The sequence below is a fragment of the Mesorhizobium sp. BR1-1-13 genome, from assembly GCF_020165515.1.
GTDB lineage: Bacteria > Pseudomonadota > Alphaproteobacteria > Rhizobiales > Rhizobiaceae > Mesorhizobium.
Genome location: NZ_JAIUIH010000004.1, coordinates 512257 through 567647 on the forward strand (window position 1 = coordinate 512257; position 55391 = coordinate 567647).

A 55391-nucleotide genomic window follows, 5' to 3' on the forward strand; every position below is an offset into this window, starting at 1 on the left:
CTTCAGGAATGTTCCGTCGCCATGGCAGAAGAACGACATGTCGTCCGCCGTCTGCTGGAACGGATCCTCGAGCGCGATGCGCTGCTCGTAGCGGTCGAGCAGGTCGGGCCCGCCGACATCCATGGCCGGCAGATCCAGGCAGCGCAGCGCGTAGAGATCCGAATAGCCGCGTTTCTGAACGACGGCGCGAAAATGCGCAGGAACGGACACCCGCCCCTTCGCATCGATCTTGCTCACCGTGTTCGACAGAAACCGGTCCATCACACGTCACAGCGGCTTGCGCCGCCGCACCCCTCTTCGTCGTGTTACACGCGCCACCGCTACGCGTTCCCTGCCCTGAACCCGCCTCCATGACAGGGGCGAAAACCGGCAAACGCGCAGCCGCCGCGGCTGCCCGACTGGCGTACGCTTCACCCTGACGCGGAACGAAGGCTTTGGTATTGATATGGGATATCATGGGGTACTATGGGCGTCAACGGGAACAGGCTTCACAACATGCAGTCGCGACCGATAGAAGCGGCTTTGAAACACGTCTCGTCTTTATGGATCATTAAGCCTAACGAAGAGTTTAGAGCCGCTTGGCCCAACCGGACGCGCCTTGTCGCGAGCTGTTGCCGGGCATAGCGTCTCACCACACGTCCAGGGTCACCAAGAGGGTTGGAATGTCGATGTCTGAAACAGCACGGTCGCGCGCCGCGGCTCTTGCCCACCTCCGTCGCAACGCACTAGCCGTCGGCGATTCCATCCCGCTGCCACTCACCATGGCTGCCATCTTTCACGCGCCTGGCGACGCCACCGGTTTCAACCAGTATGGCCGTTTCAGCAATCCGACCTGGGATGCCGTAGAGCATATGCTGGCACATCTGGAAGACGCGCCCTGCGTCGCCTTTCCTTCCGGAATGGCAGCGATTTCGGCGGCATTTTTCGCTGCCCTCAAGACCGGCGACCGCATTCTTCTGCCTTCGGATGGCTATCACACGACAAGGGCACTGGCCGAACGCTTCCTGAAACCACTCGGCATCGCCTACGATGTAAGGCCAACCTCGACCTTCCTCGATGGCGGTTTCGAAGGCTATCGTCTGGCTTTCGTAGAGACGCCCGCTAATCCGGGGCTGGACATATGCGATATCGCGGCGGTGGCCGCAGCCGCACACAAAGCGGGCGCACTGCTCGTCGTCGATAATACGACCATGACGCCCTTCGGCCAGCGCCCGCTCGACCATGGCGCGGACATTGTCATCGCCGCGGACACCAAGGCGCCCAACGGCCACTCCGACGTGCTGTTCGGCCATGTCGCGAGCCGCAACGCCGACATCATCGCCGCGGTGACGGATTGGCGCGAAACGTCCGGCGGCATTCCAGGGCCATTCGAAGCGTGGCTTGTGCATCGCGGTCTCGAAACGCTCGATGTGCGCTTCGACCGCATGTGCTCCTCGGCGGAAGTGATCGCGCGGCGCCTGCAAGGTCACCCGGCGATCACGGGCCTGCGCTATCCCGGCCTGGAAGGCGATCCTTCGCACAACCTTGCCCGCGCCCAGATGGAACGCTTCGGCTTCCTTGTTTCCTTCGAACTCGCTTCGGAGCAGAAGGCCGAGGAATTCATCAACAACTGCGAACTGATGCAGGCCGCGACGTCCTTCGGCGGCGTCCACACCTCTGCCGAGCGGCGTTCGAAACGAGGCGATGCGGTATCGCCCGGCTTCGTTCGCCTTTCTGTAGGCTGTGAGCCGGTGGAAGAGCTCTGGAAGGCGATAGAGGCGTCGCTGGACAGGATCGGCGGCTGACCGGCTCGATCACGAGCCAATATGCTCAGCTTCGATATCGCGATGGCCGTGCAGCACACGAAGGATTTCGATCGCGTCCACGGGCGACCAGTCAAAGACCTGACTCGACAGGCGCGCCGGAGGGTGCAACCTGCTGATCTCAAAAAATTTCTCGTCGCGGAGAAAAACTGCCAGCTGGCCTGTAAGCCGGGTTCTGTATGGCCCTCGCCCCTTGCGGCGCGAGAACGTGGCGGCCATTCATCTTGGGCGCATATTGCCATGCGCCTCACGCAACCTACCCGGACGGTGAGCCGGAAACAGCCCTCGAGGGTTTCCCCTCGCACCGCCCCTATTCGGTCTTGCTCCCGGTGGGGTTTACCGTGCCGCTCCTGTTGCCAGTCGCGCGGTGGGCTCTTACTCCACCCTTTCACCCTTGCCCCGACCCGGCAAAGCCAAGTCGTGGCGGTTTGCTTTCTGTGGCACTTTCCCTGGGGTCGCCCCCGCCGGCCATTAGCCGGCACCGTGTCTCCATGGAGCCCGGACTTTCCTCACCCGCAGCCTTTCGGCTTTTGCTGGTGCGGCCGCCCGGCCAGCTGGCCAGGCGTATAAAGGGGTTCACGCCACAAAACGCAACCAAAAAAGCCGGTGACGACCGGTTCTTGTCACGCCGGTGACCCGACAGCCGCCAGTTCCACCTTGACCTTGCTGCAATAGGCGGCCGAAACCGGGTTCATCCGGGTGGCGCCGTGGCCGGCATTGTATTTCAGGATCGTGCCGCACGTCGTGCCGCCGCCGAGATCCCGCGCCATGGCAAGATACTTCATGCCGTATTTGATGTTGGTGTCCGGATTGAAGAGCCCATTGGCCGAGCCGCTATAGCCCATCATCCGCGCCGTCGACGGCTTGATCTGCATCAGCCCGATCTCGCCGGCGCCGCCGACCATGTTCGGCCGGTAGTTGCTCTCGATCTTGATGACTGCGTGAGCGAGCGAGACCGGCACGCCGTAGCTCGCGGCATAGCGCGCCACGATGGCCGAATACTGGCCGCCACTGGCCGCCGCCGCCGTCGAGGCCGCTGCCGCCTTTGGCCCGATCGATGCCGTCGTCGTCTTATCGACGACCTTGCGGCTGCGCGTCGCCTTGCGTTTCGTGCTCGCCTTCTTCGCCTTGGTCCAGCTCGCCTTCTCCACTTTCGCGGAAGGCTGCTTCGCCTCATTAGACTGCTTCGCCGTCTTAACATCCTTGCTGCTTTTGGCCGAAATGGCCTTGCCCTTGGCAGTCGCTGCGACGAGCCCCTGATCGGCCCGTGGGCTCAATGGCGCGGCGCTGGCCGCGCCGAAGGCAAAAGTCATTACGCCGGCAGCAAGAGCTGCCGTTACAACGGTCAATTTCTGCATGTGATCCTGTTCTGTCTGAACCGCGTGAAGATCTCCGCGCGGCATTGCTTGATCAAAATCGGAACATCCGGGGGGATAGACGTCCGACAAACTGTACGGATCGCCCTTTGGGGCCCGAATTGCGCGCAAAGAAGGCGGGGCAAGTCACTTTAGGTGACAGTTTGTAACTTAAGGTCGGAAAAGCATTACTTGGAAGGCATCCTGATCCGGGTCAATTCCCGTGCGAAGCGAGCAGCCGTTGAAGCGTGCGCATCGTCGATCCGTCCGCCACTCCATCGATCCGGCGTGGCCGGAAATGGCGCTGGAAAGCCTGGACCACGACCCGCGTCTGCTGGTCGAAAACACCCGATATTTCGACCCCATAGCCGTAAAGAGCCAGCATCGATTGCAGCGCCTCGACATCGGCGCCGGCGTCGCCGGTCTTCAGCACGGCGCCGCGCCTGACCGGCGCCGCCGCCACCAAGTGGCCGACGCCGGCCTCGAACAGGGCCCGCCAGGGAAACTTCTCGCCAGGGTCGATCTTGCGCCCCGGCGCCACGTCGGAGTGCGCCAGCACCCGCTGGGGGGCAATCGCATGCCGGCTGGCTATTCCGGCACACAAGCCGATCACCGCATCGATCTGTCGCTTGGGAAAACCGGGATAACCCAATGAATGCCCCGGGTTGACGATCTCGATGCCGACGGAACAGGAGTTGATGTCGGTGCGTCCGAACCACGAACTCTTCCCAGCGTGCCAGGCGCGGTCGCTTTCCCGGACCATCTGCACGATATGTCCATTCTCGTGCACCAGATAATGCGATGAGACCTCGCTGGCAGGATCGCATAGCCACGCCTCGGCCCCGGCGCCTGTGGGCATGCCGGTATAGTGCAGCACGATCATGTCGGGCTTCAGCGTCTCGCGCCGTGGCCCGAAATTCGGCGATACCCTGACCTCGGCGCTCGGCTCGTCGGGCAGGAAGCCGCTCATGCGTGCCGCAGGCCCCGCTCGATCATCTCATAAGCGGTGTTGATCGCCGCGAGCCTCGTCGTCGCGATCTTGATGAATTCCTGCGGCAGGCCACGCGCGATCAGCCGGTCCGGATGATTGTCGGAAACAAGCTTCCGGTAGCGTTTCCTGACCTCCTCGAACGGCTTGCCGCGCTCGATGCCGAGCACGACATAGGGGTCGGCCGCTCCAAGATCGACGTGCCTGGCAAGGATCGCCTCGTAGTGCACCTCGTCTATGCGGAAGATTTCGGCGATGCGATGCAGGAACTGGCCTTCACGCTCATGGATCAGCCCGTCGGCCTTGGCGATGTGGAACAGGCCGTCGAGTATATCCTCCAGCATCATGCAGTTCGAATGGCCGGAGCCGCAAAGCTGCGCCATGCGCTCGGCATAGGTCTCGAACCCGGCGACATCACGTTTGGCCAAGTCGTAGAGCCGCGCCACGTTGCGCGTCTCCTTCGGCGGCACCTCGAATATTTCCTGGAAGGCGCGTATCTCGTCCTGGGTGACGACCCCGTCGGCCTTGGCCATCTTGGCCGAGAGCGCGATCATCGCCACCGAGAAGGCAACGCGGCGGCGCAGATCCGCATCGCCGGAAAAAACCGTCCGCACGGCCTCGACCACGTCGGCGACGCCCGACGAGGCTGAAGACGAAATCCGCGTGATGAAGTCGCCAAGACGGTCCCAAATCGACATGGCCGCTTCTTAGAGCCAACCGGTCCCCGCTATCAAGCCAATAACGGCCGGCATCAGGCCTCCGACGAAAATCGATCTCGTGTGGGAACCGCTACCCGCCTGGGAGAAGGGCCGGCAAGACGCCGGCCCTCACCAGAACACAGGTACTAATGGACTACTGCGCGGGCGCAGGAGCGGGCGTTGCCGGAGCCGGCTCGGCAGGCTTGGTCGAATTATCCGCGGGCGCCGCGGGTTTCATCGGCTGCTCGGCCGGCGGATTGGTGCTCTGGGTGGTGGTGTTATCCGTCCCCGTGCCGCTGTCGCTGCATGCAGCGACGCCGAGCAGCGCAAGGGCGGACACCGACGCAAGAATGAGTTTTTTCATGATATCTCTCCTTCAACACACGCTCACGTTGCAGTGAACGGTCGAGAAGGAAATGCATCACTCAGCCATGGGTTTCGTAACGATGCGTTTCCGCATGTAACATCGCTCGCATCCTCCTCTTGCGGAACGCCTGCCCAGGGGTGAAACAGCTTTGCGCTCCCTGTGCAGGTTGCTGTCATCGACCTGTCATCGCTGGGCGTTACCCGCTTGCAGCAAAGCAAATGGGGAATCACCTTGCCATGACGGACGTTTCTGCAGATCTGATCTTTCGCCGCGGCAAGGAAGTTGGAAAAGCGGTCTACCAGAACCGTCCCCTGTCGAAGGCCGGAATTTCCGAACGGCTGTTCGCCTTCCTGTTTTCAGGCCTGGTCTATCCGCAGATCTGGGAAGATCCCGATGTCGACATGGACGCAATGCAGCTTGGCGAAGGCCACCGTGTCGTCACCATTGCCTCCGGCGGTTGCAACATACTGGCCTATCTCACCCGGTCGCCGGCCAGGATCGACGCCGTCGATCTCAATGCCGCTCACATAGCCTTGAACCGCATGAAGCTGGAGGCCGTGCGCCACCTGCCATCGCAGGGCGACCTGTTCCGCTTCTTCGGTGCCGCCGGCAACAACCGCAATTCTCAGGCTTACGACCGCTTCATCGCGCCGCACCTCGACCCGGTCAGCCGCCACTATTGGGAGCGCCGCAACTGGCGCGGCATCAGGCGCATCGCCGTCTTCGACCGCAATTTCTACCAGACCGGCCTGCTTGGCCTGTTCATCGCCATGGGCCACCGCACGGCGAAATTCTTCGGCGTCGACCCTGCCGGCATGATGGAAGCCAGGAACATCGGCGAGCAGCGCCGCTTCTTCAACGAGGAGCTGGGGCCGGTGTTTGACAAGAAACTCTTGAAATGGGCGACCTCCCGCAAGGCCTCGTTGTTCGGCCTCGGCATCCCGCCGGCGCAATATGACTCTCTCATCACGTCCGGCGACGGTACCATGGCCAGTGTGCTGAAAGCCCGGCTGGAAAAGCTCGCCTGCGATTTTCCATTGAAAAACAACTATTTCGCATGGCAAGCCTTTGCCAGGCGCTACCCCGAACCCGGCGAAGCCGCCCTGCCTGCCTATCTTGAAAGGCAGAACTACGAGGCCATCCGCGGCAATGTCGACCGCGTCGCCATTCATCATGCCAATCTGATCGAATTTCTGGCAGGCAAGGACGCGGGTTCCGTCGACCGTTTCATCCTGCTCGACGCGCAGGACTGGATGACCGACGACCAGCTCAATGCGCTGTGGTCGGAAATCACCCGCACCGCCTCCGCCGGCGCGCGCGTCATCTTCCGCACTGCGGCCGAGCCAAGTCTGCTGCCGGGCCGTGTCTCCGCGTCCCTGCTCGACCAGTGGAGTTACGAGAGCGATGCGTCGCGCGAATTCTCGGCCCGCGACCGCTCGGCAATCTATGGCGGCTTTCATCTCTACGTGAAGCGCGCCTCATGAGCACGACCGAACTGCCGGCCAATCACGCCGAACTGATGGATGGTGTCTACCGCTGGCAGCGTCACATCTACGACCTGACCCGCAAATACTATCTGCTCGGCCGCGACCGGCTGATATCAGGGCTGGACGTTCCGCCGGGCGGCACGGTGCTGGAGCTCGGCTGCGGCACCGGGCGAAACATCATCCTCGCTGCCCGCAGCTTTCCCGGCGCGCGCTTCTATGGCCTCGACATTTCGGCAGAGATGCTGGAGACCGCCGGCACCGCGATTGCCCGCGAAGGCCTGTCCGATCGCGTCATGCTGGCAAGGGGCGATGCCACGGAGTTCGACGCAAAGGCGCTGTTCGGCCGCGACAGCTTCGACCGTGTCTTCGTGTCCTATTCATTGTCGATGATCCCCGGTTGGGAAAAGACGGTCTCGGCCGCGCTGGCAACGCTCGCTCCGGGCGGTTCCCTGCACATCGTCGACTTCGGCCAGCAGGAAGGCCTGCCGGACTGGTTTCGGACCCTGCTTCGCGGCTGGCTCAGAAACTTCCACGTCGCGCCCCGTGAAATGTTGCGCGAGGTACTGGAATCGGAAACGCGAAAAATTGGCGCAAGCTTCCGTTTCCGCACACTTTATCGTGGCTACGCCTGGCTGGCGGTGGTCCGGCCGAGCAGCTGACCGGCTAGCGCAGCGCCTTGACCAATGCCCCGACCATCGTCTGCGGGCGATAGCCGAGCTTGGCCGGCGTCAGGCCGAGCCGCACCACCACCAATTGTTCGGACGGGATGATGGCGACGGTCTGCCCGTCGTGCCCCTCCATCCAGTAGGTGTCCTTAGGCAGGCCGGCGGCGACGCCGGCACCGGGATTTTCCTCGTCGCCCGGCGCTTCGATCCACAATTGCCCCTTGCTGTAGACTTTCGACGCCGACGCCGGTTCCCGCATCCAGTCGACGAAACCGGCCGGCAATATCTGGTTGCCGTTCCAGACCCCGCCCTGCAGCAGGAACTGGCCGAAGCGGGCCCAGTCATGGGCGGTGGCGTAGAGATAGGATGAGCCGACGAACGTGCCCTGCTCGTCGGTCTCGAGCACGGCGCTGTGCATGCCCAGCGGCTCGAACAGCGCGGTGCGCGGCCACGTCAACGCCTTGGCCCTGTCGCCGACCGCATCCTGCCAGAGCCGCGACAGCATCACAGCCGTGCCGCTCGAATAGGAAAACTTCTTGCCCACTTCGGCAGCCAACGGCTTTGATTCGGCAAAACCTGCCATGTCGGGCTCAAGATAGAGCATGCGCGTGACGTCGGCGACGTCGCCATAGTCCTCGTTGAACTCCAGCCCGCTCGACATTGCCATCATGTCGGCAAGGCTGATTGCGGCGCGGCCATCCGCCTTCCAAGGCGCGAAAAGGCCCTGGTTGGTCATCGCCATCTTGCCGTCCTTGACCAGCGTGCCGACTAGGGCGGCATTGACCGTCTTGGTCATCGACCAGCCGAGCAACGGCGTCCGGGCGGAAAAGCCGTCGCCATAGCGTTCCACCACGACGCGGCCGTTCTTGACCACCACCACGGCGCGCATGCCGGCGCCGACCATAGCGACGTCGTCGACGATTTTCGCCACATCGGGATTCTGCGAGGCTTCGACCCGCTCGCCCTCCGGCCATAACGCATCCTGTTTAGGCGCCGAGGGCTCGGTACGGATCGCGATCCGCCGTGCCTTGCCGACATCGCCATCCGGAACCGAGGCGCAGCCCAGCCCGTCGCGGGAAACCGCGATGCTCTTGCCGAGGAAGCCAAGCAGGCCGGCGGAGACTGTGCCCCGGTTCTTATCGACCGAGACCCGCATCAGCTTGAGCAAGGGATGACCGGGCGCCTGCACGTCAATGGCAAGCACCTCGTTGGCGTCGCGCGCGGCGATGAAAACGTTGGAGCAGACGATCTTTGCCGAATAGCCCGAACCGACCCGGATCAATTCGGGCGGCGCGAAATAGAGCCACGCAAACAGCGCCGCGACCGACAGCACCATCAGGCCGAGCAACCATTTGACGATCCTGGCAACGATCCGCATCTTTCCCGCCCCTCGATTCCAGCCTTGATCCATGTCATCGATTTGCCGCCATTGCTTCCGCAAAATCATGGCTGTTGTCGAGCGCCGTCAACCAGATATCAACCATGATCGGCGATCACAGGTACATGTCGCCCAAAAACGCGCAGCGGTTTCGGAATCACGACGCGGAGAGAAATATTTGAAAGGCGCCGAAAATGGCGCGCTTTGAAGATACCGGACGATGCTGTGGGGCGATCGTCCGGCGGGGGCCAGACCAAGCGCCGGCCATCAGTACACAGGCCCATCAGCGACCGGCTGCAACCGGCTCGGGAGTTGTGATGCGCCGTCTCGCGGCCCTTTCCATGCTGACGCTGCTCGGCGCCTGCTCGACCGTGGAGGATCTGTCGCCGCTGTCGCCGTCCAGCAGTGCGACGGTTGCGGTGCGCGCGCCCCGCTTCGGCGATTCCAAGCCGCATGAATGGGACAGCGGCGCGCCGTGGAGCTATGCCGTTCACGGCACCGACGTCTCCAAATACCAGACCTCGGTCGACTGGCCGATAGCCAAGGCCAGCGGCATCTCCTTCGCCTTCATCAAGGCGACGGAGGGCGGCGACCGTTTCGACGAGTATTTCAACGAGCATTGGGCCCGCACCAAGGCCGCCGGGATTCCTCGTGCCGCCTATCATTTCTTCTATTTCTGCACGCCGGCGGCGGTACAGGCGCGCTGGTTCATCCGGAATGTTCCCGTCGACCGCTCGGCCATGCCGCCGGTGCTGGACATGGAATGGAACCCGAAATCGCCGACCTGCAGGCTGCGCCCCGACCCGGCCACTGTGCGCGCGGAGATGACCACCTTCCTCGAAATCGTCGAGCGGCATTACGGCAAGAAGCCGATCATCTACACGTCGGTGGACTTCTTCGAAGACAACGAGCTGTCGACCTTCCGCGGTTATCCCTACTGGCTACGCTCCGTCGCCGGCCACCCGCGTCAGAAATATGGCAGCCATCCCTTCACCTTCTGGCAGTATACGGGAACCGGCATCGTTCCCGGCATGACCGGCAAGTCCGATATAAACGTCTTCAACGGCAGCCAAGCCGCCTGGGACAAATGGTTGAGGCAGAACACACATTGACACCGTGTCAACGGCAGCCAAGCCGCCCGGAGAAGGAGCTTGGGCAGAACACACGCTGACACCGTGTCAACGGCAGCCAGGCCGCCTGGGAAAAGGGCTGCGGCAGAACACCCGTTGACACCGGGCCTGCCGCCTGCTTTTCGACACGGCCGGCGGCCAAGAGTGCAACCGCCGGTATTCCGGGGCGACGCGCATTCAGATGGACAGCCAGACCGCCCGGAATCCTGAATGTCGAAAGGAAGTCTATGCGACTGCGTCCTCAAGCCCTCGCGGTGCTGTTCCTGTGCGCCACGGCCTTGCCGGCAATGGCGCAGGAATGTGGCGGCGACTTCGAAACCTGGAAGCAGGGCGTGGCTGCGGAAGCCAAGGCGGCGGGTGTCGGCCCTGTCGGCCTCGAAGCGCTCGAGGATGCCAGCTTCGACGAGAGGGCCCTGGCGCGCGACCGTACGCAGGGCGTCTTCACCCAGACCTTCATCGAGTTCTCCAACCGGATGATCTCGGCCTACCGGCTGAAGCAGGGCGCGGCGAACATGAAGAAATATGCCGATATCTTCGCCCGCGCCGACCAGCAGTTCGGCGTCCAGGCGCCGGTCATCACCGCCTTCTGGGCGCTGGAGACCGATTTCGGCGCCGTGCAGGGCGATTTCCATACGCTCAGCGCGCTGGTGACGCTTTCCCATGATTGCCGCCGCCCGCAGCTGTTCCGGCAGCAGCTGGTGCCACTGCTGGAATTGATCGACCGTGGCGTGCTGCCGGCCGACGTCAACGGCGCCTGGGCTGGCGAGATCGGCCAGACGCAAATCCTGCCTTCCGACTATCTCGCTCGTGGCGTCGACGGCGACGGCGACGGCAAGATCGACCTGCGGGGCAGCGTGCCGGACGTGATCATGACCACGGCCAACAAGGTGCTGTCGCGCGGCTGGAAGCGCGACGAGCCCTGGATCCAGGAAGTGCGCGTGCCCGACGAGATGCCTTGGGACCAGACCGGCCGCACCAACAAATTGCCGCTGACGCAGTGGGCGCAGTGGGGCGTCACCAATCCCGACGGCTCGCCGCTGGTCGACAAGGGCCTGAAGGCCGGGCTGGCGTTGCCCATGGGCCGCAAGGGGCCGGCCTTCCTCACCTACGACAATTTCGACGTCTATCTCGAATGGAACCAGTCCTTCACCTACGCGCTGACCGCGGCAAATCTTGCCGCGCGGCTAGCCGGCGCGCCACCGATCGACCCGCGCAATCCCGAGCCAGGCCTAAACAACGGACAGATGAAGGCATTGCAGACCAAGCTGGAAGCCAAGGGCTACGATGTTGGCACGGTCGACGGGATCCTGGGCACCAACACCCGCGAAGCGATCCGCAAGGAGCAGACGCGGCTGGGGCTGCCCGTGGACGGCTGGCCGACGCCGGAGCTGTTGGGAAAACTGTAAAAATAGCGTGTAGTCAGTAGTCAGTAGTGAAGATCCCAGGAGCGGCACTACTCACTACTCACTACTCACTACTCACTACTCACTACTCACTACTCACTACTCACTACTCACTACTACCCCTCCTCTCCCGCACAAAATCAATGAACGCTCGCAATGCCGGCGGGACGTGCCGCGTGCTCGGGTGGTACAGGTAGAAACCCGGAAAGCTGGGCGACCAGGCTTCCAGAAAACGAATGAGCTGGCCGTTTTCGATCCAGGGGCGGACCTGATAGTCCATCATGTAGGCGATGCCCGCTCCGCCCAGCGCGGCGTCGAGCAGCAGGTCAGTGTCGTTGACCGTCAGATTGCCCTCAACGGCGATTTCCAGGGTCCGTTTTCCCCGCGAGAACTCCCATCGGTAGATGTTGCCGCCGCTGGGCCATTGGAAGTTGATGCAGCGGTGCTGGTGTAAATCCTGCGGATGACGTGGTGTGCTGCGCCCGGCGAGATAGGCCGGAGCGGCCACAGCAGCCATCTGCAGGTCCCCGCTCAGCTTTACCGCAACCATGTCCTTCTTCAGCCGTTCGCCGAGGCGGATTCCGGCGTCGAAGCGTCCCTCGACAATATCGGCCAGCATGTCGTCGACGATGACGGTCAGGCTGATATTGGGATAAGCGTGCTGAAAACCACCCAGAATAGGCGCAACGAACCGCATCGCGGCCACCCGCGGTACATTGATGCGAAGCGATCCCGCCGGCCGGTCTCGCGACGCATGGATATCCGCGACGGCGTCCTCCAGTTCACTGAACGCCATGCCGACCCGTCCGAACAGCGCCTCGCCGGCCGCCGTCGGCGACACGCTGCGCGTCGTCCGGTTCAGCAGGCGAACGCCGAGGCGAGCTTCCAGTTGCCGGATCGTCTGGCTGAGGGCCGAGGGTGAAATCCTGAGCCTGGCAGAAGCACGGATGAAACTGCCCTCCTCCACGATCGCCGCAAAGGCCTTGAGCTCGGTGAATTCAGACCCTCTCATTATGCATCTCTGGCTTAACAAGCTAATCAGATAATAGGCCATTATCTGATCAATTGCATACCGCTATTTCTCAATTACTGGCCCCGTCGCACAACCGGCGCGGCAGTGCGTAATTGAAGGAACTGATCATGTCTCATGCGCTTCAGGGTAAAACCGCAATCGTCACCGGCAGTTCGCGCGGTATCGGCCGTGCCATTGCCGAAGAGCTCGCCGCCAATGGCGCCGCCGTCGCTGTCAACTATGTCGGCAACAACAAGGCTGCGGACGAGGTGGTGGCAGGCATCACGAGCAAGGGCGGAAAGGCGGTCTCCATTCAGGCGGATATATCCAGCGTGTCGGACGTTCGCCGCCTGTTCGACGATGCGGAGAGCCGGTTGGGCGCGATCGACATCGTCGTCGCCAATGTCGGCGTCGCCGTCATCAAACCGCTGGTCGAGGCCAGCGAAGCCGATTTCGACCTCGTCTTCGGCACCAACGCCAAAGGCACTTTCTTCACGCTCCAGGAAGCGGCACGCCGGGTGCGCGACGGCGGCCGCATCATCGCGGTTTCCACTGGTGGAACCAAAATGTTCTTTACGCAGACTGCGCTTTATCTCGGCAGCAAGGGCGCCGTCGAACAGTTCGTGCGCGTACTGTCGCGCGAACTCGGGCCACGCGGCGTCACCGTCAACGCGCTGTCGCCCGGCTTTACCGACACCGATCTGCTGCCCGAGCGTGACCGCGCCGTTGCTGCCGGCATGTCGCCCTTCGGCAGGATCGGTGCGCCGCGCGACGTCGCCGACGTCGCCGTCTTCCTGGCCAGCAATGAGGGCCGCTGGCTGACCGGCGAGAACATCCAGGCCGGCGGTGGCGTGGCTTAATCCGCCATCGTCTCCAAGCTCGCAAACCCTACCGGCGCATCGCCCTCGTCGAAGGACGTCGCCACCTCGACGAAAGTGTCGGGATAAAAGCCGTTGAAGCGAGTTCTCAGCGACAGCGAATAGGCACCGATATGGCCGATCTCGATCCAATCGCCGGTGTCGACCGTCTCCGGCAGCCAGAACGGCCGCGACAATATGTCGACGGAATCGCAGGTCGCGCCGCAGACCTTGAACGGCACGATGGTCTTCTCATCGCCATTGCGCGTGCGGATCGCGGGATCGGGAATGAAGCGCGCCGGCAGCGTGATCTTGCCGGTCCAGGAATCCGACAGCGACGCCCAGATGCCGTCATTGATGTAAAGCCGCTTGCCCTTGCGCAAAAGCACCCGCACGATCAACGACAGGCAGCGCGCCACGATCACCCGGCCGGGCTCGGCCACCAGCGGCATCTGGTCGAACTGGTATTCCTTGAGGTCTCCAGAAAGCCGCGACATGATCTGGCCGAGCGACGGCATCGCGACCTGCTTGCGATTGGGATCATGCCCGTATTCGGCCGGAAAACCGCCGCCGACATCGAGACCGGCCAGGTCGAAGGTCAGCCGGTTGCGCACCCAGTCGGCCGAGGCCAATGCCCTTTCGTAGGTGTCGGGGTCTTCGATCTGGCTGCCGACATGGAAACACAGCCCGACCTTGTAGCCGGTGCGGTTCAGCCGCTCGGCCAGTTCGACCGCATAGGCCGGCCCGGCGCCGAACTTCTTCGACAGCTCGTAGGCCGCATGGCCCTTGGTCTGCACCCGCACGAACACGCTGACCGCGCCCGGGTCGATGTCGAGCGCCCTGACCACCCGCGTCAGCTTGGTGATCTCGTCCTCGTGGTCGAGCGCAATGACGCGGATGTCGTATTTCTCCAACGCCAGCTTGATGTCCGACTGCGCCTTGACAGGATGCATGTAGAGCATCTCGGCATCGGCCGAGACCGCGCGCACGGCGGCGAACTCGCCGGGCGATGCCACGTCGAAAGCGGATACGCCGGCCTCGACCAGCGTCTTCAGCACGATCTGCTCGCCATTGGTCTTGACCGCATAGGCCGTCTTGCCGGGGAACATGCCCATGAACTGCAAGGCATCGGCCTTCAGCACCTGCGGGCGGAAGCAGTAGACCGGATCGTCCGGGCGAAGCGCCAGTGCCGCCTCGCGGGCATTCTCGAATCGCTGCATGGACGAATCCTTGACCTAGCCTGCGCACAATTAATCCAAGCTAGCGGCCAATGAAAACAATTCTGTGTCTCGTGCGCCTGACGGCAGGGCGCTAGGCTTTGTCAGGGGAGACAGGCCATCGGGCAGGTTTCGGGTGGTTCTTGCCTGCGAACCCGATAACGCTTCTGTTGGCTGCCTGCATTCGGCCGTCTGGGGAGGACGCATCACATGGCAATAGCCGCGACATCAGCACCCCGCGGACCGATGGCGCTCAAGGACTGGTCGCAGCTTCTGCTGCTCGGCGCGATCTGGGGCGGCTCCTTTTTCTTCGCCCGCATTGCCGTGGCGGAGCTTCACCCGCCGGTGCTGGTGCTGTTTCGCGTCGCCATCGCGGCACTCGCTTTGCAGCTCTATCTCTTCCTGCGCGGCCCGTCCTTCCGCCTTGCCCTTCCTCATGCAGGACTGTTCTTCCTGCTGGCCTTCACCAACAACGTCGTGCCTTTTTCGCTGATCTTCGCCGGCCAGACTGAGCTTGGCGCCGGCGTCGCCTCGGTGCTCAATGCGACCACGCCATTCTGGACGCTGATCCTCGCCAACGCCCTGACATCGGACGAGAAGCTCTCCTGGAACAAGCTGGCCGGGATTGCGCTTGGCGTCGCCGGCACGGCTGTGATGATCGGCCCCGGCCTGGTTGCCGGCCTCGGCGGCCCCGTCTGGGCCAAATTCGCGCTGATCGGAGCATCGTTGTCCTACGGCGTCGCCCTGATGGTCGCCCGCCGCTTCAAGGGCGTGCCCTCGCCGGTCATTGCCACCGGGCAGCTGACCGCCTCGACCGTCATCATGATCCCGGTCGTGCTGCTTGCGCACGGTCCCGCCGGCCTGCTCTCGGCCTCGGCGCCGGTCTGGGCGGCGGTGCTGGCGCTGGCGCTGCTGTCCACCGCCTTCGCCTATATCCTCTATTTCAACCTCGTCGCCTCGGCCGGCGCCACCAACGCCTCCCTGGTGACGCTGATCGTGCCGGTGAGTGCCATGCTGCTCGGTTTCCTGTTCCTCGGCGAGCGGCTGGAACTGTTCGAAATTGGTGGCATGATGCTGATCGGTCTCGGCCTGGTGACCATAGACGGGCGCCTGTTCATCCGCAGGGTAGCGCTGCCATGACATGCCAACGACACGAAGCCGCCATAATTTATTCACAGGTTCGTATCTGGTTTTTGCCTAGAAGTTTCAACGCCTAACGGCGAAAACGAGGTCGCAAACTCCACAATCGCGTCGCAATGCAGCACATTTTCCGCTTGCCTGTGGCACAAATGACCCTAGACTCCGGGCATAGCTCTTTTAAGAGGAGGCTATGTCATGGGACTTACGAGGCCAATCAACGCATTGATGATCTGTGCTGCGTTTGCATTCATCGGCGCCCTCATTATAGGCGTTCTTCCCTGAACCCGCCAAAAACCGGGAAGACCAGCACCCAATAATCAACCAGTTTGAAAGGCCGGGTTTTTACCCGGCCTTTCTGCATCTCAAGCCCGGTTCAGGCGGCTGCGGAGCCAGCCACTTCCGCCTCATGCGAGCGGATGCCGATCATGTGGCAGACGGCAAAGACGAGGTCGGCCCGGTTCATCGTATAGAAGTGGAAATCGCCCACGCCGCGCTCGACCAGGTCCAGCACCTGCTCGGCCGCCACGGCCGACGCCACCAGCGCATGCGTCTGCGGGTCGTTCTGCAGGCCGTCGAAACGTTCGGCCAGCCATGCCGGCACCAGCGCGCCGCAACGTGCCGAGAAATTGGCGACCTGGGTGAAATTGTGCACCGGCAGGATGCCCGGCACGATCGGAATGTAGATGCCGGCTCGACGCGCGCGCTCGACATAGCGCTCGTAGAGATCGTTGTCGAAGAAGAACTGGGTGATCGCCCGCGTCGCGCCATTGTCGACCTTGCGCTTCAGCATGTCGATGTCGGTGGCGAAGTCGGGGCTTTCCGGATGCTTTTCCGGATAGGCCGAGACCGAGATGTCAAAATCGCCCGCGCTCTTCAGCGCATCGACCAGCTCGGCGCCATTGGCATAGCCGTCCGGGTGCGGACGATAGGCGGTGCCGACGCCCGCGGCCGGATCACCGCGCAGGGCGACGAACCGCTTCACGCCCATATCGGCGAATTCCTGGATCACCGCGTCGACCTGGGGGCGTGGAGCGTCGACGCAGGTCATATGTGCTGCCGGCGTCAGGCTGGTCTCCTTCAGGATGCGGCCTACCGTGCGTGCCGTGCGCTCCCGAGTCGAACCGCCGGCACCGTAGGTCACCGAGACGAATTTCGGCTGCAGCGGTTCGAGTCGGGTGACCGTGTCCCACAGCCTCGCCTCCATCTCGTCCGACTTTGGCGGGAAGAATTCGAAGGAAACCCTGACCTTGTCGCCAATGTCGGGGCGGCGGGAAAAGCGGAACTGGTTCATCAGGCGATTTCCCCTATCGAATTCACTTTGGTCTGCTGGCTGTCATTGGCAGGATCGGCGATCAGCAGGCGCCGGTCGCGGCCAAGCCAGAGCTTGACCGTGAGCCTGGCCTCGGTGCCGCCGCGCGGCTCGAATTCCTGGGCATCTTCGAGATCGAGGCCCGCTTCGGAGAACCACTCGCCGATCTGCCGGTCGGAAAAGCCGAGGCGCATATGCGCGTGCTCGTCGCGCAGGAATTCCAGGGTGTGCGGCGCGAAATCGACGATCACCAGCCGTCCGGAAGGGCGCAGCAGCCGCGCCGCCTCGCGGATGGCGCGCGCAGGATCATCGAGATAGTGCAGCACCTGATGGATGGTGACGAGATCGAAGGCGTCGCGCTCGACCGGCGGCGAGAAGATGTCGCCCTGCCGCACCTGAGCATTGGAGACGCCGGCCTTGTCCAGATTGGCGCGCGCGACGGTCAGCATCTCGCGAGACATGTCGATGCCGATGCCGCGCCGGTAGAGCGGCGAGAATATCTCCAAGAGACGTCCGGTGCCGGTGCCGAGATCGAGCATCGACTGGAACGGCCGCTTGCCGACGAGTTTCATGAGTGCGGCCTCGACCGCACGGTCCGGCACGTGCAGGGAGCGGATGTGATCCCAGCTTGCCGCGTTCTGCGAAAAATACTCCGCCGCGCGGTCCTGCCGCTTGCGCTTGACCGAGGCCAGCCGCTCGAGATCACGCTCGACCTGCGGATCGGCGCCGCGAATGCCGGCGACCAGCCGCAGCACGAAATCGCGCGCGGAATCCGTGTCAGACAGCCGGAAGAAGGCCCACGACCCCTCCTGGTAACGGCCGATCAGCCCGGCCTCGAGGAGCAGCTTCAGGTGGCGTGACACCCGCGGCTGCGACTGGCCGAGAATCTCGGTAAGATCGGACACGGTGAGATCACCGCGCGACAGCAGCGCCAGTATACGCAGGCGGCTCGATTCGGCCGCCGCCTTCAATGTGTCCACCATAGTGTCGAGCGCGACATGCATCAGCGTATTCTCTTTGAAAAAGATATAAACATATGTTTATGTCGATTTTTCGAACCATGCAAGCGCTATGTCGCTGTAGGACAAGAAAATGCCGCATGCGTGATTTCGCGATGCATGTTGCCTAAAAGCGTGTAGCGGTTCGGGGAAGAAGACATGCGCCAACAAAAAGATGGGATAAAATGACCGGGCAGCATGAGATGTTCGAGGTTAGAGAAGGCGAGCAGAGGCTGGAGATCGATCCGGCACTGATGCCGGCTGACGGCCATGTCGTGTTCATCGGCCGCGTCACCTCACCGTGGACGACGCGCGAAACTTGTCCCAAGAACATGCGCGCGGCGCGAGAGACCGGACAGCCGGCCGTGCTGACTATCGAGCCGCTTTACCGCGCCGGCCTGCACGGGCTGGAGCGTGCCAGCCACGTCGTCATCCTGTCATGGCTGCATCACGCGCCGCGGTCTCTGATCGTGCAGAAACCGCGCCATGCGGCTGAAGCAAAAGGCGTATTCGGGCTGCGCTCCCCGGCCCGACCGAACCCGGTCGGCTTGCATGTGGCGAAACTTGTCGCGCTCGACGTCGCCACCGGGCACATCGACATCGACGCCATCGATGTGCTCGACGGCACGCCCGTCATCGACATCAAACCGTATTTCGCCTCGACCGACGCCATACCGGAGGCAACCATCAAAGGGCGCGACGAACGATGAAGGCGCCGACCGGACGTCGCCGCGCCCTCGCCAAGGCGCTGACCGCGCTTCTGCCGCTGGCGCCCTATGCCGACATGGAGAAGATTCGAGCCGATGCCGGCTCCGTTCACATGAAGACCTTGCCGCCGACCATCGCCGTATGGCTGGCGACGATTGCCCACATCCGCCACGCCCACACCGACTACGAAAAGCTACTCGCCGAAGGCTATGACCGCGACTCGGCGCGTTTCTTCGTCATCGAGCAGACCAATGTGGTGCTCACCCGCTGGCGCGCCACCCGCCTGCTCGACGCCGACGACGAGGATGATTGAAGCTGTTGCCCAGCCGGCACGGCGATCGCGTTGCATGACTGGCCAGATTTATCTCGAGGACGAACGACGCCGGATGACTGGCTCTATGCCCTCTGCCTGACACCGATAGCCTGTGATGCAAGGAGGTGCCGATGAGCCAGACCGCACAGGATACACCGCCACCTGTGGTGAGCGACCGTCACGTCGACCCGCATCGCTATCCCGACGGCATCGCTTTCCTCGACGGTCAGTACCTGCCGATGTCGCAGGCCAAGGTCTCGGTGCTGGACTGGGGGTTCCTGCATTCCGACGCCACTTACGACACGGTGCATGTCTGGAACGGCCGCTTCTTCCGGCTTGATCTGCATCTCGACCGCTTCTTCGGCGGGCTGGAGAAATTGCGCATGACGATCCCATTCGATCGTGACGGCGTGACCGGGATCCTGCACAATTGCGCGGCGCTGTCCGGTCATCGCGCCGCCTATGTCGAAATGCTGTGCACGCGCGGTGCCTCCCCGACCTTCAGCCGCGATCCGCGCCAGGCGGTCAACCGCTTCATGGCCTTCGCCGTACCCTTCGGCTCGGTCGCCAATGCCGAGCAGTTGCAGCGCGGCCTGCATGTGGCCATCAGCGACAAGGTGCGCATTCCGCCCGCCTCCATCGATCCGGCGATCAAGAACTACCACTGGCTCGATCTGGTGCGCGGCCTCTACGATGCCTATGACCGCGGCGCCGAGACCGCACTGATCCTCGACTTCAACGGCAACATCGCCGAGGGTCCGGGCTTCAATGTCTTCTGCGTCAAGGATGGCAGACTGTCGACACCGGCCGTCGGAGTGCTGCCGGGCATCACCCGCCGCACCGTCTTCGATCTCTGTATGCAAGAAGGCCTCTTCGCCACCCCCACCGACGTCAGCGTCGCAGCGTTGCGCGAGGCCGACGAGGTCTTCATCACCTCGACAGCCGGCGGCATCATGCCGGTTACGATGATCGACGGCATCCCGGTCGCGGACGGCAGGCCCGGCGCGATCACCAGTCGACTGATGGCGCTCTACTGGGACAAACATGAAGATCCGGCCTGGTCGAGCGCTGTACGCTACCCCTGACCGGCCGCGAGGTCTGTCCAAATAATTCCGCCACCACCTCTGGAAAGTCGCGGAACGCACCGTATATGGCACAAAGCGGAGAAGCCTCCGTTTACCCCTGAAAAATCACAGCCCCTTCGGGCAAGGACTTCATCATGACAAACAAGGTTTGGTTCATCACCGGATCGTCGAAAGGCTTTGGCCGCGTCTGGGCCGAGGCCGCATTGGCACGCGGCGACCGCGTCGCCGCGACCGCCCGTGACACAGGCACGCTCGCCGATCTCGTCGCCAAATATGGCGACAACATCGCCGCGATAAAGCTCGATGTCAGCGACAAGAAAGCCGTCGATGCCGCTGTGGCCGAGGCGCACAAGCGCTTTGGCCGGCTCGACGTCGTCATCAACAATGCCGGCTACGGCCATTTCGGCGCCATCGAGGAAGTCAGCGAGCAGGAAGCCCGCGACCAGATCGAGACCAATGTGTTCGGCGCACTGTGGGTCACCCAGGCCGCCTTGCCGATCATGCGCGCGCAGCGCTCCGGCCACATCATCCAGATCTCGTCGATCGGCGGCGTCAATGCTTTTGCCTCGCTCGGCCTCTACCATGCCTCGAAATGGGCGCTGGAAGCCTTCAGCCAATCGCTGAGCCTGGAAGTCGCCGAGTTCGGCATCCACGTCACGCTGGTCGAGCCCGGCGGCTTCTCCACCGACTGGGCCGGTCCGTCGGCAAAAGTCTCGAAGGAGATCGAGGCCTATGCACCCGCCCGCGCCGCCATGGAGGAACGCCGCAGCCGCGCCGTGGCCGGCGATCCCGAGGCGACGGGTCCGGCGATGCTGGCCATTGTCGACGCGGCCGAGCCGCCTCTCAGAGTGTTCTTCGGCGACGGCGGGCTGCCGATGATCAAACAGGAATACGCCAACCGCATCGCCACCTGGGAAAAGTGGGACCATGTCTCCGTCATGGCGCAAGGCGCCAACAAGAACCGCAAGGCGTAGTCCGGACCACTCAGCCACGCCGTTTCGAGCGGCGTGGCTGTTTCATCAGGCGCGATAAATCCACTGCTCGGGCACCCGCACGGAGATTTCCTCGCCGGACCTGACGATGCCGGGCTTCTCAACCCAGGCGACAAGGCCCCGCAGCCGCTTGGCGACTTTCGGGAAAAGCAGCGCGGTGGCGTCACGGTTCGCCGCCCGGACATGCTCGGCGATCGAGTGTCCGGCGACGCGGCATGGCTTGTTCTGGGCATCGATCTTGACCGTCACGCCGCCCTTGAAGAATAGCAGCGAGCCGGATGGCAGCATCGAAAGATGCGGTATCCCTTCGATCAGCACATTGGCCCCGATCCACTCGGGCTTGATCTCATTGAGGCCCATGCGTTCGGCGACCAGCGCGAGTTCGTCCGCCGCCACCAGCGACAATTGCCTCTCGTTGCGCATCTCGGTGCCGCGCTGATACCAGGGTTCGCGCCCGCCGGAGCGTCGCGTTATCCCGGCATGAAAATCGCCCGCTATGCCGTCGAAGCCCAGTTGCAATTCCTCGACCGCCTTGGTTTCGAAATGGTCGAACGGAGCGGCATAGAGCGCCGCCGCCCTTGCTGCCAACTTGCGGCCCGGCACGATGTCGACCGTCAGGTCCGCCGGAAAAAGCTCGAGGTTGGTTTCCTGCATCAGTCTCGTCTAGAGGCCCTCCGCAATGCGGTCCAGTCGAAAGCGCTGATGATCCGATCACGCCGTTTGATGCCGATCACGACTTTCTTACCGGAAACGCCGTCGCCGTCCGCAGTGCGCCGCATTGCCGCCGCGCCGCCGGCATAGACGAGGGCGCCAGATCGGGAGGAGGTTCGGGTCATGCAGGTGGGACACGCCGTTGCTGCGCTCTGGTTGTTCTGGCTGGTATCGTGGATTCTTGCCGCGTCATGGGCCGATCCCGTGCGCAAGCGGGCGGATTTCAGGGCGGAGGCGCGATATCGGGTTCTCTGGCTCGCCGGTACCGTCCTGCTGTTCGTTCCGGCGCACGGCTATGTGGGTCGGCTTCGGCTCTGGACGCCGACGCTCCCCCAAGCCTGGATTTGCGTCGCCCTGATCGCCGTCGGCATCGCCTTTGCATGGTCGGCCCGCCTGCATCTCGGCCGGCTGTGGTCCAGCACGGTAACGGCCAAGGCCGATCATCGCATCATCGACACCGGTCCTTATGCGCTTGTCCGTCACCCGATCTATACGGGCCTGCTGCTTTCGGTCCTCGCCACCATGGCCGTCAAGGGCACGGTATGGGGCGTCGCGGGCGCCGCCCTGCTGCTTGTCGGGATCGTCATCAAGGCGAGGCTGGAGGAAAGTTTCCTGCGCGGCGAGCTTGGGCCCGCCTATGACGATTACGCGCGCCGCGTGCCGATGCTCGTTCCCTTTTCGCCGGCCTGAAGCGGCAAGCGCGTCCTACAGCATCCGCAGCAGCGCGCCGCCGATCGAATACCCCGCGCCGAAAGCGCAGATCAGGCCGAAGTCGCCCGCCTTCATGTCGGCATGGTTCTCCGACAGCGCGACGATGGCGCCGGCGCCCGCCGTGTTGCCGAGACGCTCCAGCACCATGGGCGCGCGGTCATGATCGACCTCATGGCCGAATGAGAGTTTCAGGATCATGGCGTTCATGCGCGCATTGGCCTGATGCAGCCAGAAGCGTCGCACCGCCTGCGGCGTCAGGCCGTGCTCGGCCAGGAACTCGACAATGAATTTGTGCCCGGCGACGGTGACTTCCTTGAACACCTTGTTGCCGACCTGCTTGATGAGATTGCCCTCCAGATCGATCCTGTAGGGATCGTCCTGCGCGGTCCGGGTGTGGTAGCCGAGATTGGTGCGGATGTTGTTCGACATCTGCGTCCAGATGCGCGTGTCGAGCACCTCGAAACGTCCCGGCCGTTTCTCGCCGAGTGCCAGCCCCTCGACCACCATCGACACCGAGGCGTCGCCGAAAATGAAATGCGTCTGCCGGTCGCGGAAATTGAGATGGCCGGTGATGATCTCCGGCGTCGTCACCAGGATGCGCTTGTGCGCGCCCGCGCGCACAAGGTTGACCGCCATGTGCAGTGCCGCTGCGGCGGAGGAGCAGCCGAGCCCCATGTCGAAGCCCGCCCCCTTGGTGCCCAGGGCCTGCTGCATCTCGATGGCGATCGCCGGATAGGGCCGCTGGTGGTGCGAGGCAGAGCAGATCACCAAATCGATATCGGACGGCTTCAGCCCAGCATGATCGAGGGCCTTGCGGGCCGAAGCGATGCCGAACTCGGCCTCCAGCGACAGCGCATCATCCGGTCGCGCCGGAATGCGCGGCGCCATACGTGTCGGGTCGAGTATGCCTTCGCGCTCGATCACATGACGGCTGCGCACGCCCGAGGCGTGGACGATGAAATCGCTGTCCGATTTCTGCAGCAGCGGCTGGTCCGTGCCGGACCGGCGCGCGTTCTCCGTGTCGACCCAACTGTTGAAACTGGCGACCAGTTCCTCATTGCTGATCTCAGGCGCGGGGATTTCGACGCCGATACCGCTGATGATGACGCGATGCATGTCCAGTCCGTCCCATCCGCAGGCGTTCAGGGGCTTTGATGTGGGCGCAAGGGAGGCCCGGCGCAACCCTTGTCGCATTAAGCCGGTTTATGCCAGCTTAAACCGGTTCCCGCGTCCCCTCACCACGCGCACAGTTTGGTGTTGTCTGTGGATTATTCCAGCATGCGCCGTCGTCGCGGCTGCGCACGAACTGCCCCGGCAGCGATATTGCGACGGCCGAGATCAAGCGGCGGCTTGAGCGACAGCGTTTGCCCGCTTTCAGGCCCGCTTCGCCACGATGAAGATGCGAGGAAAACGCAACAGCACCTTGCCGTCAGCCGTCCCTGGATAGGCCTTGGCAATCGCAGTCGTATAGGTGTCGAGGAACAGCTTCTTCTGGTCGGCTTCCAGCGGGTCGACAAAAGGTTTCAGGCCCGTCGACTTCACCCATTCGACGATCGCCTCGGCGTCGGCCAGAGGGTGGTTGTATATCGTGTGCCAGATGTCCACCCTGTCACTCAGCGGCGACAGGAGGTCGTAGTAGAACGACACGGGCGGCAGCGGCGCGCGCGCCGCACCTTTCATCTTGGCTGCGAACGGCATTTCGGCGGCGGTCTCCCGCATCAGCCTGTGGGAATCTTCGCCCAAGTTGTCCGGCATCTGCACGGCGAGCGCGCCGCCGGGCGCTAAAAAGCCCATTAGCCGCTGGAAGACATCAGGATGATCAGGCAGCCACTGGAACACCGCATTGGCGAAGATCACGTCGACCGGCTTCTCCGGCTGCCATGCGGCCGCGTCCGCTAGGTCGAAAGTGACATTGGGCAGGCGCGCCCTTGCCTTTTCGATCATGTCGGGCGAGGTGTCGAAGCCGCTCACCTGCGCATCCGGCCAGCGCTCGACCAGAAGCTCGGTCGAGTTGCCCGGCCCGCAGCCTATGTCGACGACGCGGCGGGGGAAGTCGACTGGCACCTGCGCCACCAGGTCGCGTGCGGGTCGCGTGCGCTCATCCTCGAACTTCAAATATTGGGCGGCGGACCAATCGGGCTTTGCTGGGCTGTTCAACGGTAGACCTCGCGGCGGTTGCCACCTTCCATGACCGGCGCGACAGGCCGGCTATCCCAGAATTGGGTGACGATCCCGTCGCCGACCGGAACCGCCACTGCGATAGCGGCTTTTATCGCGTCAGCCTCTTATGCGTCATGCGGTGCGGGGCCGCCGCTTCCGCGCCGAGGCGGCGAAGCTTGTCCTTCTCATACTCCTCGAAATTGCCTTCGAACCATTCGACATGCGCGTCGCCCTCGAAGGCGAGCATGTGGGTCGCCATGCGATCGAGGAACATGCGGTCGTGGCTGATGATGACAGCGCAGCCGGCATAAGCTTCCAGCGCATCTTCGAGTGCGCTCAGTGTCTCGGTGTCGAGGTCGTTGGTCGGTTCGTCGAGCAAAAGCACATTGCCGCCGCCTTTGAGCATCTTGGCCAGATGAACGCGGTTGCGTTGGCCGCCCGAAAGGTTGCCGACCTTCTGCTGCTGATCGCCGCCACGGAAGTTGAAGGACGAGCAATAGGCGCGGCTGTTGACCTCGTGCTTGCCAAGCTTGATGACTTCGGCGCCACCGGAGATTTCTTCCCACACCGTCTTGTTCGGGTCCAGCGCGTCGCGGCTCTGGTCGACATAGCCGAGCTTGACGGTCTCGCCGATGCGGATCGACCCCGCATCAGGCTTTTCCTGGCCAGTGAAGGTCTTGAACAGCGTCGTCTTGCCGGCGCCGTTCGGGCCGATGACGCCGACAATGCCGCCCGGCGGCAGCCTGAACGACAGATCCTCGATCAAAAGCTCATCGCCGAAGCCCTTGGTGAGCCCTTCAACTTCGATGACGACATTGCCGAGGCGCTCGCCCGACGGAATGACGATCTGCGTGTCGGTCGGCTTGCGGTTCTGCGACTGCTCGACCAGTTCCTCATAGGCCTTGATACGAGCCTTGGACTTGGTCTGGCGCGCCTTCGGCGAGGACTGGATCCACTCGCGCTCGCGCCAGATCGACTTCTGGCGGGCGTCATCCTCGCGGCCTTCCTGGATCAGGCGTTTGGCCTTGGCGTCGAGATATTTGGTGTAGTTGCCCTCGTAAGGGATGCCACGGCCGCGATCGAGCTCGAGGATCCATCCCGTGACGTTGTCGAGGAAGTAGCGGTCGTGGGTGATAATCAGCACCGAGCCCGGATAGTCGCGCAGGTGCTTTTCCAGCCACGCCGTGGTCTCGGCGTCGAGATGGTTGGTCGGCTCGTCGAGCAAAAGCAGGTCGGGCTGTTCCAGGAGCAGTCGGCACAGCGCCACGCGGCGGCGCTCGCCGCCCGACAGATTGGTCACCTCGGAATCGGCCGGCGGGCACTGCAGCGCGTCCATCGCCATCTCGACCTGCTGCTCGAGGTCCCAAAGGTTGAGCCGATCCATCTCGTCCTGGAGCTTGGCCGACTCGTCCGCCGTCTCGTCGGAATAGTTCATCATCAATTCGTTGTAGCGCTCGATGATGGCGGTCTTCCTGCCGACGCCGTCCATGACGTTTTCACGCACGGTCTTGCTGTTGTCGAGCTGCGGCTCCTGCGCCAGGTAGCCCACGGTCGCGCCTTCGGCCAGCCACGCCTCGCCCTGGAACTCCTTGTCGAGCCCGGCCATGATGCGCAGGATGGTCGACTTACCCGAGCCGTTGGGGCCGAGAATGCCGATCTTGGCGTCCGGGTAGAAGGACAGATGAACGTTATCGAGCACCTTCTTGGTGCCGTAGGCCTTTGACAGGCCTGACATGTGATAGATGAACTGGCGTGCCACGCGCGCTTTCCCTGAAAAACTGACTGATTTGTCGATCTGAATGGAGGTTGGCCGCTATGTAGGCGATGCGGAGCCGAACGGCAATCGCTTTCGCCGAATCGAACCGATCACAGGCCGCACCAACAACGGGCGTTGGCGTTGCCCCGGCCTGCCTGCCGGCTGGAATGAGCTCAGGACCTACTGGAACCCGATTGCGTCGACGGTTCCGGTCGGGCAACCGGCCTTGTTGGTCGGCACCGAGGCCAGCAGCAGGTCCTTGAGCGAGCTGTTTGGGCCGATCGGACCGGCAAGGCCGAGCGTCAACTCTCCGATCAGCCGCCGGCCGCTCGACGGATCGATGACACAGGAGACGCGCACGCGATCGCCAGCGCCGGCGCCAAAGGCCTGATCGAAGGCGCCGCGGATCCGGTCCGCCGTCAGCTTGCCGCCGATGTTCTTGGCGAAGAGATCGCGCACCGCTGAGCCGTTCACCGCACGCATCAGGCTGAGTGCGTCGGAAAAGTACTCCTGCTGGTTCTTGCCGTAGCAGGTGCCGTGCTTGATCCATTCGTGCCGCTCCAACTGCGAAGCAGTGCCCGGCATCACCTTGTCGAGTTCCGCGCGCGTGCCGGCGTCCAAATGGACAGGCGGAAGATCCTTCCAGTGCGCCGGACTGTCGTTGGCCTTGTCGCTGGCCGGTACCTGGCAATAGAAGTTCCCGTTCGGCTGCGGCCACAGGCCGTGCAAGGTGAAGTTGCTGGCATCGAATTCATTCGGGTTTTGTGCCTTGCATTCGCTCTTGCTGGACTTGGTCTCGCAAAAAGCCGGCTGCCAGCTCAGCGCGAAGACATATTCGGGTTTTCCTGACGCCGCCGGCTTGCCCTGCCCGCCGGGGGTCGCCGGCAGCGTTGCCGCGCTGCTGCCGGAGAGATGTCCGCAACTGACCTTCACCCAGCGCCGATCCGGATCTGCGCCCGGCACCAGAATGAGATAGTGCGTCGGCGCATCCTTGTTGCCCGCCAGCAGTTGATAGCTCTGTCCGGCATCAGTCGAGACATTGCCGGGATTCTTGCCGTTCTTGATGGCTTGCGTCGCCGGACAGGAGGCGTCGGCAACGAAGGTGCCACTCATCCTGACGTCGGCATGGGCGGCACCCGTTAATGATGCCACCGACATGGCCAATCCGAAAACAACAGCAATGCGCATGGGGAATCCCTGGATGAAAAGGTGGGCGACAGACTGAAGCTGTCTCCATGTCAGAATTGCGATATTCCAACGGCCAGACGCAAGAAACATCATCGCGAGAAATCCGGAATGGCGGATTGACGCTGAACCGGCCTCGGCGCAAACAAGGCTGGCGCCACCGAGGCGGGCCAGGGTGGAAATCACTGAATGTCATTCAGCCAGCAGCGCATGGTCCGTTCGCCGACCGGCGCCGACCTCAATCTTCTGGTCCGGCAGGCCGACGGCCATCCGCGCGGCATCATCCAGATCAATCACGGTCTGGCAGAACATGCGGCGCGCTATGATCGTTTTGCCGATTTCCTGGGCGCGCGCGGCTTTAGTGTCTATGTTCACGATCATCGCGGCCATGGCGCAACGAAGGCGCCCGATGCACCGCCGGGCAGGTTCGCGCATGAGGACGGCCCCGCCAAGGTCATCGCCGATGTCGGCGCCATCCATGATCTCATTGCCAGAGAGCAGCCGGGCCTGCCTGTCATCCTGTTCGGCCATTCGATGGGCGCGTCTGTGGCGCTGAACTTTCTCCTGGCCCATTCGAACCGCGTTCACGCCGCCGCCATCTGGAATGGCAATTTTTCAGCTGGCCTGCTCGCGCAGGTGGCGCTCGGCATCCTTGCATGGGAAAGGATGCGGCTCGGCTCGGATGTCCCATCGCGCCTGCTGCCGAAGCTCACCTTCCAGGCCTGGGGCAAGGCGGTGCCCAACCACCGTACCTTGTTCGACTGGCTGTCACGCGATCCCGCCGAGGTCGACAAATACATCGCCGACCCGCTGTGCGGCTGGGACGCCTCGGTGTCGATGTGGCGCGATGTCGTGCAGATGGCGCTCAATGGCGGTAGGGACGCCGGTTTCGTCGGCGTTCGGCGCGACCTCCCCGTCAGCGTCGTGGGGGGCGAAAAAGACCCTGCCTCGGATTATGGCAAGGGGATCATCCGGCTTGCCGGACGCCTGCGCAAAATGGGCTTTTCGAATCTCGTTTCAAAGGTTTACAGCGAGACCCGCCACGAAAGCCTGAACGAGGTGAATCGCGACATCGTCATGGACGATTTCGCAGCGTGGGCCGAAACCGCCTTGAAGCGATGAAGCGTTGGCCCATCGCAAGAGCCGTGACAGCGGCAATCTCTGTTGATAGAGGCTTCGGTTCCGACCAATTCTGGTGATCTATGGCTGAGCCCCCGCTGAAAGGCGTCCGTGTCGTCGAACTCGCCCGCATCCTTGCCGGGCCCTGGGCCGGGCAGTTGCTTGCCGATCTCGGCGCCGACGTCATCAAGGTCGAAAGCCCTGATGGCGGCGACGACACCCGCAAATGGGGCCCGCCCTTCGTCATGGGCAAGGATGGCGAGAACCTGTCGGCCGCCTATTACCATTCCTGCAATCGCGGCAAGCGCTCCATCGCCATCGATTTTTCGACACCGGAGGGCGCCGAAACCGTGCGCCGGCTGGTGACAACGTCTGACGTGCTGATCCAAAACTTCAAGCTTGGCGGCTTGAAGAAATACGGGCTCGATTATGAGAGCCTGCGCAAGATCAATCCGCGCCTCGTTTATTGCTCGATCACCGGATTCGGCCAGGACGGTCCCTACGCGCCGCGCGCCGGCTACGATTTCATCATCCAGGGCATGGCCGGCATGATGTCGATCACCGGCGAGGCGGGACGCGAGCCGCAAAAGGCCGGCGTCGCCATCTCCGACATCTTCACCGGCCTCTATTCCGTCATCGCCATCCAGGCGGCCCTTCGACACGCCGAAAAAACCGGCGAAGGCCAGCACATCGACATGGCATTGTTCGACACCCAGATCTCGGCGCTCGGCAACCAGAACCTCAACTATCTCGTCTCCGGCAAGTCGCCTGTGCAGATGGGCAACGCGCATATGAACATCGCGCCCTACGAGGTGCTGCCGGTCCGGGACGGCCACATCATCCTGGCGGTCGGCAATGACGGCCAGTTCGCCAGATTCTGCGCGGTGGTCGGGCTGGACGAATTGCCCGGCAATTCCGATTTCGCCACCAATCCGGCCCGCGTCGCCAACCGGGCCGCGCTACGCGAGCGGATCGTCGAGGCGCTGAAGACCAGGGATCGCGACCCGCTTCTGGCCAAGCTGGAAGCGGCCAGCGTGCCGGCGAGCCCGATCAACACGATCGGACAGATGTTCGCCGACCCGCAGGCGATCGCGCGCGGCATGCGGCTCGATCTCGACGACGGCCATGGCAATCTTCTGCCCTCGGTTCGCGCACCGATGATCATGTCCGAAACACCGCTCGTCTATGAGCGCCCCTCGCCCCGCCTGGGCGAACATACTGACGAAATCCTTGCCGAACTGGAGAGAGCAAAATGAAAACCGGCGGACAATTGATCGTCGACGCGCTCGAGGCCAACGGCACCGACCGGGTATTCTGCGTGCCAGGCGAATCCTATCTCGCGGTGCTCGACGCGCTGCACGATTCGGCGATCCGCACCATCGTCTGCCGCCAGGAAGGTGGCGCCGCTATGATGGCCGACTGCCAAGGCCGCCTGACCGGCAAACCCGGCATCTGCTTCGTCACCCGCGGCCCGGGCGCCACCAACGCCTCCGCCGGCATCCACATCGCCATGCAGGATTCGGTTCCCGTGATCCTGTTCATCGGCCAGGTCGCCAGCCACGCCAAGCAGCGCGAGGCTTTCCAGGAAGTGGACTATGTCAGGTTCTTTGGCGACATCGCAAAATGGGTGGTGGAGATCGACGATGCGTCGCGCATCCCCGAATTCGTCACCCGCGCCTTTGCGGTGGCGACCTCCGGCCGGCCCGGCCCCGTGGTCATCTCGCTGCCGGAAGACATGCTGACCAGTGTCGTCGACGCACCGGCCGCGATCGCCTACACCCCGGTCGAGACCAGCCCCGCCGAAGCCGAACTCGACCGGCTCGAGGCGCTGCTCAATGCAGCCAAACGGCCGATCGCGATCCTGGGCGGCACACGTTGGGATTTCCAGGCTGTCCAGGAAATCACCCGTATCGCCGAGGCGTGGTCGCTGCCGGTCGGCTGCTCCTTCCGCCGCCAGATGCTGTTCGATCATCTGCACCCGAACTATGCCGGCGATGTCGGCATCGGCATCAACCCGAAGCTGGCGACAGCGATCAAGCAGGCCGATCTGGTGCTGCTGATCGGCGGCCGCATGGGCGAGATGCCGTCCTCGGACTACACGCTCCTGAAAAGCCCCTACCCCGACCAGACGCTGGTCCATGTCCACCCCGATGCCGGCGAACTTGGCCGCGTCTACCGTCCAACGCTTGCGATCAACGCCTCGCCCGCCGCCTTCGTGCGCGCCTTCGCCAAACGGAAGGGACCGACATCGCCGGGCTGGGCGGCGGAGACGGCAAAGCTCCATGCCGCTTATCTCGACTGGTCGACGCCGCCGGAAAGCGGTCCGGGCGCCGTCCAGATGGGGCCGATCATGACCTATCTCGAAACGGCGCTGCCCGACGATGCCATCCTGACGAACGGCGCCGGCAACTACGCCACATGGGTGCACCGCTTCCATCGCTTCCGCCGCTTTGCCACACAGGGCGCGCCGACCTCAGGCTCGATGGGTTACGGAACGCCGGCGGCGGTAGCGGCCAAGGCGCTTTATCCGGATCGCACCGTAGTCGCTTTCGCCGGCGACGGCTGCTTCCTGATGAACGGGCAGGAATTCGCCACCGCCGTGCAATACGGGTTGCCGATCATCGTCATCGTCGTCAACAATGGCATCTACGGCACTATCCGCATGCACCAGGAGCGTGAATACCCCGGGCGGGTGGTGGCCACGGACCTCAAGAATCCGGACTTCGCCGCCCTGGCGCGTGCCTATGGTGGCCATGGCGAAACGGTGGAGAAAACCGCCGACTTCGCCCCTGCCTTCGAGCGCGCCCGCGCCAGCGGCAAGCCGGCAATCGTCGAGATCCGGCTCGATCCGGAGGCAATCACCCCGACCCGAACGATGACGCAGATAAGAGACAAGGCCTGAAAGTCGGCAGGACATAGGGCGGCGCTGTCCCGCAAAGCTTTCGCAAGCAAATACGGGCGCGCGCCCCGAGCGACGTCGCGTTACATCGATGCCGCCGCCTTTTCGATCTGACCGCGGATCTCGCCGTCCTTGTTGGCGGCGGTGTGGATGTTGACGTAATATTTGCCGGCCTCCAGATCGGTCACCTGCGTATCGGTCAATGTCGCCGACCCCTTGATCGGGCTCTTGAGTTTTTTGAACGGGATTACCGGGTCCGCATTTTCCCCCTTCGCGGCCGGCCCGTGAATGTGAGCGGCTACCGCCGGCCCGCTGAGGCCGGAATATTTGACGTTCCAGCTGAGTTTCTTCTTGGCGGTGTCGAAGGTTAATGTGGCGGTGCCCTTGCCCTTGGTCGTGACGGGCGGGCTCTGCTGGCTGCCATCGAGCGTCGCCTTGTACTTTACCATGTCGGCCATGGCCGGTGATGCGAACAGGAAAGCGGTCGAAATGGCCAGCGCCGAAAGGGCCGGCAAGACGGTTTGTGTGCGCATGAAGAACCTCCGATTGGCTGTAGCATCCGTCGTGGCTCCCCGCACGCGCATGCCTCCGAAGCAACGCTCGGCCGCCCCAATGTATCCAGGCACACGCTTTTGTGATTTGGCCGCATGAAAAAGGGGCGGTCGCCCGCCCCTCCAACATCGTCCATCAAGCCCTGCCAAGAGGCCGTTTTGAGGCCTACTTGATCGCCTTGTCGGTGATGGCGGTGGTGTAGGCGCCTTTCGGCTCCTTGGTGATGATCTTCTGGTCGAGCAGCGCCTTGGCGGTGCGCTCGTAGGTCGCCGGGTCGAGCTTGCCGTCGGCATTGTCGATCAGCTTGGCGACTTCGCTCATCATCCGCTTCTGGTGGTTCTCGTCCTGGCCGCCACCATCCATGACGATCTCCGCCGCTTCGTCATTGTTGTCGACGGCGTATTTCCAACCCTTCATCGAGGCGCGCACAAAACGCACCATCTTGTCCTCGAAGGCCGGATCCTTGAGCTTATCCTCTGAGGCATAAAGCCCGTCCTCGAGCAGGTCGTTGCCCATCGCCGAGTAATTGAACACGGTGAGCTGCTCCGGCTTGTAGCCGGCGTCGATCAGCTGCCAATATTCATTATAGGTCATGACCGAGATGCAATCCGCCTGCTTCTGAATCAGCGGCTGCACGTCAAAGCTCTGCTTGAGAACGGTGACGCCGTCCGGGCCGCCATCGGTCTTGAGGCCAAGCTTGTTCATCCAGGCGTAGAACGGATATTCGTTGCCGAAGAACCAGACGCCGAGCGTGTGGCCCTTGAAGTCGGCTTCGGTCTTGATCGGGCCGTCTTTCGGGCAGACCAGTTCCATGCCGGCCTTCTTGAACGGCTGGGCGATGTTGACCAGCGGCACGCCCTTTTCGCGGGCTGCCAGCGCGCCGCCCATCCAGTCGACGATGACATCGGCGCCGCCCCCGGCGATCACCTGCTCGGGCGCAATGTCGGGACCGCCCGGCTTGATGTCGACGTCGAGACCCTCGGCCTCGTAGAAGCCCTTCGCCTTGGCGACGTAATAGCCGGCAAACTGGGCCTGCGTGACCCATTTCAGCTGCAACGTCACCTTGTCGGCGGCCATTGCCTGGAACGCGGCCAGCGACATCGCGCCGGCCAGTACAGGAATAATCAGTTTTTTCATTTTTTTCCCTCTGGAGTTAGTGCCCAAACCCACCGCCCCTATCCACCACGGACAGAGGGATGCCAAAACGTGACGGCTCTTTCGACAAGAGCGACCACACCATAAAAGACCGAACCCGCAAGGGCTGCAACTGCGATTTCGGCCCAGACCATGTCGATGTTCATCCGTCCGACTTCGGTCGAGATGCGGAAGCCCATGCCGACGACAGGCGTGCCGAAGAACTCGGCGACGATGGCGCCGATCAGCGCCAGCGTCGAGTTGATCTTCAGCGCGTTGAAGATGAAGGGAGCAGCGGCCGGCAGCCTGAGCTTGATAAGCGTCGGCCAGTAACCCGACGCATAGGTGCGCATCAGGTCGCGCTCCATATGGCCGGACGCGGCCAGACCGGCGACGGTGTTCACCAGCATCGGGAAGAAGGTCATGATGATGACGACAGCCGCCTTGGACTGCCAGTCGAAGCCGAACCACATCACCATGATTGGCGCCACGCCTATGATCGGCAGCGCCGAGACCATGTTGCCGATGGGCAGCAGGCCGCGCCGCAGGAATGGCACCCGGTCGGCGAGAATGGCCGTGACGAAGCCGGCGCCACTGCCAACGACATAGCCGAAGATCACCGCCTTGAAGATGGTCTGCCGGACATCGGCGCCAAGGATCGGCAGCGAACTGGCGATGCGCGCGCCGATGGCGCTCGGCGGCGGCAACAGGATGAACGGGATGCCGGCGCCACGCGTCACCGCTTCCCAGATGATCAGGATCCAGGCGCCGAAGATGGCGGGGATGATCAGGCGTAGCGCAGTGCGCATCCAGCTTGCCGTGGGGTGCAGTCCCGATAGCACCGCGACGCAGCGCCAGCCAAGCAGCCAGGCGGCCGTGAGCAGCAGGAAATACGGCGCCAGTGCCGTGCCTTCGAAACCAGTGATACCTGAGATCAGCAGCCAGGCGACGAGGTGGGCGCCGACAAACAGCACCACCGCTTCCATAAAGGACGGAATCCTGATCATCGAGACCAGGGCCGTCAGCATGGCAAGGCCGAGCATCAGGCCCTTCGTTCCGAGATAAGGGTAGCTGGCGCTGTTTGTCGGGTCCGCCAGCGCCGCCGCTTCCGGTTTCGATATGGCGCCGAGTGCGACCGCCATCAGGCACAGCACGATGGCCAGCACGGCCTGCCAGGAGGGTTTCAGCCGGTTCATGCCGGTCTCCCGCCCATGGCGCGATCGACGAGGCGCCCGGCAATGCCGACCACCATGACCAGCAGCGCGGCCACGATCGAGCCCGCGACAAGCGCCGACCAGATGTCGATGGACTGGCTGTAATAGGCGCCAGCGAGCAGCTTGGCGCCGATGCCGGCGACGGCACCCGTCGGCAGTTCGCCGACAATGGCGCCGACCAGACTCGCCGCCACCGCCACCTTCATCGAAGTGAACAGGAACGGCACCGAGGCCGGCACGCGCAGCTTCCAGAAGGTCTGCGCACGGCTGGCATTATAGGTGTGCATCAGGTCGAGATGCATGATCTCGGGCGAGCGCAGCCCCTTCACCATGCCCACCGTCACTGGGAAGAACGACAGATAGGTCGAGATCATCGCCTTCGGGATCAGGCCGGTAATGCCGATTGCCGCCAGCACGACGATGATCATCGGCGCCACCGCCAGGATCGGGATGGTCTGCGAGGCGATGATCCACGGCATCAGGCTGCGGTCGAGCGTCGCCACATGTACGATGCCCACCGCGATGATGATGCCGAGCGCCGTGCCGAAGGCAAAGCCCAGCAGCGTCGAGGACAGCGTCACCCAGGCATTGTAGACCAGGCTGCGGTTCGAAGTGACGTTGCGCAGGAACGTGTTCTCGAAAAAGTTCACCGCCACCTGGTGCGGCGCCGGCAGCGTCGGCTTCGGCTGCGAGAGCGTCTTGCCGACGAACTCGAGGGCGCCGGGCGTTTCGTTGGCACGTTGGTCGAGATCGCGCTGGAACGGCGTGTTGAGGATGACGGCGAAGACGTACCAGAGGACCACCACGCCGGCGAGGATGGAGGTTACCGGGATGACCTTGGAGCGGAAGGTGTCCATCTAGCGCCGCCCTTCTCCTCTCCCCACAGGGGAGAGGGTGGCCGGAGCGAAGCGAAGGCCGGGTGAGGGTGAGTGTATCTGCCGCTCAAGCACAGCCGGTATCGTATCTAGGGGCGCCCGCCGTTCAGCCAGAACTTCGTGATTCCAGAAGCGAAGAACCGAATAGCCGTGACCATTCAGCCAAGCGGTTCTGCTTTCATCGGTCAGTGATTTGGCATGTTGGCTACCATCGATTTCGACGATCAAGCTTTTTTCACGGCAGAGAAAGTCGACGAAGAACGGTCCAAGCGGCACTTGCCTCACAAATTTGTAGCCATTGAGGTGGCGCCCGCGTAACTCGCCCCAAAGCCGGTATTCGGCTTTGGTTTCGTTAAGCCGCAGCTCTCGGGCGCGATCGGTTGCCCCGACTTTTCTCTTGGTCGGATCTGTCGGCGCCGCCCCCTCACCGGACCTCCGCTTCGCTCCGGCCACCCTCTCCCCGTGGGGGAGAGGAGGAGCCTCATCCTGCACCTCCTCAATCATCATAGCTGTGCCCTGCCCGCAACCCCTCGCGCACGCGCGCGGCGATCGCCAGGAACTCCGGCGTCTCGCGGATGTCGAGTGGCCGCTCCTTCGGCAGCGTCGATTCGATGACGTCGCTGACGCGGCCCGGACGCGGCGACATGACGACGATGCGCGTCGACAAATACACCGCCTCGGGAATGGAGTGCGTGACGAAGCAGATGGTCTTGTTGGTGCGCGCCCACAATTGCAGCAATTGCTCGTTGAGGTGGTCGCGCACGATCTCGTCCAGCGCGCCGAACGGCTCGTCCATCAACAGAAGATCGGCATCGAAGGCGAGCGCGCGAGCGATCGAGGCGCGCTGCTGCATGCCGCCGGAAAGCTGCCAGGGATACTTCTTCTCGAAACCCGAGAGATTGACGAGATCCAGCGTGCGCTTGATGCGCTCCGCCTGTTCGGCCCCAGAGAGGCCCATGATCTCCAGCGGCAGCGCGACGTTGCGCTCGATGGTGCGCCAGGGAAACAGGGCGGCGGCCTGGAAGACATAGCCGTAGGCGCGTTTCTCGCGCGCCTGTTCTGCTGTCATGCCGTTGACCGAAATGGTCCCCGAGGTCGGCTTCTCAAGATCGGCGATGACCCGCAGCAAGGTCGTCTTGCCGCAACCCGACGGCCCGATAAAGGAAACGAACTCACCCTTGCCGATGGTCAGGTCGACATTGGACAGCGCCTGTACCGGCCCGTCATTGGTCTGGAAGGTCAGGCCAAGCTTGCTTGCCGCGACGACGGCTGGCGAAATCCCCGTCATCGGCCGCGGCCTGCCTGTTCCTGTCCCTGCAGCGCCGGCCCGATTCCGATTGCTTTTATCGCGATGTTGTTTTCCACTCGCCCAGTCCCATTGGTCTTGTTCCACTCATTCGACGCCCGGAGTTTTCCCGATGTCGCCTAAACCCACTTGCCATCTTATCCGCCCTGAAAGCTCTTATGAAGGCAAGCAAGGATTGACGTATTTCGCCGGTATCGCCACCGAGTCGGTCGGCTCATCTGGTATCTGCATGCATGTGCTCACCATGCCGCCCGGCGCCCGCGCCAAGGCACATCTGCATGAGAACCATGAAACGGCGATCTACGTGCTCTCCGGCGAGGTCCATACCTGGTACGGCGACCGGCTTGAGAACCACATCGTCGCCAAAGCCGGCGACCTCTTCTACATTCCGGCCGGCGTGCCGCATCTGCCCGCCAATCTGAGCGGGGCCCCGTCTTCGGCCGTCATTGCCCGCACCGATCCCAAAGAGCAGGAAAGCGTCGTCCTGCTGCCGGAACTGGATGCATTGGTCGCCTGAAGCCGGCTTTGCGGGGCTAGGCGTCATCGGCACCGGGAGACTTCTCCGTAGACCATGCCGTTCTCGTCGGCGATCACCAGCCTCTTGGCGTTCTTGACGCTGCGTTTGATGGTGAACTGGATCGGCGATTGGCCGTCCTCGCCTTCCGCCTCGCATTGCGCCTTCATCACCAGCGAGCCGTCGGCCTGAACCTGCTTGTCGGTAAAGGTGCAGGCGCTGGCGACCGTGATGAACTCCTTGTCGGTCAAAAGCAGCATGTCCTCGGCATAGACCTGCTGGCCGTTCTTGTTGATGCAGCCGGACTTGTTGCCATAGAGCTTTGAGAGATCGACGGCTGCCGCCGACGCAGGCCCAGCCGTTGCCACGACGACTGCCGCGGCGACTAACAGAAGTGCGCGCAAGCTCAAACCCCGGTCGCCGGAATGCCTGTCCGCTCCACCTTGCGCGGCGCGGTGATCTCCTTCCAGGTCGACAGTGCCCGGTTGACCGCCGCGTTCGGCTCGCGGCCGACGAACTGGCCATGGCCAGGCTTGGCCTTCACCTCGCTCTCCTCGATCGACAATTCGCCACGCGAGAAGACAAAGCGCGGCAGGCCTGTCACTTCGACGCCTTCGAAGACGTTGTAGTCGATGACCGACTGCTGCTTCTTCGAAGAAATCGTCTTCTTGCGCTTGGGATCCCACACGATGATGTCGGCATCCGCGCCTTCGACAATGGCGCCTTTTTTCGGGTACATGTTGAGGATCTTGGCGATGTTGGTCGAGGTTACGGCGACGAATTCGTTCATCGTCAGCCGCCCGGTGTTGACGCCCTTGGTCCACAGCACCGGCATGCGATCCTCGAGGCCGCCCGTGCCGTTCGGGATCTTGGTGAAATTGCCGACGCCGAAGCGCTTCTGGTCCGTGGTGAAGGCGCAGTGGTCGGTCGCCACCACCTGCAACGATCCCGCCTGCAGGCCGGCCCACAGCGAATCCTGGTGTAATTTGTTGCGGAAGGGCGGGCTCATCACGCGGCGCGCCGCATGGTCCCAGTCCTTGTCGAAATACTCGCTCTCGTCCAGCGTCAGGTGCTGGATCAGTGGCTCGCCGAACACCCGCATGCCTTTCTGACGCGCCCGGCGGATGGCCTCGTGCGCCTGCTCACACGAGACATGCACGACGTAGAGCGGCACACCGGCCATGTCGGCGATCATGATGGCGCGGTTAGTCGCCTCGCCTTCCACTTCCGGCGGGCGCGAATAGGCGTGCCCCTCCGGGCCATTATTGCCGGCGGCAAGCAGCTTCTGGGAGAGCGCCGCAACCACGTCGCCATTCTCGGCATGCACCAGCGGCAGCGCGCCGAGCTCGGCGCAGCGCTGGAACGACGCATACATTTCGTCGTCGTCCACCATCAGCGCGCCCTTGTAGGCCATGAAATGCTTGAACGAGGTGATGCCCTTGTCGACGACGGTGGCCATCTCGTCGAACACCTGCTTGCCCCACCAGGTGATCGCCATGTGGAAGGAATAGTCGCAAGACGCCTTCGAGGTCTTGTTGTCCCACATCTGCAAGGCCTCGAGCAGCGACTGCTGCGGCGACGGCAGGCAGAAATCGACCACCATCGTCGTGCCACCGGCTAGTGCCGCGCGCGTGCCGGACTCGAAATCGTCGGCCGAATAGGTGCCCATGAACGGCATTTCGAGATGAGTATGCGGGTCTATGCCGCCGGGTATCACATAACAGCCGGTGGCGTCGAACTCATGGTCGCCGTGCAGGTTGGAGCCTATGGCGACGATCTTGCCGTGCTGCATCAGCACGTCGGCCTTCCATGTGCGGTCGGCGGTGACGATGGTGCCGTTGCGGATGACTTTGGTCATTTTCTCGTTCCCTTGTTCCTTCGCGCTTCTTGCGAGCGCCGTTTGGAAATCCAGCTTTCCAGCTTTACTCCACGATAACCGCCGTCTCCACCACGGCATGGAACAGCACGTCGGCTCCTGCCGCCGCCCATTCCTTGGAGATCTCCTCGGCCTCGTTGTGGCTGAGACCGTCGACGCAGGGGCACATCACCATGGCGGTCGGCGCGACGCGGTTGATCCAGCAGGCGTCGTGGCCCGCGCCCGAGACGATGTTGCGGTGCGTGTAGCCGAGCCGGTCGGCGGCATCACGGATCGCCTTGACGCAACCCTTGTCGAAGGTGACCGGATCGAAATGGCCGACCTGCTCGATCTTGTACTGGATGTCGAGCGCCTCGCATATCGTGTCGATCCCTTCGCGGATGCGCCCATCCATGGCGTCGAGCACTTCCTTCTCCGGCGAGCGGATGTCGATGGTGAAGACGGTGCGCCCGGCGATGATGTTGCGTGAGTTCGGGTAGACTTCCATGTGGCCGACCGCGCCGACGGCGTCAGGCTGATAGTCCATGGCAATCTCATGCACCAGTTCGATCACGCGCGCCATGCCGAGCCCGGCATTGCGGCGCTTGGGCATCGGCGTCGAGCCGGTATGCGCCTCCTTGCCGGTCAGCGTCACCTGCAGCCATTTCAGCCCCTGTCCATGGGTGACGACGCCGATGTCGATGCCTTCGTCCTCGAGGATAGGCCCCTGCTCGATATGCAGTTCGAAAAAGGCGTGGATCTTGCGATCGCCGACCTTCTCCGTGCCCCTCCAGCCGATACGCTCCAGTTCCTCGCCGAATTTCTTGCCGTTCTTGTCCGTATGCTCGTAGACGTCGGCTTGGTCGAGCACACCGGCGAACACGCCGGACGCCATCATCGCCGGGGCAAAGCGCGAGCCCTCCTCGTTGGTCCAGTTCGTGACCACGATCGGATGTTTGGTCTTGATGCCGAGATCGTTGAGCGAGCGCACGACTTCCAGGCCGCCGAGCACGCCGAGCACGCCGTCATACTTGCCGCCGGTCGGCTGCGTGTCGAGATGGCTGCCGACATAGACCGGCGGCAGGCTGGGGTCGGCGCCTTCGCGCCTGGCAAACATGGTGCCCATCTCGTCGATGCCCATTTCGAGACCGGCGGCATCGCACCAGCGCTTGAACAGATGCCGGCCCTCGCCGTCCTCGTCGGTCACGGTCTGGCGATTGTTGCCGCCGGCAATGCCCGGGCCGATCTTCGCCATCTCCATGATGGAATCCCACAAACGGTCTGAATTGATTCGCAGATTCTCGCCGGGTGCGGCCATTCAAAACCTCTCCAATTGCGTGGCGTTCCCCTCCCCCTCGAGGGGAGGGTTATCCGCGCCCAGTTCTTCAATCGATCGACCTCAGTACCTCACGCACATGATCGATCAGTTCGTTGATCTGGCCCTTGGTGATGATCAGCGGCGGCGACAGCGCGATGATGTCGCCGGTGGTGCGGATCAGCGCGCCGCGCTCGAACGCCTTGACGAAGGCCGAGAAGGCCCGCTTGGTCGGCTGCCCGGCGATCGGCGCCAGCTCGATCGCACCGATCAGGCCGATGTTCCTGATATCGATGACATGCGGCTCGCCCTTCAGCGAATGCAGCGCGTCTTCCCAATAGAGCGCCAGTTCCTCGCCGCGTGTGAGCAGGCCCTCTTCCTTGTAGGTGTCGAGCGTGCCAAGCGCCGCGGCGCAGGCGATCGGATTGCCGGAATAGGTGTAGCCGTGGAAGAACTCGATCATGTGCTCGGGGCCGGTCATGAAGGCGTCGTGGATTTCCTTCTTCACGAACACCGCGCCCATCGGGATGACGCCGTTGGAGACGCCCTTGGCGGTGGTCATGATATCAGGCGTGACGCCGAAATAATCGGCCGCGAACGGCGCGCCAAGACGGCCGAAACCGGTGATGACCTCGTCGAAGATCAACAGGATCCCGTGCTTGGTGCAGATTTCGCGCAGCTTCTGCAAATAGCCCTTTGGCGGCAGGATGACGCCGGTGGAGCCAGCGACCGGCTCGACGATGACGGCCGCGATGGTCGAGGCGTCATGGAGCGCCACGATGCGCTCCAGCTCGTTGGCGAGCTCCGCGCCATGTTCCGGCACGCCCTTGGAGAAGGCGTTCTTCTCGGGCAGGTGCGTGTGCGGCATATGGTCGACGCCGCCGAGCAGCGAGCCGAACATCTTGCGGTTGGTGACGATGCCGCCGACCGAAATACCGCCGAAATTGACGCCGTGATAGCCGCGCTCGCGTCCGATAAGGCGGGTGCGCGAGCCCTCGCCCTTCACGCGGTGATAGGCGATCGCCATCTTCAACGCGGTCTCGACCGATTCCGAACCGGAATTGGTGAAGAACACGTGATCCATGCCCTTCGGCGCGATGTCGACAAGGCGGTTCGCCAGTTCGAACACGATCGGGTGGCCCATCTGGAAGGCCGGGGCGTAGTCGAGCTCGGCGGCCTGGCTCTGGATCGCCTCGGTGATCTTGGGCCGGCAATGGCCGGCATTGACGCACCAGAGGCCGGCGGTGCCGTCCAGCACCTTGCGGCCATCGCTGGTCGTGTAGTGCATGTCCTTGGCGGACACGAACATGCGCGGCGCCTGCTTGAACTGCCGATTTGCCGTGAACGGCATCCAGAATGCACTGAGATCGTTCGGCGTGACTTTCAGCCGGTTGGACATGACCAAGACTTCCCCTTGTAACCTGTTTCGGTACGTCCAACGCTTGGTCTTTGCCGCGCTTTCGTGCTACGCAAATTTTTGACCGATTGGACAAACGTTAGCACCGCCCTGTCGGCGGTCAAGGGATTACTAGCGGAAATGCGGCTCCTGAAGTGCGTTCCACAGGCCGGGGAAAAACTGGTCCAGAGAATTGGGCCAGACCGCTTTCAACACGAGGGCGCGCAACGGTGAACACCAGCACGGAAGCCCCTCGCCGCACCCGCATCCAGCAGGAGAAGCGCGAACTCATTCTCGAAGCGGCACTCGAGGTGTTCTCCACCAATGGCTTCCGCGGCTCGACCATCGACCAGATCGCCGAAGCCGCGGGGATGTCGAAGCCCAACCTGCTCTATTACTTTCGCCGCAAGGAAGACATTCACGAGACCCTGATGCAGCGCCTGCTCGACACATGGCTGGCGCCACTCAGGGAACTCGACGACATCGGCGATCCCCTGACCGAGCTCAGGAGCTACATCAGGCGCAAGCTTGAAATGGCCCGCGATTTTCCGCGAGAGAGCCGGCTGTTCGCCAACGAGATCCTGCAAGGCGCACCACGCATCATGCCGTTGCTGACCGGCGAGTTGAAGACGCTGGTCGACGAGAAGGCAACCGTCATCAAGGGCTGGATGCGCGCCGGCAAGATCGCCAGGACGGATCCTTGGCACCTGATCTTCTCGATCTGGGCGACGACCCAGCACTATGCCGATTTCGACGTCCAGGTCCGCGCCGTGCTCGGCCCGAACCGTGGCGGCGACGGCCGCTTCGAGGACGCAGCGAGGTTCCTGGAGCAATTGTTCCTCGACGGGTTGAAGCCGAAGGCCTGACCCTGCCCTGAAGGCTCATGCGCTGCGCCGCTCGGCCGGCAGCGCATCCAGCAAGCTCTGCAGCTTGGCGATCGAGTTCTGCTCGGCCAGCGGCGTGTAGACGACCAGCCGCATGTCGGATCCATCGTCGATCGACAGGCTCATATGCTCGAAGGCCATGGCGCCGGCCGTCGGGTGGCGGACGTGCTTCAGACCGGTCAGCTTTCGCGCCACGTCGCGGCGCGGCCACCAATCGCGGAACTCGGGGCTCGAGCGCATCATCAGCGCGATCAGCCGGTCGAAATCGGGATCACCGACATATTTGGCGCTTTCAGCGCGAAACGAAGCGAGCACCACGCGGGCAAGCTCTTCCCAGTCGACCAGCAGGCGGCGATGGTGCGGGCTGGTGAACACCATGTGGACGATGTTGCGGGCGTCACCCTCCAGCAGGCCATAGTCGCCGAACACCACCACCGCCGCATCATTCCAGGCAAGGACGTCCCAGCGCCGGCCAACCACATAGGCGGGCTGCAGCACAAGGCTTTGCAGCATGTGCAGCAACGGCCCGTCGACCTTTTCGGGCGTTGCCCCACGACGCTCCGGCTGTTGGCGGCCGGCGAGGATGAACAAATGCCGCTTCTCGACAGCGTCGAGGCGCAGCGCCTCGCAAAGCGCCGCCAGCACCTCCACCGAGGGCCTGACATCCCTGCCTTGTTCCAGCCAGGTGTACCAGGTGGTGCCGACACCGGCGATCATCGCCACCTCCTCGCGCCGCAGGCCCGGCGTGCGCCGCCGCGCGCCGCAGGCAATGCCAGCGGCCTGTGGCGAAAGCCTCTCGCGGCGCGAGCGCAGGAAGGCGCCGAGCTCGCGCCGGCGGCTGTCTTCAGCGGAATGAGAAGGAGCATCCATGATCCTATTATAGCAGTACCGATACCAGGATAAAGTTTGAACTGTTTGGCGCGCACCCGCTGCCCCATCTTCTGTCGAGAGCAACGAATGGAGGCTCAAACATGGACCTGAAAGACAAGACAATCCTGATCACCGGTTCGACCGACGGTGTCGGCCGGGTCGTCGCGCAACGGCTGGGCGCAGGTGGCGCCCGGGTGCTTGTGCACGGACGCGACGCAGCGCGCGGCAAGGCGGCGGTCGCGGACATCGAGGCGGCCGGCGGCAAGGCCGAGTTCTTCGCAGCCGACCTCGCCTCGCTGGCCGAGGTGCGCCGGCTCGCGGAGGCCGTGCGTGAGAAAACCGCTCGGCTCGACATCCTCATCAACAATGCCGGCGTCGGCACGGCTGGCCAAAACGCTAAAAGGCAGGTCAGCGCCGACGGCTATGAACTGCGCTTCGCCGTCAACTATCTCGCCGGCTTCCTGCTGACGCAAGAATTGCTGCCCCTGCTGAAGGCCAGCGCACCGGCGCGTATCGTCAACGTCGCCTCGGCGGGCCAGCAGGCCATCGACTTTAGCGACGTCATGCTGCCCCATGGCTACAGCGGCGTGCGCGCCTACTGCCAGAGCAAGCTGGCGCAGATCCTGTTCACCGTCGATCTCGCCGAGCAGATCAAGGGCAGCGGGGTTACCGTCAACGCCCTGCACCCGGCGAGCTACATGAACACCACGATGGTCCGCCAGGCAGGCGTCACGCCATGGAGCTCGGTGGAGACCGGCGCCGAGGCCATCGTCAACCTCGCCACCTCGCCTGATCTCGCAGGGCGCAGCGGCCTCTATTTCGACGGCCTTCGCGAATCCCGCGCCGACGCCCAGGCTTACGACACCACGGCAAGAGAGAAACTGCGAAGCCTGAGCCTCGACCTTGTCGGGCAGGCAACATCGAAGGACCAGCACCCATGACCGAGAAGATCGAACACACAGTTATCATCGGCGGCTCGTCCGGCATCGGCCTGGCGACGGCGCGAAAACTGCTCGGCCCGAGCATGAAGGTGACGATCACAGGGCGCAACCAGGAGAGGCTCATCAGCGCCTGGAAAAGCCTTGGCGGCGCCGCCGGCAAGGCGACGTTCGATGCGGCCAAGCCCGACGAGGTGCGCCAGTTCTTCGAGCGTCTCGGCCCGTTCGATCACCTCGTTCTGGCGGCCAGCGGCGGCAAGGGCCTCGGCCCGTTCCAAACGCTTGACCTTGCCGATATCGCTGGCGGAGTCGACGAAAAGGTGCGGCCACAATTGTCCTGCCTGCAGGCGGCCTTGCCGACGCTGGACAAATCAGGATCGGTCACCTTCATCTCGGCGGTGTCCGCCCAGCTCGCCACGCCGGGCGTCGCCGGCATCGGCGCCGTCAATGGCATGCTCCTGACGGTGGCGCCGATCCTGGCTGTCGAGCTGAAGCCGCTGCGCGTCAATGTCGTGGCACCCGGGGTCATCGACACGCCTTGGTGGGACTTTTTGCCGGACGAGCAGCGACAAGCGGTCTTCGCGGAATATGTCGGCAAGACGCCGGTCGGCCGCATCGGCCGCGCAGAGGACGTCGCCTCGGCCATAGCCTTCCTCGTCTCCAACGGCTTCATGACCGGCCAGGTGCTGACCTGCGATGGTGGTTTGCGGTTCGCGGCCTAGCTGCAACCGTCAAAGCGACTGGGCGATCAGTGTCAGGAAGCCGCCGCTCAGCGCGACATTGCCAACAAAACCATTGATACGCGACGCACGCTCCTGTCCCTGATAGTCCCAGAAATTGTGGAACATCGGCGTGGCGACGATCATGAACAGCACCAGCGCCATACAGGCAATCGCGGTCCAGAAGCCCACCATCACCAGCACGCCGGCGATGATCTGCAGGACGATGCCGGCCCAAAGCGCCAGCCGCGCCTGCGACACGCCTCGCGCGGCCATCAGCCCCGTCAAGAAGCCCGCGTTCTGGATGTTGCGCAGGCCAGCGAAGACAAACCCGCCGCCAAGCAACAGCCGGCCGAGAACCAACAAGGCGGCGGGCAAATCGGCAAGCATCAAACGCTCTCCCTTTGAAATAGTGGGAGCGCCGCCTCCCTCGGCGGCGCTCCGATCGTGATCGGGCAATCAGGCGGCCTTGGCGGCAGGCATCGGATGAATGGCGTGGAACGGAATGCAAAGCCGGTTCCAGGTGTTGATCATGCCCAGCGCCACGGAGAGCTTGACCAACTCCTCTTCCGAGAAATGCTCCAGCGTGCGGGCATAGAGCTCGTCCGAAACACCATTGTTGGCGATCAGCGTCACGGCCTCGGTCCAGGCCAAAGCGGCGCGCTCGCGCTCGGAAAACAGCGGCGATTCCTTCCAGGCCGAAACCAGATAGAGCCGCTGCTCAGTCTCGCCGTCGCGCCTGGCCTCGCGGCTGTGCATCTCGACGCAGAACGAGCAGCCATTGATCTGCGAGGCCCTGAGCTTGATCAGGTGCAGCAGGCTCACCTCCAGCCCACATTCGTCGACCGCCTTGTTGAGCGCCGACACCGCTTTCATGATCTCGGGCGCCTTGGCGAAGAACTGCAGCCTCTGTTTCATGGTCTTTCCTTTCACGCTTGCTTGGTTGAACTGGATTTCTGCTGCCGCTGGTGGCGCTCGGTGAAAGCGCAGCTTGCCGCGACCGACCGCGGATCGGCGCCTTTCATGAAGTCCGCCACGATGTCGGACAGCCTGACCTCGGACAGCGCCGTGCGATAGGCGCGCTCCGCCTTCAGCATCGCAGCATTGATGCCGCACGGCCTGACATAGGCCGACGCATCGAGTTTCGTCGGGCCGCGCTGGCGGATTTCGCCGCAGCGGAAAGCCGGCTCGCGCCCTTCGACCGCCAGCACGATGTCCAGCAGCGTGATGCGTTCGGCCGGCTTCGCCAACCGGTAGCCGCCCGCCGGTCCCGGAACCGATTCCAGGATGCGCGCAGCGGTGAGCATGTTGAGATGTTTCAGGAGATAGCTCGGCGACAGGCCAAACGCCTCCGCCAGGGCCGCACCCGGCATGGTGCTGTCGCCATCAACGCCCGCCAGCGTCGCCGCGCAGTGGATGGCCGCTTCGACGCCATCACCCAGTTTCATGGTGCCAATCTCCTATACATGGATAATTTATATCCTGGATATTTCTTGTCTGCAATAGGAAAATGAAGACGGCGCCCGAAGACGCCGCTTTTTTCCTCGATTGTTCCGCCCTACTCCGCCGCCACCTTGGCCATCGGGTTGTTCGGGTGCGTGGTCCAGTTGGCGTAGACCGGCGACACGGGCATGCCGGTGCGCTGGTCCATCACCCCGGCGGCCAGCGGCTCCATGGTGATGCAGTTGTCGACCGGGCAGACATTGACGCACAGATTGCAGCCGACGCATTCGGCCTCGATCACCTCGAAATGCCTGACGCCGTCGACCATGCTGGTGATCGCCTGATGCGAGGTGTCCTCGCAGGCGATGTGGCAGCGGCCGCATTTGATGCAGGCATCCTGGTCGATATGCGCCTTGGCGACATAGTTGAGGTTGAGATACTGCCAGTCCGTGACATTGGGCGTGGCACGGCCGATGATGTCGTCGAGCGAGCGATGGCCCTTCTCGTCCATCCAATTTTCGAGACCGGCGATCATCTCCTGGACGATCTTGAAGCCGTAGGTCATCGCCGCCGTGCACACCTGCACGTTCCCCGCGCCGAGGGCCATGAACTCAGCGGCGTCGCGCCAGGTGGTGATGCCGCCAATGCCGGAGATCGGCAGCCCCTGCGTTTCGGGGTCGCGCGCGATCTCGGCCACCATGTTCATGGCGATCGGCTTCACCGCCGGGCCGCAATAGCCGCCATGCGAACCCTTGCCGTCGATGGTCGGCATCGGCGCGAAGCTGTCGAGATCGACGCCGGTGATCGAGTTGATGGTGTTGATCAGCGACACCGCGTCGCTGCCGCCGGCGTGTGCTGCTCGCGCCGGCTTGCGGATATCGGTGACGTTGGGCGTCAGCTTGGTGATGACGGGCATGCGCGTGTACTGCTTGCACCAGCGCACAACCATTTCGATATATTCCGGAACCTGGCCGACGGCGGCGCCCATGCCGCGCTCCGACATGCCGTGCGGGCAGCCGAAATTGAGCTCGATGCCATCGGCGCCGGTCTCCTCGACAAGCGGCAGGATCGCCTTCCAGCTTTCCTCGACGCAAGGCACCATGATCGAGGCGATCAGCGCCCGGTCGGGCCACTCCATCTTGACCTGCTTCATCTCGCGCAGATTGGTCTGCAAGTCGCGGTCGGTGATCAGCTCGATGTTGTTGAGGCCGAGCAGACGCCGGTCGGCGCCCCAGATCGCGCCGTAGCGTGGGCCGTTGACGTTGACCACCGGCGGGCCCTCTTCGCCCAGCGTCTTCCAGACGACACCGCCCCAACCAGCCTTGAAGGCGCGCACGACATTGTAGGCCTTGTCGGTCGGCGGCGCCGAGGCCAGCCAGAACGGATTGGGCGATTTGATGCCGACGAAATTGTTCCTGATATCTGCCATGCTCATGCCCTCCCGTTCGAGGTCAGTGCCCGGTGAATGGATTCCGCCGCATCACGACCTTGCGCCACGGCCGAGACGGTCAGGTCGTCACCGCCATAGATGCAATCGCCGCCGGCCCAGACCTTGGCCAGCGAGGTGCGTCCTTCCGCATCGACCTTGATGCGCCCGGCCTCGAGCTCGATCGCAGCACCGCTGCCGTTGAGCGCAGCGGGGACGAAACTCTGGCCGATCGCCTTGAATACCTGGTCGGCAACGAGGGTCAGCGTCTCGCCGGTGCCGGCAAGCCTGTCGCCGTTCATGGCGGTATATTCGAGCTCGATGGCATTGACCTTGCCGCCTTCGGCAATCACCCGCTTCGGCTGTAGCCAGTGTCGGATGACGACGCCGTTGGCGGCCGCCAGATCCTGCTCGAATTCGGAAGCATTCATATGTTCCTGGCCGCGCCGGTAGCAGATCGTCACCTCTTCGGCGCCGAGCAGCTTCGACTGCACGGCGGCGTCGATGGCCGTCATACCGCCGCCGATGACGACGACGCGCCGGCCGACCGGAAGCATCGAGAGATCGCTGGCCTGGCGCAGTTCGGAAATGAACTCCACCGCATTGATGACGCCGTCGGCGTCTTCCCCGTCGGCGCGCAGCGCGTTGACGCCGCTAAGCCCCATGCCGAGAAAGACCGCGTCATAATTGCGGATCAGGTCCGACAGCTGGTAGTCGCGGCCGAGCGCTTTGCCGCTTTGCATGTCGATCCCGCCGATCGAGGTGACGTAGTCGACCTCGGCCTGGGCGAAATTGTCGACGCTCTTGTAGGCGGCGATACCATACTCGTTAAGGCCGCCGGCTTTCTGGCGCGCTTCCAGGATGGTAACATCATGGCCATGGCGGGCGAGCCGGTGCGCCGCCGCGAGTCCTGCCGGGCCGGCGCCGACCACGGCAATCGTCTTGCCGGTGGCCGCGGCGCGTGCATAAAACTGCTTGTTCTCGGCCATCGCGATATCGGTGGCGTAGCGCTGCAAGCGCCCGATCTGCACCGGCTTGCCTTCCGCCACCTCGCGCACGCAGACCTCTTCGCACAAGGTCTCGGTCGGACAGACGCGGGCGCACATGCCGCCCAGAATGTTCTGGTCGAAAATGGTCTTGGCCGAGCCGATCGGATTGCCCGTGGAGATCTGGCGGATGAACAGCGGAATGTCGATCGAGGTTGGGCATGCGTTCATGCACGGCGCGTCGTAGCAGAAATAGCAGCGATCGGATTCGACCAGCGCCTCGTGGTGATCGAGTGGCGGATGCAGGTCGGAAAAATTGTCCGCATACTGATCGGCAGGCAGCCGGCCGCCTGCAATGCCTTCCCTGAATTGGCCTTCTGCCATCGTCAGTTCCCCTTGTTTTCGTTTTAGGAAAGGCTAGCACGTTTTATTTTTTTATCAATTGGTCAATTTTCGACATAAGTCGCTGAAAAGGCTCGAATAAAACATGATATTTCAGTTCATGTTTTAAGCCCGTGATGCGCGAATATCGAACCTTCGAAGAAAGGCTTTCCGCAAGGCGGCCGGCGCGGCCACGGCGCGCCTGGGACACGCAAATTTTTCCTCCGCTGTCGGATTTCCGTCTCGAAGATCGTCCTATGATGGATCGAAGGACGATCGACGCAAAAGGTGAGGAGACCGACGATGCCGAAATCCCCAATGCCCTTTTTCTGGTACGAATTGATGACATCAGACCTCGACGCCGCCGAGGCGTTCTATACCAAGGTGGTCGGCTGGATGGCGCAACCCTTCGACAATGCTCCCGGCATGCCGCGCTACATCGTCATGAATGTCGGCGAGCGTGGCGTCGGTGGGCTGATGACGATGCCTGAGGATGCCGCCAAGATGGGCATGCCTCCCGCCTGGCTTGGCTATATCCACACCAGGGATGTCGACGCTGCCGCGGCGTCGTTGCAGAAAGCAGGCGGCGCCGTTCATCGCCAGCCCGACGACATTCCGGGCGTCGGCCGCTTCGCCGTCGTCGCCGATCCGCAAGGCGCGACCTTCATGTTCCTGCAGCCGAACGGGCCCGACCAGCCGGTCGTGCCGGCCAGCACGCCGGGCCATATCGGCTGGCACGAGCTTTATACAACCGACTGGAAGGCCGCGTTCGACTTCTATTCCAGCCAGTTCGGATGGACCAATGCCGGCGATTTCGACATGGGGCCGATGGGAACCTATCAAACCTTCGCGGCCGGCCCCGAATCCGGTGGCGGCATCATGAACAAACCCGAACAGATCCCGGTGCCGGTCTGGCAGTTTTATTTCAACGTAACCGCCATCGACGCGGCGGCAAAACGGGTGACCGACAATGGCGGCAAGATACTGATGGGTCCGATGGAGGTACCCGGCGGCAGCTGGATCGTGCAGTGCCAGGACCCGCAAGGCGCCCATTTCGCCCTGATGGCGCCCGGACGGTAAGGGGCTCAACGTCGCACAGGAGGACGGCCTTTGATCGTAAGATTGAGGGCCGTGTCCCTGCTTGGCGCCGCGCTATTCCGGGGTCAGCACCGCGACTTTCAGGCCTGCCTTTTTTGCACCGCTGAACTGGACGGTGGCCGGGCCGGGCGCAAGCTTGAACCGAACGCTCTTGCGAATGTCCGGACAGGTCTTGACCCCGCTGTAGCCGGCCAATTTCACAGTATGGCCGTCCTGAATGACATCGATCCAGGCTTCGCCCGACAGGCTTATCTGGATGCCCCCTTCCGGCGGTACAACCATGCTGGCGACGGCACCGAACGTGCCAGGCGCCGGGGCACGTTCGGGCGGGAGGGCGAATTCCGCTGTCTCGGCCGGCACCAGGACCAGATCGGCGGCAGCGCCGATCGCCAGCGCGGTCCCCGACGCAGCAGAAGGAGGCGCCGCGAACAACGCCTGCTCGCGCGTTACCGGCCATTTGAACGCCTCGCAGCCGGCATCCTCGGCCATTGCGAAGCTGGTGCCGGCAAGGATTGCGAAAAAGCTGATGACGACTTTTTTCATGGCGAGAGATCCCCAAACGATTTCGACTATCTACAGATCGATACAACCATAGAGATAATAATGCAACCCTAGGAGGAAAATATCGACACATTGCGGAACATCTCGCATCACCGATTGTTGATGTGAGGTAGCGGGAAATGAATGGTCCATCTCGGGGCGATAATCTAGGCCGAACCTGGGGGTGAAAAACGGAGTTTCAGATGGCGCTTTTCGAAGGCTTGGCGCGATACCAGCCACAGGCGCTCGGCGTTCTGCGCATCATGACCGCGCTGCAGTTCGTCGAGCATGGCAGCCAGAAGCTGTTCAATTTCCCGGCAAGCGCCGAACCCCACGCCCTCAGCGGGTTGACGCTGACAGCCGGCATTCTCGAGTTCGCCGGCGGCATCCTGCTGGCGCTGGGGCTGTTCACCCGCCCAGTCGCCTTCCTTCTGGCGGGCGAGATGGCGATCGCCTATTTCATGGCGCACATGCCGCGCGGCTTCTTCCCGGTCAACAATGGCGGCGATTTGGCGATCTCGTTCTGCTTCATCTTCCTCTATCTGTTCTTCGCCGGCCCTGGCGCCTTTGCGCTCGACAATCGCCGTGCTGCCTGATGCGAGCCGGATGCGGATTGTTCACGCCCGCATCCGCTCCAAATTGGCGTCGAACAGCGGTACCGGCTGCATGCGTGCGGCACGGCGCTTGCCGAGGATTTCGATCTCGAAGCCTTCGCTCTCCTCGGCGATCTCCTTCGGCACGTAGCCCATGGCGACCGATTTCCTTGAATGATGCGCATAGCCGCCTGACGTCACCCAGCCACGCACCGTGCCGCCGAACCAGATCGGCTCGTCGCCGATGACATCGGCGTCGGCAGCCTCGACGATGAAGGCCCGCAGCCTGAGCCTGCCGCCCTGCTTGCGCTCTGCCAACGCCCCGGTCTTGCCAATGAAATCCGCCTCCTTGCCATAGGCGACGAAGCGATCGAGCCCCGCCTCCAGCGGTCCGTAGATCGGCCGGTATTCGCGCGCCCATGAGCCATAGTTCTTTTCCAGCCGCAGTGCGTTCAGCGCGCGGGAGCCGAACAGGCCTATGCCGAACTCCTCGCCCGCCGCCATCAGCGCCTGGAACGCCGCGCGCTGATATTCCGGCGCCACCCAGATTTCATAGCCAAGATCACCTGTGTAGCTGACGCGGCCAACAAGGCACGGCGCCATGCCGATATCCATCTTGCCAATGGCCATGAAGGGAAAGGTGGCGTTCGAGACGTCCGTCCGCGTGACCTTGGCCAGCACGTCCCGCGCTTTCGGCCCGGCGACGGCAAGGCCGGTGAGTTTCGCGCCCGATGCCTCAATGCGGACAGAACCATCCGCGGGCAGATGCTTTTCGAACCAGCGCATATGGTATTGCTCGGCAATGCCGGAACCGGCGATGAACCACTCCTCGTCATCTCGATCAAGAGGGCCGAGATTGGCCAGCGTGAAGTCGCCGATGAGCTTGCCATCCTCCTTCAGCATAGGCGCCAGCGTCATGCGGCCTGGCCTCGGCAGCTTGCAGGCAAGCAGCCGGTCGAGCCATGCGGCAGCACCCTCGCCTGTCACGCCATATTTGGCGAAGTTCGAAATCTCGGCGAGGCCGACGCCCCCGCGAACATTTGCAACCTCCCTGCCGACATGGGCGAAATCGCTCGAGCGGCGCCACGAGAACTCGTCCCTGACGCCTACGGGCGCGTACCAGAGCGGCACTTCCAGCCCATAGGACACGCCCCATTGCGCGCCCTTGGCCGACAGCAGGTCGTAGACCGGCGTCGTCTTCAGCGGCCGCCCGACGGGCAATTCCTCATTGGGGAAGCGGATCGAAAAGCGCCTGGAATAGTTCTCGCGCACCTTGGCATTGGTGTAGGCCATCGTCGCCCAGTCGCCATAACGCGAGACGTCCATGGCCCAGATGTCAGCGCCGGGATCGCCCTCGATCATCCAGTTGGACAGCGCGAGCCCAACGCCGCCGCCCTGGCTGAAACCGGCCATGACGCCGCAGGCCACCCAGAAGCCCGGCAAACCGCGCACCGGCCCGACCAGCGGGTTGCCGTCGGGCGCGAAGGTGAAGGGTCCGTTGATGATCTGCTTGATGCCGGTGTTCTGAAAGGCCGGGAAATGCCGGAAGCCGACTTCCAGCGACGGTGCGATGCGGTCGATGTCCGGCTCCAGCAGTTCGTGGCCGAAATTCCACGGCGTCGAGAATTCCGACCATGGCTTGTTGGCCTTCTCATAGGTGCCCATCAGCATGCCGCCGCGCTCCTGGCGCAGATAGAGCTCGCCGTCGAAATCGACGGCGTGGATGATCTCGGTGCCGGTCTTGGCGTTCCAGGCTGCGACCTCCGGCATGTCCTCGGTGATCAGGTACATGTGCTCCATGGCCATCACCGGTAGTTCAAGTCCGACCATGCGGCCGACCTCGCGCGCCCAAAGGCCACCGGCGTTGACGACATGCTCGGCCACGACCTCGCCCTTGTTGGTGATGACACGCCACAGCCCGTCGGGACGCCGCACGATGTCCTCGACCTTGGTGAAGCGCTCGACCTCGGCGCCCAGCTTACGCGCAGCCTTGGCATAGGCATGAGTGACGCCGGAGGGATCGAGATGGCCGTCCTCCTTGTTGCGGACAGCGCCGACGAACTGCTTGGGGTCGAGCAGCGGCATCAGTTCGGCCGCTTCTTTCGGCGAGATTTCTTCGAGATCGATGCCGAGATAGCGCCCCTTGGCGACGACGCCGCGCAGCCAGTCGAGCCGCGCCTCGGTCGCCGCCAGCAGCACGCCGCCGGTCAGATGCACGCCGGTCGCCTGGCCGGAAAGCTCCTCGATCTCCTTGTAGAGGTTGATCGTGTATTTCTGCAGCTTGGCGACGTTGGGATCGCCATTGATCGTGTGCATGCCGCCGGCCGCGTGCCACGTCGAGCCTGAAGTCAGCTCGTCGCGCTCCAGAAGCACGACGTCGGTCCAGCCATGGCGGGCGAGATGGAACAGCACGGAACACCCGACGACCCCGCCGCCGATGATCACGACCTTTGCATGCGATTTCATGATTTTATCTCTGATATCAGTGAGTTGGATGGGTTAGATGATTCAAAACGGGACGTTCGTGGCGCATCACGGCTCGCCCGCCCCAATCGCTTCCTTGCGCTTGGCCACGTAGGCCTCCAGCGCTTCGCGCACGGCGATGTCCATCGGAGGCTCGACATAGTCTTCGAGCGCCTTCTTCCACAACCGCGTGGCGCGCGCGGTTGCGTCGAGGCCGCCGGCTTCCTGCCAGGCTTCAAAATTCTGCCAGTTCGAAAGCATTGGCTGATAGAAGGCCGTCGCATAACGTTCCAGCGTGTGCGGCTCGCCGAAGAAATGCCCGCCGGTCGGCACCGCGCCCAGCGCCTCGACGGCAAGCTCGGCTTCATCGACCACGATCGGGCGCAAAAACTCCATCATGTGCTGGATCATTTCGACGTCGATGATGAATTTCTCGAACGACGCAGTCAGCCCGCCCTCCTGCCAGCCGGCGGCGTGATAGACGAGGTTGCCGTGGCCGAGCACCGCGCCCCACAGCGCCATTAGCGTCTCGTAGGCGCCTTGCGCATCGGCGGCGTTGGAGGCCGAGCCCGGCGTTGTCCGGTAGGGTAGCCCGTAACGCCGTGCCAATTGCCCCGACGCGATGTTGGCCTTGGTGTTTTCAGGCGTGCCGAAGGCCGGCGCGCCCGACTTCATGTCGACATTGGAGGTGAAGGCGCCATACATGACCGGCGCGCCCGGACGCACAAGTTGCGTCAGCACGACGCCGAACAGTGCTTCCGCATTCTGCTGCGCCAAAGCACCCGCCAGCGTCACCGGGCTCATCGCGCCCATCAGCGTGAACGGCGTCACCGCCACCGACTGGCCGAATTCGGCCATCGTCATCAGCCCCTCGGCCATCATCTCGTCGAAACGGCGCGGCGAGTTGACCGAGATGATGGTGGCGACGCCGGGATCGTCGCGCAACTGGTCCAGCGTCAGCCCGCGCGCGATCGCCATCATCTCGATCCCGTCCAGCGCCCTGCCCCGGCCGATCGCCGAGACATGGAAGCTTTTGTCGGTCAGCGTCAGATTGGCGAAATAGGTGTCGAGATGGCGCGAATTGGCCGGCAATTCGACCGGTGCGCAGACCTGGTTGCCGAGCATGTGCACGCAGTTGAAATGCTGCGCCAACCGGGTCAGATCCGCATAGTCGCGCAAATTGCCGGGGCGGCGGCCGCGCGCCATGTCGTGCACATTGGGCGGCCCCGCAACGAGCGTGAAATTGATTGTGTTGCCGCCGAGATGAACGGCGTTGGCCGAATTGCGCGGTGTAAGGGCATATTTGGATCGCGTCGTCTTCAGCGCCTCGTCGACCATGCCGCGGTCGATGCGGACGTTCGCCGACGCGTGGTCCACGTTGGCACCGGCCTTCTCGAACAGCGACAGCGCCCGCGGGCTCATCACCTCGATGCCGAAATTCTCC

The 55391-nt window shown here is 63.2% G+C and carries 55 protein-coding genes and 1 other RNA gene (2 of these 56 only partly in view); 21 read left to right on the forward strand and 35 right to left on the reverse strand.

From position 1 onward, the window contains the following. A protein-coding gene (gene mraZ / locus LB533_RS13175; protein ID WP_140639208.1) for a division/cell wall cluster transcriptional repressor MraZ crosses the window boundary here: on the reverse strand, nucleotides 1-261 show its 5' portion. Its footprint begins 198 nt before the window's first position; the window shows 261 of its 459 coding nt (coding positions 1-261); it begins with the start codon at nucleotides 259-261; the stop codon falls past the left edge of the window. 407 nt (nucleotides 262-668) lie between these two features. Between mraZ and LB533_RS13180 the strand changes: the two genes are divergently transcribed. Beyond that, the gene (locus tag LB533_RS13180) at nucleotides 669-1784 is read left to right on the forward strand and encodes a cystathionine gamma-lyase (RefSeq protein ID WP_140639209.1); all 1116 of its coding nucleotides are present in this window, start codon (nucleotides 669-671) and stop codon (nucleotides 1782-1784) included. A gap of 166 nt (nucleotides 1785-1950) precedes the next feature. Here LB533_RS13180 and rnpB read toward each other — a convergent pair. The 5 genes from rnpB to LB533_RS13205 form a co-directional block, all read right to left on the reverse strand. After that, nucleotides 1951-2360: RNase P RNA component class A (rnpB, locus tag LB533_RS13185), an RNA gene on the reverse strand. 65 nt (nucleotides 2361-2425) lie between these two features. After that, nucleotides 2426-3160: a lytic transglycosylase domain-containing protein gene (locus LB533_RS13190; RefSeq protein WP_224677312.1), complete on the reverse strand. Its 735-nt coding sequence runs from the start codon at nucleotides 3158-3160 to the stop codon at nucleotides 2426-2428. A gap of 211 nt (nucleotides 3161-3371) precedes the next feature. Continuing rightward, on the reverse strand, nucleotides 3372-4127 hold the full coding sequence (locus tag LB533_RS13195; protein ID WP_140639211.1) for an N-acetylmuramoyl-L-alanine amidase: 756 nt from the start codon (nucleotides 4125-4127) through the stop codon (nucleotides 3372-3374). Beyond that, complete coding sequence (locus LB533_RS13200) at nucleotides 4124-4843, reverse strand: J domain-containing protein (protein ID WP_140639212.1); 720 nt, start codon at nucleotides 4841-4843, stop codon at nucleotides 4124-4126. The genes LB533_RS13195 and LB533_RS13200 overlap by 4 nt, the downstream gene beginning before the upstream one ends. Nucleotides 4844-4997: 154 nt before the next feature. Beyond that, nucleotides 4998-5207, reverse strand: coding sequence for a hypothetical protein (locus LB533_RS13205; RefSeq protein WP_140495184.1), 210 nt, complete (start codon nucleotides 5205-5207; stop codon nucleotides 4998-5000). Between the two features lie 239 nt (nucleotides 5208-5446). Here LB533_RS13205 and LB533_RS13210 point away from each other — a divergent pair, with 239 nt between their 5' ends. Both LB533_RS13210 and LB533_RS13215 read left to right on the forward strand, forming a co-directional pair. After that, the gene (locus LB533_RS13210) at nucleotides 5447-6694 is read left to right on the forward strand and encodes a DUF3419 family protein (protein WP_224677313.1); all 1248 of its coding nucleotides are present in this window, start codon (nucleotides 5447-5449) and stop codon (nucleotides 6692-6694) included. After that, on the forward strand, nucleotides 6691-7356 hold the full coding sequence (locus LB533_RS13215; RefSeq protein WP_140639213.1) for a class I SAM-dependent methyltransferase: 666 nt from the start codon (nucleotides 6691-6693) through the stop codon (nucleotides 7354-7356). Before LB533_RS13210 ends, LB533_RS13215 begins: the two co-directional genes overlap by 4 nt. A 4-nt stretch (nucleotides 7357-7360) precedes the next feature. On the opposite strand, the gene LB533_RS13220 is transcribed toward LB533_RS13215, so the two are convergent. Continuing rightward, nucleotides 7361-8740, reverse strand: a complete 1380-nt coding sequence (locus tag LB533_RS13220) for a serine hydrolase domain-containing protein (protein WP_140639214.1) — start codon at nucleotides 8738-8740, stop codon at nucleotides 7361-7363. Between the two features lie 317 nt (nucleotides 8741-9057). Between LB533_RS13220 and LB533_RS13225 the strand changes: the two genes are divergently transcribed. Both LB533_RS13225 and LB533_RS13230 read left to right on the forward strand, forming a co-directional pair. After that, nucleotides 9058-9852, forward strand: coding sequence for a GH25 family lysozyme (locus LB533_RS13225; protein WP_140639215.1), 795 nt, complete (start codon nucleotides 9058-9060; stop codon nucleotides 9850-9852). 245 nt (nucleotides 9853-10097) lie between these two features. After that, a complete protein-coding gene (locus LB533_RS13230; protein WP_140639216.1) occupies nucleotides 10098-11276 on the forward strand; it encodes a lytic murein transglycosylase in 1179 nt (392 codons plus the stop codon). A 103-nt stretch (nucleotides 11277-11379) separates the two neighbouring features. On the opposite strand, the gene LB533_RS13235 is transcribed toward LB533_RS13230, so the two are convergent. Further along, nucleotides 11380-12285 carry a LysR family transcriptional regulator gene (locus LB533_RS13235; protein WP_140644182.1) on the reverse strand — a complete coding sequence of 302 codons (906 nt, stop codon included), beginning with the start codon at nucleotides 12283-12285 and terminating at the stop codon, nucleotides 11380-11382. Nucleotides 12286-12413: 128 nt separating this feature from the next. Here LB533_RS13235 and LB533_RS13240 point away from each other — a divergent pair, with 128 nt between their 5' ends. Continuing rightward, a complete protein-coding gene (locus LB533_RS13240; protein WP_140644184.1) occupies nucleotides 12414-13145 on the forward strand; it encodes an SDR family oxidoreductase in 732 nt (243 codons plus the stop codon). On the opposite strand, the gene LB533_RS13245 is transcribed toward LB533_RS13240, so the two are convergent. Then, nucleotides 13142-14362: an alanine racemase gene (locus LB533_RS13245; RefSeq protein WP_140644186.1), complete on the reverse strand. Its 1221-nt coding sequence runs from the start codon at nucleotides 14360-14362 to the stop codon at nucleotides 13142-13144. The genes LB533_RS13240 and LB533_RS13245 overlap by 4 nt on opposite strands. A 207-nt stretch (nucleotides 14363-14569) precedes the next feature. Between LB533_RS13245 and LB533_RS13250 the strand changes: the two genes are divergently transcribed. Continuing rightward, nucleotides 14570-15499 carry a DMT family transporter gene (locus tag LB533_RS13250; RefSeq protein ID WP_140644188.1) on the forward strand — a complete coding sequence of 310 codons (930 nt, stop codon included), beginning with the start codon at nucleotides 14570-14572 and terminating at the stop codon, nucleotides 15497-15499. Between the two features lie 373 nt (nucleotides 15500-15872). Here the strand turns inward: LB533_RS13250 and metF are convergent, their stop codons facing one another. Together metF and LB533_RS13260 are read right to left on the reverse strand one after the other, a co-directional pair. Further along, nucleotides 15873-16790: a methylenetetrahydrofolate reductase [NAD(P)H] gene (metF, locus tag LB533_RS13255; protein ID WP_140644190.1), complete on the reverse strand. Its 918-nt coding sequence runs from the start codon at nucleotides 16788-16790 to the stop codon at nucleotides 15873-15875. After that, nucleotides 16790-17812 (reverse strand): ArsR/SmtB family transcription factor, encoded by a 1023-nt coding sequence (locus LB533_RS13260; protein ID WP_140644192.1) that lies wholly within the window; start codon nucleotides 17810-17812, stop codon nucleotides 16790-16792. Before LB533_RS13260 ends, metF begins: the two co-directional genes overlap by 1 nt. Before the next feature lie 179 nt (nucleotides 17813-17991). Here LB533_RS13260 and tsaA point away from each other — a divergent pair, with 179 nt between their 5' ends. From tsaA to LB533_RS13280, 4 genes are all read left to right on the forward strand, one after another. Continuing rightward, nucleotides 17992-18516 carry a tRNA (N6-threonylcarbamoyladenosine(37)-N6)-methyltransferase TrmO gene (tsaA, locus tag LB533_RS13265; RefSeq protein ID WP_140644194.1) on the forward strand — a complete coding sequence of 175 codons (525 nt, stop codon included), beginning with the start codon at nucleotides 17992-17994 and terminating at the stop codon, nucleotides 18514-18516. Next, a complete protein-coding gene (locus LB533_RS13270; RefSeq protein ID WP_140644196.1) occupies nucleotides 18513-18827 on the forward strand; it encodes a DUF2293 domain-containing protein in 315 nt (104 codons plus the stop codon). The genes tsaA and LB533_RS13270 overlap by 4 nt, the downstream gene beginning before the upstream one ends. A gap of 131 nt (nucleotides 18828-18958) precedes the next feature. Continuing rightward, nucleotides 18959-19912, forward strand: a complete 954-nt coding sequence (locus tag LB533_RS13275) for an aminotransferase class IV (RefSeq protein WP_140644198.1) — start codon at nucleotides 18959-18961, stop codon at nucleotides 19910-19912. A 134-nt stretch (nucleotides 19913-20046) separates the two neighbouring features. After that, complete coding sequence (locus LB533_RS13280) at nucleotides 20047-20886, forward strand: SDR family oxidoreductase (protein ID WP_140644200.1); 840 nt, start codon at nucleotides 20047-20049, stop codon at nucleotides 20884-20886. 45 nt (nucleotides 20887-20931) lie between these two features. On the opposite strand, the gene LB533_RS13285 is transcribed toward LB533_RS13280, so the two are convergent. After that, nucleotides 20932-21558: an MOSC domain-containing protein gene (locus LB533_RS13285; protein ID WP_140644202.1), complete on the reverse strand. Its 627-nt coding sequence runs from the start codon at nucleotides 21556-21558 to the stop codon at nucleotides 20932-20934. 180 nt (nucleotides 21559-21738) lie between these two features. Between LB533_RS13285 and LB533_RS13290 the strand changes: the two genes are divergently transcribed. After that, complete coding sequence (locus LB533_RS13290) at nucleotides 21739-22305, forward strand: methyltransferase family protein (protein ID WP_140644204.1); 567 nt, start codon at nucleotides 21739-21741, stop codon at nucleotides 22303-22305. A 15-nt stretch (nucleotides 22306-22320) separates the two neighbouring features. Here LB533_RS13290 and LB533_RS13295 read toward each other — a convergent pair whose 3' ends face one another. From LB533_RS13295 to LB533_RS13310, 4 genes are all read right to left on the reverse strand, one after another. Continuing rightward, nucleotides 22321-23442 carry a beta-ketoacyl-ACP synthase III gene (locus LB533_RS13295; protein WP_140644206.1) on the reverse strand — a complete coding sequence of 374 codons (1122 nt, stop codon included), beginning with the start codon at nucleotides 23440-23442 and terminating at the stop codon, nucleotides 22321-22323. Between the two features lie 258 nt (nucleotides 23443-23700). Then, nucleotides 23701-24483 carry a trans-aconitate 2-methyltransferase gene (gene tam, locus LB533_RS13300; protein WP_140644208.1) on the reverse strand — a complete coding sequence of 261 codons (783 nt, stop codon included), beginning with the start codon at nucleotides 24481-24483 and terminating at the stop codon, nucleotides 23701-23703. Nucleotides 24484-24595: 112 nt separating this feature from the next. Continuing rightward, nucleotides 24596-26245, reverse strand: coding sequence for an energy-dependent translational throttle protein EttA (gene ettA, locus LB533_RS13305; protein ID WP_140495150.1), 1650 nt, complete (start codon nucleotides 26243-26245; stop codon nucleotides 24596-24598). Nucleotides 26246-26422: 177 nt separating this feature from the next. Further along, nucleotides 26423-27430, reverse strand: coding sequence for a ribonuclease T2 family protein (locus LB533_RS13310; RefSeq protein WP_224677314.1), 1008 nt, complete (start codon nucleotides 27428-27430; stop codon nucleotides 26423-26425). A 186-nt stretch (nucleotides 27431-27616) separates the two neighbouring features. Here LB533_RS13310 and LB533_RS13315 point away from each other — a divergent pair, with 186 nt between their 5' ends. The 3 genes from LB533_RS13315 to LB533_RS13325 all read left to right on the forward strand — a co-directional run bounded on the left by LB533_RS13315 (nucleotide 27617) and on the right by LB533_RS13325 (nucleotide 31448). Continuing rightward, the gene (locus tag LB533_RS13315; RefSeq protein ID WP_224677315.1) at nucleotides 27617-28549 is read left to right on the forward strand and encodes an alpha/beta fold hydrolase; all 933 of its coding nucleotides are present in this window, start codon (nucleotides 27617-27619) and stop codon (nucleotides 28547-28549) included. A gap of 80 nt (nucleotides 28550-28629) precedes the next feature. Then, nucleotides 28630-29802, forward strand: a complete 1173-nt coding sequence (locus LB533_RS13320; protein WP_224677316.1) for a CaiB/BaiF CoA transferase family protein — start codon at nucleotides 28630-28632, stop codon at nucleotides 29800-29802. Next, on the forward strand, nucleotides 29799-31448 hold the full coding sequence (locus LB533_RS13325) for a thiamine pyrophosphate-binding protein (RefSeq protein WP_224677317.1): 1650 nt from the start codon (nucleotides 29799-29801) through the stop codon (nucleotides 31446-31448). The genes LB533_RS13320 and LB533_RS13325 overlap by 4 nt, the downstream gene beginning before the upstream one ends. Nucleotides 31449-31528: 80 nt before the next feature. On the opposite strand, the gene LB533_RS13330 is transcribed toward LB533_RS13325, so the two are convergent. The 6 genes from LB533_RS13330 to LB533_RS13355 all read right to left on the reverse strand — a co-directional run bounded on the left by LB533_RS13330 (nucleotide 31529) and on the right by LB533_RS13355 (nucleotide 36508). After that, the gene (locus tag LB533_RS13330; protein ID WP_140644218.1) at nucleotides 31529-31978 is read right to left on the reverse strand and encodes a CHRD domain-containing protein; all 450 of its coding nucleotides are present in this window, start codon (nucleotides 31976-31978) and stop codon (nucleotides 31529-31531) included. Between the two features lie 184 nt (nucleotides 31979-32162). After that, on the reverse strand, nucleotides 32163-33134 hold the full coding sequence (locus LB533_RS13335) for an ABC transporter substrate-binding protein (protein ID WP_224677318.1): 972 nt from the start codon (nucleotides 33132-33134) through the stop codon (nucleotides 32163-32165). A 38-nt stretch (nucleotides 33135-33172) separates the two neighbouring features. Next, the gene (locus LB533_RS13340; protein ID WP_224677319.1) at nucleotides 33173-34327 is read right to left on the reverse strand and encodes an ABC transporter permease; all 1155 of its coding nucleotides are present in this window, start codon (nucleotides 34325-34327) and stop codon (nucleotides 33173-33175) included. Further along, nucleotides 34324-35202 carry an ABC transporter permease gene (locus tag LB533_RS13345; protein WP_224677320.1) on the reverse strand — a complete coding sequence of 293 codons (879 nt, stop codon included), beginning with the start codon at nucleotides 35200-35202 and terminating at the stop codon, nucleotides 34324-34326. Before LB533_RS13345 ends, LB533_RS13340 begins: the two co-directional genes overlap by 4 nt. Continuing rightward, nucleotides 35203-35727: an endonuclease domain-containing protein gene (locus LB533_RS13350; RefSeq protein ID WP_224677321.1), complete on the reverse strand. Its 525-nt coding sequence runs from the start codon at nucleotides 35725-35727 to the stop codon at nucleotides 35203-35205. After that, nucleotides 35717-36508: an ABC transporter ATP-binding protein gene (locus tag LB533_RS13355; protein WP_224677322.1), complete on the reverse strand. Its 792-nt coding sequence runs from the start codon at nucleotides 36506-36508 to the stop codon at nucleotides 35717-35719. Before LB533_RS13355 ends, LB533_RS13350 begins: the two co-directional genes overlap by 11 nt. A 130-nt stretch (nucleotides 36509-36638) precedes the next feature. Between LB533_RS13355 and LB533_RS13360 the strand changes: the two genes are divergently transcribed. After that, the gene (locus LB533_RS13360) at nucleotides 36639-37043 is read left to right on the forward strand and encodes a cupin domain-containing protein (RefSeq protein WP_140553046.1); all 405 of its coding nucleotides are present in this window, start codon (nucleotides 36639-36641) and stop codon (nucleotides 37041-37043) included. 23 nt (nucleotides 37044-37066) lie between these two features. Here LB533_RS13360 and LB533_RS13365 read toward each other — a convergent pair whose 3' ends face one another. From LB533_RS13365 to LB533_RS13380, 4 genes are all read right to left on the reverse strand, one after another. After that, entirely contained in the window at nucleotides 37067-37444 is a 378-nt protein-coding gene (locus tag LB533_RS13365) for a hypothetical protein (RefSeq protein WP_181169613.1), read from the reverse strand. A 2-nt stretch (nucleotides 37445-37446) separates the two neighbouring features. Further along, nucleotides 37447-38898, reverse strand: coding sequence for a dihydropyrimidinase (gene hydA / locus LB533_RS13370; protein WP_140644233.1), 1452 nt, complete (start codon nucleotides 38896-38898; stop codon nucleotides 37447-37449). Nucleotides 38899-38962: 64 nt separating this feature from the next. Then, a complete protein-coding gene (locus tag LB533_RS13375; protein WP_140644235.1) occupies nucleotides 38963-40213 on the reverse strand; it encodes a Zn-dependent hydrolase in 1251 nt (416 codons plus the stop codon). 67 nt (nucleotides 40214-40280) lie between these two features. After that, the gene (locus tag LB533_RS13380) at nucleotides 40281-41609 is read right to left on the reverse strand and encodes an aspartate aminotransferase family protein (protein ID WP_224556453.1); all 1329 of its coding nucleotides are present in this window, start codon (nucleotides 41607-41609) and stop codon (nucleotides 40281-40283) included. Between the two features lie 227 nt (nucleotides 41610-41836). Between LB533_RS13380 and LB533_RS13385 the strand changes: the two genes are divergently transcribed. Further along, nucleotides 41837-42472, forward strand: coding sequence for a TetR family transcriptional regulator C-terminal domain-containing protein (locus LB533_RS13385; protein WP_140495120.1), 636 nt, complete (start codon nucleotides 41837-41839; stop codon nucleotides 42470-42472). A gap of 15 nt (nucleotides 42473-42487) precedes the next feature. Here the strand turns inward: LB533_RS13385 and LB533_RS13390 are convergent, their stop codons facing one another. Beyond that, nucleotides 42488-43360 carry a helix-turn-helix transcriptional regulator gene (locus LB533_RS13390; protein ID WP_140644239.1) on the reverse strand — a complete coding sequence of 291 codons (873 nt, stop codon included), beginning with the start codon at nucleotides 43358-43360 and terminating at the stop codon, nucleotides 42488-42490. A 101-nt stretch (nucleotides 43361-43461) separates the two neighbouring features. Here LB533_RS13390 and LB533_RS13395 point away from each other — a divergent pair, with 101 nt between their 5' ends. Together LB533_RS13395 and LB533_RS13400 are read left to right on the forward strand one after the other, a co-directional pair. Then, entirely contained in the window at nucleotides 43462-44301 is an 840-nt protein-coding gene (locus LB533_RS13395; RefSeq protein ID WP_140644241.1) for an SDR family NAD(P)-dependent oxidoreductase, read from the forward strand. Then, complete coding sequence (locus LB533_RS13400) at nucleotides 44298-45020, forward strand: SDR family oxidoreductase (protein ID WP_140644243.1); 723 nt, start codon at nucleotides 44298-44300, stop codon at nucleotides 45018-45020. The genes LB533_RS13395 and LB533_RS13400 overlap by 4 nt, the downstream gene beginning before the upstream one ends. Nucleotides 45021-45029: 9 nt before the next feature. Here LB533_RS13400 and LB533_RS13405 read toward each other — a convergent pair whose 3' ends face one another. From LB533_RS13405 to LB533_RS13425, 5 genes are all read right to left on the reverse strand, one after another. Continuing rightward, nucleotides 45030-45407 carry a DoxX family protein gene (locus LB533_RS13405; protein WP_140644245.1) on the reverse strand — a complete coding sequence of 126 codons (378 nt, stop codon included), beginning with the start codon at nucleotides 45405-45407 and terminating at the stop codon, nucleotides 45030-45032. 69 nt (nucleotides 45408-45476) lie between these two features. Then, nucleotides 45477-45935, reverse strand: coding sequence for a carboxymuconolactone decarboxylase family protein (locus LB533_RS13410; RefSeq protein ID WP_140644247.1), 459 nt, complete (start codon nucleotides 45933-45935; stop codon nucleotides 45477-45479). Between the two features lie 11 nt (nucleotides 45936-45946). Then, the gene (locus LB533_RS13415; RefSeq protein WP_140644249.1) at nucleotides 45947-46465 is read right to left on the reverse strand and encodes an RrF2 family transcriptional regulator; all 519 of its coding nucleotides are present in this window, start codon (nucleotides 46463-46465) and stop codon (nucleotides 45947-45949) included. Nucleotides 46466-46575: 110 nt separating this feature from the next. Then, nucleotides 46576-47889, reverse strand: coding sequence for an NAD-dependent dihydropyrimidine dehydrogenase subunit PreA (gene preA / locus LB533_RS13420; RefSeq protein ID WP_140644251.1), 1314 nt, complete (start codon nucleotides 47887-47889; stop codon nucleotides 46576-46578). Between the two features lie 2 nt (nucleotides 47890-47891). Beyond that, a complete protein-coding gene (locus tag LB533_RS13425) occupies nucleotides 47892-49256 on the reverse strand; it encodes an NAD(P)-dependent oxidoreductase (RefSeq protein WP_140644253.1) in 1365 nt (454 codons plus the stop codon). Nucleotides 49257-49556: 300 nt separating this feature from the next. Between LB533_RS13425 and LB533_RS13430 the strand changes: the two genes are divergently transcribed. Then, nucleotides 49557-50333: a VOC family protein gene (locus tag LB533_RS13430; protein ID WP_140644255.1), complete on the forward strand. Its 777-nt coding sequence runs from the start codon at nucleotides 49557-49559 to the stop codon at nucleotides 50331-50333. Nucleotides 50334-50405: 72 nt separating this feature from the next. Here LB533_RS13430 and LB533_RS13435 read toward each other — a convergent pair whose 3' ends face one another. Further along, nucleotides 50406-50894: a hypothetical protein gene (locus tag LB533_RS13435; RefSeq protein ID WP_140644257.1), complete on the reverse strand. Its 489-nt coding sequence runs from the start codon at nucleotides 50892-50894 to the stop codon at nucleotides 50406-50408. Between the two features lie 200 nt (nucleotides 50895-51094). Here LB533_RS13435 and LB533_RS13440 point away from each other — a divergent pair, with 200 nt between their 5' ends. Further along, nucleotides 51095-51487 carry a DoxX family protein gene (locus LB533_RS13440; protein ID WP_140644259.1) on the forward strand — a complete coding sequence of 131 codons (393 nt, stop codon included), beginning with the start codon at nucleotides 51095-51097 and terminating at the stop codon, nucleotides 51485-51487. 21 nt (nucleotides 51488-51508) lie between these two features. Here the strand turns inward: LB533_RS13440 and LB533_RS13445 are convergent, their stop codons facing one another. Beyond that, nucleotides 51509-53950, reverse strand: coding sequence for an FAD-dependent oxidoreductase (locus tag LB533_RS13445; protein ID WP_224556452.1), 2442 nt, complete (start codon nucleotides 53948-53950; stop codon nucleotides 51509-51511). Between the two features lie 66 nt (nucleotides 53951-54016). Next, nucleotides 54017-55391, reverse strand: the 3' portion of a protein-coding gene (locus LB533_RS13450) for a trimethylamine methyltransferase family protein (protein WP_140644280.1). It continues 164 nt past the right edge of the window; 1375 of the gene's 1539 nt are visible here — the last part of the coding sequence; the start codon falls outside the window, past its right edge — the gene reads right to left on this strand; the stop codon is at nucleotides 54017-54019.

Excerpts from the sequence above, each read along its gene's own strand:
- LB533_RS13375 (WP_140644235.1), bottom strand. The coding sequence starts at position 40,213 with ATGGCCGCACCCGGCGAGAATCTGCGAATCAATTCAGACCGTTTGTGG.
- LB533_RS13240 (WP_140644184.1), top strand. The coding sequence starts at position 12,414 with ATGTCTCATGCGCTTCAGGGTAAAACCGCAATCGTCACCGGCAGTTCG.
- LB533_RS13425 (WP_140644253.1), bottom strand. The coding sequence starts at position 49,256 with ATGGCAGAAGGCCAATTCAGGGAAGGCATTGCAGGCGGCCGGCTGCCT.
- LB533_RS13315 (WP_224677315.1), top strand. The coding sequence starts at position 27,617 with ATGTCATTCAGCCAGCAGCGCATGGTCCGTTCGCCGACCGGCGCCGAC.
- LB533_RS13190 (WP_224677312.1), bottom strand. The coding sequence starts at position 3,160 with ATGCAGAAATTGACCGTTGTAACGGCAGCTCTTGCTGCCGGCGTAATG.
- LB533_RS13355 (WP_224677322.1), bottom strand. The coding sequence starts at position 36,508 with ATGACGGGGATTTCGCCAGCCGTCGTCGCGGCAAGCAAGCTTGGCCTG.
- LB533_RS13430 (WP_140644255.1), top strand. The coding sequence starts at position 49,557 with ATGCCGAAATCCCCAATGCCCTTTTTCTGGTACGAATTGATGACATCA.
- LB533_RS13205 (WP_140495184.1), bottom strand. The coding sequence starts at position 5,207 with ATGAAAAAACTCATTCTTGCGTCGGTGTCCGCCCTTGCGCTGCTCGGC.
- LB533_RS13310 (WP_224677314.1), bottom strand. The coding sequence starts at position 27,430 with ATGCGCATTGCTGTTGTTTTCGGATTGGCCATGTCGGTGGCATCATTA.
- LB533_RS13215 (WP_140639213.1), top strand. The coding sequence starts at position 6,691 with ATGAGCACGACCGAACTGCCGGCCAATCACGCCGAACTGATGGATGGT.
- LB533_RS13410 (WP_140644247.1), bottom strand. The coding sequence starts at position 45,935 with ATGAAACAGAGGCTGCAGTTCTTCGCCAAGGCGCCCGAGATCATGAAA.
- LB533_RS13180 (WP_140639209.1), top strand. The coding sequence starts at position 669 with ATGTCTGAAACAGCACGGTCGCGCGCCGCGGCTCTTGCCCACCTCCGT.
- LB533_RS13200 (WP_140639212.1), bottom strand. The coding sequence starts at position 4,843 with ATGTCGATTTGGGACCGTCTTGGCGACTTCATCACGCGGATTTCGTCT.
- LB533_RS13325 (WP_224677317.1), top strand. The coding sequence starts at position 29,799 with ATGAAAACCGGCGGACAATTGATCGTCGACGCGCTCGAGGCCAACGGC.
- LB533_RS13245 (WP_140644186.1), bottom strand. The coding sequence starts at position 14,362 with ATGCAGCGATTCGAGAATGCCCGCGAGGCGGCACTGGCGCTTCGCCCG.
- LB533_RS13210 (WP_224677313.1), top strand. The coding sequence starts at position 5,447 with ATGACGGACGTTTCTGCAGATCTGATCTTTCGCCGCGGCAAGGAAGTT.
- LB533_RS13290 (WP_140644204.1), top strand. The coding sequence starts at position 21,739 with ATGCAGGTGGGACACGCCGTTGCTGCGCTCTGGTTGTTCTGGCTGGTA.
- LB533_RS13360 (WP_140553046.1), top strand. The coding sequence starts at position 36,639 with ATGTCGCCTAAACCCACTTGCCATCTTATCCGCCCTGAAAGCTCTTAT.
- LB533_RS13350 (WP_224677321.1), bottom strand. The coding sequence starts at position 35,727 with ATGATGATTGAGGAGGTGCAGGATGAGGCTCCTCCTCTCCCCCACGGG.
- LB533_RS13405 (WP_140644245.1), bottom strand. The coding sequence starts at position 45,407 with ATGCTTGCCGATTTGCCCGCCGCCTTGTTGGTTCTCGGCCGGCTGTTG.
- LB533_RS13395 (WP_140644241.1), top strand. The coding sequence starts at position 43,462 with ATGGACCTGAAAGACAAGACAATCCTGATCACCGGTTCGACCGACGGT.
- LB533_RS13280 (WP_140644200.1), top strand. The coding sequence starts at position 20,047 with ATGACAAACAAGGTTTGGTTCATCACCGGATCGTCGAAAGGCTTTGGC.
- LB533_RS13400 (WP_140644243.1), top strand. The coding sequence starts at position 44,298 with ATGACCGAGAAGATCGAACACACAGTTATCATCGGCGGCTCGTCCGGC.
- LB533_RS13320 (WP_224677316.1), top strand. The coding sequence starts at position 28,630 with ATGGCTGAGCCCCCGCTGAAAGGCGTCCGTGTCGTCGAACTCGCCCGC.
- LB533_RS13380 (WP_224556453.1), bottom strand. The coding sequence starts at position 41,609 with ATGTCCAACCGGCTGAAAGTCACGCCGAACGATCTCAGTGCATTCTGG.
- LB533_RS13220 (WP_140639214.1), bottom strand. The coding sequence starts at position 8,740 with ATGCGGATCGTTGCCAGGATCGTCAAATGGTTGCTCGGCCTGATGGTG.
- LB533_RS13345 (WP_224677320.1), bottom strand. The coding sequence starts at position 35,202 with ATGGACACCTTCCGCTCCAAGGTCATCCCGGTAACCTCCATCCTCGCC.
- metF (WP_140644190.1), bottom strand. The coding sequence starts at position 16,790 with ATGAACCAGTTCCGCTTTTCCCGCCGCCCCGACATTGGCGACAAGGTC.
- tsaA (WP_140644194.1), top strand. The coding sequence starts at position 17,992 with ATGACCGGGCAGCATGAGATGTTCGAGGTTAGAGAAGGCGAGCAGAGG.
- LB533_RS13275 (WP_140644198.1), top strand. The coding sequence starts at position 18,959 with ATGAGCCAGACCGCACAGGATACACCGCCACCTGTGGTGAGCGACCGT.
- LB533_RS13415 (WP_140644249.1), bottom strand. The coding sequence starts at position 46,465 with ATGAAACTGGGTGATGGCGTCGAAGCGGCCATCCACTGCGCGGCGACG.
- LB533_RS13330 (WP_140644218.1), bottom strand. The coding sequence starts at position 31,978 with ATGCGCACACAAACCGTCTTGCCGGCCCTTTCGGCGCTGGCCATTTCG.
- LB533_RS13225 (WP_140639215.1), top strand. The coding sequence starts at position 9,058 with ATGCGCCGTCTCGCGGCCCTTTCCATGCTGACGCTGCTCGGCGCCTGC.
- LB533_RS13235 (WP_140644182.1), bottom strand. The coding sequence starts at position 12,285 with ATGAGAGGGTCTGAATTCACCGAGCTCAAGGCCTTTGCGGCGATCGTG.
- LB533_RS13285 (WP_140644202.1), bottom strand. The coding sequence starts at position 21,558 with ATGCAGGAAACCAACCTCGAGCTTTTTCCGGCGGACCTGACGGTCGAC.
- LB533_RS13445 (WP_224556452.1), bottom strand. The coding sequence starts at position 53,950 with ATGAAATCGCATGCAAAGGTCGTGATCATCGGCGGCGGGGTCGTCGGG.
- LB533_RS13335 (WP_224677318.1), bottom strand. The coding sequence starts at position 33,134 with ATGAAAAAACTGATTATTCCTGTACTGGCCGGCGCGATGTCGCTGGCC.
- hydA (WP_140644233.1), bottom strand. The coding sequence starts at position 38,898 with ATGACCAAAGTCATCCGCAACGGCACCATCGTCACCGCCGACCGCACA.
- LB533_RS13230 (WP_140639216.1), top strand. The coding sequence starts at position 10,098 with ATGCGACTGCGTCCTCAAGCCCTCGCGGTGCTGTTCCTGTGCGCCACG.
- LB533_RS13340 (WP_224677319.1), bottom strand. The coding sequence starts at position 34,327 with ATGAACCGGCTGAAACCCTCCTGGCAGGCCGTGCTGGCCATCGTGCTG.
- LB533_RS13390 (WP_140644239.1), bottom strand. The coding sequence starts at position 43,360 with ATGGATGCTCCTTCTCATTCCGCTGAAGACAGCCGCCGGCGCGAGCTC.
- LB533_RS13260 (WP_140644192.1), bottom strand. The coding sequence starts at position 17,812 with ATGCATGTCGCGCTCGACACTATGGTGGACACATTGAAGGCGGCGGCC.
- LB533_RS13270 (WP_140644196.1), top strand. The coding sequence starts at position 18,513 with ATGAAGGCGCCGACCGGACGTCGCCGCGCCCTCGCCAAGGCGCTGACC.
- preA (WP_140644251.1), bottom strand. The coding sequence starts at position 47,889 with ATGGCAGATATCAGGAACAATTTCGTCGGCATCAAATCGCCCAATCCG.
- LB533_RS13195 (WP_140639211.1), bottom strand. The coding sequence starts at position 4,127 with ATGAGCGGCTTCCTGCCCGACGAGCCGAGCGCCGAGGTCAGGGTATCG.
- LB533_RS13440 (WP_140644259.1), top strand. The coding sequence starts at position 51,095 with ATGGCGCTTTTCGAAGGCTTGGCGCGATACCAGCCACAGGCGCTCGGC.
- LB533_RS13295 (WP_140644206.1), bottom strand. The coding sequence starts at position 23,442 with ATGCATCGCGTCATCATCAGCGGTATCGGCGTCGAAATCCCCGCGCCT.
- LB533_RS13435 (WP_140644257.1), bottom strand. The coding sequence starts at position 50,894 with ATGAAAAAAGTCGTCATCAGCTTTTTCGCAATCCTTGCCGGCACCAGC.
- LB533_RS13250 (WP_140644188.1), top strand. The coding sequence starts at position 14,570 with ATGGCAATAGCCGCGACATCAGCACCCCGCGGACCGATGGCGCTCAAG.